Origin of the sequence: Pseudomonas sp. Ant30-3 (genome assembly GCF_000690905.1) — a bacterium.
GTDB lineage: Bacteria > Pseudomonadota > Gammaproteobacteria > Pseudomonadales > Pseudomonadaceae > Aquipseudomonas.
In genome coordinates, this window is the sequence record NZ_JMCL01000019.1 from 1 (window position 1) to 57,671 (window position 57,671).

General features: G+C 58.5%; 52 protein-coding genes and 1 pseudogene (1 of these 53 running past the window's edge). 28 read left to right on the plus strand and 25 right to left on the minus strand.

Annotated features, from left to right (window positions below; all coding sequences use genetic code 11):
- Positions 1–247: 247 nt before the first annotated feature.
- The 4 genes from glyA (at position 248) to DU29_RS0105115 (ending at position 4,607) form a co-directional block, all read left to right on the plus strand.
- Positions 248–1,501, plus strand: a complete 1,254-nt coding sequence (gene glyA, locus DU29_RS0105100; protein WP_028620745.1) for a serine hydroxymethyltransferase — start codon at positions 248–250, stop codon at positions 1,499–1,501.
- A 323-nt stretch (positions 1,502–1,824) separates the two neighbouring features.
- A complete protein-coding gene (locus tag DU29_RS0105105; protein ID WP_028620746.1) occupies positions 1,825–3,138 on the plus strand; it encodes a C4-dicarboxylate transporter DctA in 1,314 nt (437 codons plus the stop codon).
- Between the two features lie 53 nt (positions 3,139–3,191).
- On the plus strand, positions 3,192–3,896 hold the full coding sequence (locus DU29_RS0105110) for a FadR/GntR family transcriptional regulator (RefSeq protein ID WP_028620747.1): 705 nt from the start codon (positions 3,192–3,194) through the stop codon (positions 3,894–3,896).
- Between the two features lie 21 nt (positions 3,897–3,917).
- Positions 3,918–4,607, plus strand: coding sequence for a GntR family transcriptional regulator (locus DU29_RS0105115; RefSeq protein ID WP_028620748.1), 690 nt, complete (start codon positions 3,918–3,920; stop codon positions 4,605–4,607).
- A gap of 101 nt (positions 4,608–4,708) precedes the next feature.
- Here the strand turns inward: DU29_RS0105115 and yjiA are convergent, their stop codons facing one another.
- From yjiA to DU29_RS0105130, 3 genes are all read right to left on the minus strand, one after another.
- Positions 4,709–5,680 carry a GTPase gene (gene yjiA / locus DU29_RS0105120; RefSeq protein ID WP_028620749.1) on the minus strand — a complete coding sequence of 324 codons (972 nt, stop codon included), beginning with the start codon at positions 5,678–5,680 and terminating at the stop codon, positions 4,709–4,711.
- Positions 5,681–5,844: 164 nt separating this feature from the next.
- Positions 5,845–6,042 (minus strand): YbdD/YjiX family protein, encoded by a 198-nt coding sequence (locus DU29_RS0105125; protein ID WP_028620750.1) that lies wholly within the window; start codon positions 6,040–6,042, stop codon positions 5,845–5,847.
- A 14-nt stretch (positions 6,043–6,056) separates the two neighbouring features.
- Entirely contained in the window at positions 6,057–8,123 is a 2,067-nt protein-coding gene (locus DU29_RS0105130; RefSeq protein ID WP_028620751.1) for a carbon starvation CstA family protein, read from the minus strand.
- Positions 8,124–8,282: 159 nt separating this feature from the next.
- Here DU29_RS0105130 and DU29_RS0105135 point away from each other — a divergent pair, with 159 nt between their 5' ends.
- On the plus strand, positions 8,283–8,651 hold the full coding sequence (locus tag DU29_RS0105135; RefSeq protein ID WP_028620752.1) for a PilZ domain-containing protein: 369 nt from the start codon (positions 8,283–8,285) through the stop codon (positions 8,649–8,651).
- A gap of 128 nt (positions 8,652–8,779) precedes the next feature.
- Here the strand turns inward: DU29_RS0105135 and radA are convergent, their stop codons facing one another.
- Positions 8,780–10,147 (minus strand): DNA repair protein RadA, encoded by a 1,368-nt coding sequence (gene radA, locus DU29_RS0105140; protein WP_028620753.1) that lies wholly within the window; start codon positions 10,145–10,147, stop codon positions 8,780–8,782.
- A gap of 225 nt (positions 10,148–10,372) precedes the next feature.
- On the opposite strand from radA, the gene mscL reads away from it, so the two are divergent.
- Complete coding sequence (mscL, locus tag DU29_RS0105145) at positions 10,373–10,795, plus strand: large-conductance mechanosensitive channel protein MscL (RefSeq protein WP_028620754.1); 423 nt, start codon at positions 10,373–10,375, stop codon at positions 10,793–10,795.
- Between the two features lie 41 nt (positions 10,796–10,836).
- Here the strand turns inward: mscL and DU29_RS0105150 are convergent, their stop codons facing one another.
- Entirely contained in the window at positions 10,837–11,613 is a 777-nt protein-coding gene (locus DU29_RS0105150) for a ferredoxin--NADP reductase (RefSeq protein ID WP_028620755.1), read from the minus strand.
- Between the two features lie 358 nt (positions 11,614–11,971).
- On the opposite strand from DU29_RS0105150, the gene DU29_RS0105155 reads away from it, so the two are divergent.
- Both DU29_RS0105155 and DU29_RS0105160 read left to right on the plus strand, forming a co-directional pair.
- A complete protein-coding gene (locus DU29_RS0105155; RefSeq protein WP_028620756.1) occupies positions 11,972–12,703 on the plus strand; it encodes a helix-turn-helix transcriptional regulator in 732 nt (243 codons plus the stop codon).
- A gap of 162 nt (positions 12,704–12,865) precedes the next feature.
- Complete coding sequence (locus tag DU29_RS0105160; RefSeq protein ID WP_028620757.1) at positions 12,866–13,990, plus strand: methyltransferase; 1,125 nt, start codon at positions 12,866–12,868, stop codon at positions 13,988–13,990.
- Positions 13,991–14,072: 82 nt separating this feature from the next.
- Here DU29_RS0105160 and DU29_RS1000000131170 read toward each other — a convergent pair whose 3' ends face one another.
- The 3 genes from DU29_RS1000000131170 to DU29_RS0105175 form a co-directional block, all read right to left on the minus strand.
- The gene (locus DU29_RS1000000131170; protein WP_081832435.1) at positions 14,073–14,240 is read right to left on the minus strand and encodes a DUF2474 domain-containing protein; all 168 of its coding nucleotides are present in this window, start codon (positions 14,238–14,240) and stop codon (positions 14,073–14,075) included.
- A 66-nt stretch (positions 14,241–14,306) separates the two neighbouring features.
- A complete protein-coding gene (cydB, locus tag DU29_RS0105170) occupies positions 14,307–15,314 on the minus strand; it encodes a cytochrome d ubiquinol oxidase subunit II (protein ID WP_028620758.1) in 1,008 nt (335 codons plus the stop codon).
- 3 nt (positions 15,315–15,317) lie between these two features.
- Positions 15,318–16,766, minus strand: coding sequence for a cytochrome ubiquinol oxidase subunit I (locus DU29_RS0105175; RefSeq protein ID WP_028620759.1), 1,449 nt, complete (start codon positions 16,764–16,766; stop codon positions 15,318–15,320).
- A 397-nt stretch (positions 16,767–17,163) separates the two neighbouring features.
- On the opposite strand from DU29_RS0105175, the gene DU29_RS0105180 reads away from it, so the two are divergent.
- Positions 17,164–18,402 carry an MFS transporter gene (locus tag DU29_RS0105180; RefSeq protein WP_028620760.1) on the plus strand — a complete coding sequence of 413 codons (1,239 nt, stop codon included), beginning with the start codon at positions 17,164–17,166 and terminating at the stop codon, positions 18,400–18,402.
- Here DU29_RS0105180 and DU29_RS0105185 read toward each other — a convergent pair.
- From DU29_RS0105185 to DU29_RS0105205, 5 genes are all read right to left on the minus strand, one after another.
- Positions 18,399–20,600: a xanthine dehydrogenase family protein molybdopterin-binding subunit gene (locus DU29_RS0105185; protein ID WP_028620761.1), complete on the minus strand. Its 2,202-nt coding sequence runs from the start codon at positions 20,598–20,600 to the stop codon at positions 18,399–18,401. The two genes, DU29_RS0105180 and DU29_RS0105185, sit on opposite strands and share 4 nt — an antisense overlap.
- The gene (locus DU29_RS0105190; RefSeq protein ID WP_028620762.1) at positions 20,600–21,586 is read right to left on the minus strand and encodes an FAD binding domain-containing protein; all 987 of its coding nucleotides are present in this window, start codon (positions 21,584–21,586) and stop codon (positions 20,600–20,602) included. Before DU29_RS0105190 ends, DU29_RS0105185 begins: the two co-directional genes overlap by 1 nt.
- Entirely contained in the window at positions 21,583–22,116 is a 534-nt protein-coding gene (locus DU29_RS0105195; protein ID WP_028620763.1) for a (2Fe-2S)-binding protein, read from the minus strand. The genes DU29_RS0105190 and DU29_RS0105195 overlap by 4 nt, the downstream gene beginning before the upstream one ends.
- Positions 22,117–22,267: 151 nt before the next feature.
- Complete coding sequence (locus tag DU29_RS0105200; RefSeq protein WP_028620764.1) at positions 22,268–22,819, minus strand: DJ-1 family glyoxalase III; 552 nt, start codon at positions 22,817–22,819, stop codon at positions 22,268–22,270.
- A 68-nt stretch (positions 22,820–22,887) separates the two neighbouring features.
- Positions 22,888–23,334 carry a DUF4879 domain-containing protein gene (locus DU29_RS0105205; protein ID WP_028620765.1) on the minus strand — a complete coding sequence of 149 codons (447 nt, stop codon included), beginning with the start codon at positions 23,332–23,334 and terminating at the stop codon, positions 22,888–22,890.
- Between the two features lie 221 nt (positions 23,335–23,555).
- On the opposite strand from DU29_RS0105205, the gene DU29_RS0105210 reads away from it, so the two are divergent.
- The 4 genes from DU29_RS0105210 (at position 23,556) to DU29_RS0105225 (ending at position 28,049) form a co-directional block, all read left to right on the plus strand.
- A complete protein-coding gene (locus DU29_RS0105210) occupies positions 23,556–24,851 on the plus strand; it encodes an NCS2 family permease (protein ID WP_028620766.1) in 1,296 nt (431 codons plus the stop codon).
- Positions 24,848–25,927: a tRNA (uridine(54)-C5)-methyltransferase TrmA gene (trmA, locus tag DU29_RS0105215; RefSeq protein WP_028620767.1), complete on the plus strand. Its 1,080-nt coding sequence runs from the start codon at positions 24,848–24,850 to the stop codon at positions 25,925–25,927. The genes DU29_RS0105210 and trmA overlap by 4 nt, the downstream gene beginning before the upstream one ends.
- Positions 25,928–26,096: 169 nt before the next feature.
- The gene (locus DU29_RS0105220) at positions 26,097–27,008 is read left to right on the plus strand and encodes a LysR family transcriptional regulator (RefSeq protein WP_028620768.1); all 912 of its coding nucleotides are present in this window, start codon (positions 26,097–26,099) and stop codon (positions 27,006–27,008) included.
- A 186-nt stretch (positions 27,009–27,194) separates the two neighbouring features.
- Positions 27,195–28,049 carry a shikimate dehydrogenase gene (locus DU29_RS0105225; RefSeq protein WP_028620769.1) on the plus strand — a complete coding sequence of 285 codons (855 nt, stop codon included), beginning with the start codon at positions 27,195–27,197 and terminating at the stop codon, positions 28,047–28,049.
- Between the two features lie 74 nt (positions 28,050–28,123).
- Here DU29_RS0105225 and DU29_RS0105230 read toward each other — a convergent pair whose 3' ends face one another.
- Positions 28,124–28,801 (minus strand): TetR family transcriptional regulator, encoded by a 678-nt coding sequence (locus DU29_RS0105230; protein ID WP_028620770.1) that lies wholly within the window; start codon positions 28,799–28,801, stop codon positions 28,124–28,126.
- A gap of 101 nt (positions 28,802–28,902) precedes the next feature.
- Entirely contained in the window at positions 28,903–30,804 is a 1,902-nt protein-coding gene (gene quiC, locus DU29_RS0105235) for a 3-dehydroshikimate dehydratase QuiC (RefSeq protein ID WP_028620771.1), read from the minus strand.
- Here quiC and DU29_RS1000000133495 point away from each other — a divergent pair.
- Complete coding sequence (locus DU29_RS1000000133495) at positions 30,803–30,937, plus strand: hypothetical protein (RefSeq protein ID WP_268871167.1); 135 nt, start codon at positions 30,803–30,805, stop codon at positions 30,935–30,937. The two genes, quiC and DU29_RS1000000133495, sit on opposite strands and share 2 nt — an antisense overlap.
- A 233-nt stretch (positions 30,938–31,170) precedes the next feature.
- Positions 31,171–32,487, plus strand: coding sequence for an MFS transporter (locus DU29_RS0105250; RefSeq protein WP_236645574.1), 1,317 nt, complete (start codon positions 31,171–31,173; stop codon positions 32,485–32,487).
- A gap of 45 nt (positions 32,488–32,532) precedes the next feature.
- On the opposite strand, the gene DU29_RS0105255 is transcribed toward DU29_RS0105250, so the two are convergent.
- The gene (locus DU29_RS0105255; protein WP_028620773.1) at positions 32,533–33,411 is read right to left on the minus strand and encodes a DMT family transporter; all 879 of its coding nucleotides are present in this window, start codon (positions 33,409–33,411) and stop codon (positions 32,533–32,535) included.
- A gap of 312 nt (positions 33,412–33,723) precedes the next feature.
- On the opposite strand from DU29_RS0105255, the gene ypfJ reads away from it, so the two are divergent.
- A complete protein-coding gene (gene ypfJ / locus DU29_RS0105265) occupies positions 33,724–34,602 on the plus strand; it encodes a KPN_02809 family neutral zinc metallopeptidase (RefSeq protein WP_028620774.1) in 879 nt (292 codons plus the stop codon).
- Positions 34,603–35,562, plus strand: coding sequence for an alpha/beta hydrolase (locus tag DU29_RS0105270; RefSeq protein WP_028620775.1), 960 nt, complete (start codon positions 34,603–34,605; stop codon positions 35,560–35,562).
- 234 nt (positions 35,563–35,796) lie between these two features.
- On the opposite strand, the gene DU29_RS0105275 is transcribed toward DU29_RS0105270, so the two are convergent.
- From DU29_RS0105275 to DU29_RS1000000133660, 4 genes are all read right to left on the minus strand, one after another.
- Positions 35,797–36,390, minus strand: a complete 594-nt coding sequence (locus DU29_RS0105275) for an HAD family hydrolase (RefSeq protein WP_028620776.1) — start codon at positions 36,388–36,390, stop codon at positions 35,797–35,799.
- Positions 36,387–37,256, minus strand: coding sequence for an acyl-CoA thioesterase II (gene tesB / locus DU29_RS0105280; protein ID WP_028620777.1), 870 nt, complete (start codon positions 37,254–37,256; stop codon positions 36,387–36,389). Before tesB ends, DU29_RS0105275 begins: the two co-directional genes overlap by 4 nt.
- 105 nt (positions 37,257–37,361) lie before the next feature.
- Positions 37,362–37,931 (minus strand): GNAT family N-acetyltransferase, encoded by a 570-nt coding sequence (locus DU29_RS0105285; protein ID WP_028620778.1) that lies wholly within the window; start codon positions 37,929–37,931, stop codon positions 37,362–37,364.
- 370 nt (positions 37,932–38,301) lie between these two features.
- Positions 38,302–39,267 carry a zinc-ribbon domain-containing protein gene (locus DU29_RS1000000133660; RefSeq protein WP_442961279.1) on the minus strand — a complete coding sequence of 322 codons (966 nt, stop codon included), beginning with the start codon at positions 39,265–39,267 and terminating at the stop codon, positions 38,302–38,304.
- Between the two features lie 213 nt (positions 39,268–39,480).
- On the opposite strand from DU29_RS1000000133660, the gene DU29_RS01000000129505 reads away from it, so the two are divergent.
- The 9 genes and pseudogenes from DU29_RS01000000129505 (at position 39,481) to DU29_RS0105325 (ending at position 52,254) form a co-directional block, all read left to right on the plus strand.
- Entirely contained in the window at positions 39,481–41,682 is a 2,202-nt protein-coding gene (locus DU29_RS01000000129505) for a type VI secretion system Vgr family protein (protein ID WP_050483074.1), read from the plus strand.
- The gene (locus DU29_RS0105295) at positions 41,679–42,788 is read left to right on the plus strand and encodes a DUF2169 family type VI secretion system accessory protein (protein ID WP_028620779.1); all 1,110 of its coding nucleotides are present in this window, start codon (positions 41,679–41,681) and stop codon (positions 42,786–42,788) included. Before DU29_RS01000000129505 ends, DU29_RS0105295 begins: the two co-directional genes overlap by 4 nt.
- On the plus strand, positions 42,785–47,704 hold the full coding sequence (locus DU29_RS01000000129510; protein WP_028620780.1) for an RHS repeat-associated core domain-containing protein: 4,920 nt from the start codon (positions 42,785–42,787) through the stop codon (positions 47,702–47,704). Before DU29_RS0105295 ends, DU29_RS01000000129510 begins: the two co-directional genes overlap by 4 nt.
- Before the next feature lie 13 nt (positions 47,705–47,717).
- Entirely contained in the window at positions 47,718–48,209 is a 492-nt protein-coding gene (locus DU29_RS0105305; protein WP_028620781.1) for a hypothetical protein, read from the plus strand.
- A gap of 202 nt (positions 48,210–48,411) precedes the next feature.
- Positions 48,412–48,492: pseudogene (locus DU29_RS1000000133665) on the plus strand (RHS domain-containing protein); the annotation flags it as partial.
- Between the two features lie 15 nt (positions 48,493–48,507).
- Positions 48,508–49,143 (plus strand): RHS repeat-associated core domain-containing protein, encoded by a 636-nt coding sequence (locus DU29_RS1000000133500; RefSeq protein WP_050483075.1) that lies wholly within the window; start codon positions 48,508–48,510, stop codon positions 49,141–49,143.
- Complete coding sequence (locus tag DU29_RS0105315; protein WP_028620782.1) at positions 49,136–49,483, plus strand: hypothetical protein; 348 nt, start codon at positions 49,136–49,138, stop codon at positions 49,481–49,483. Before DU29_RS1000000133500 ends, DU29_RS0105315 begins: the two co-directional genes overlap by 8 nt.
- 408 nt (positions 49,484–49,891) lie before the next feature.
- Positions 49,892–50,812 carry a histone deacetylase family protein gene (locus tag DU29_RS0105320; RefSeq protein WP_028620783.1) on the plus strand — a complete coding sequence of 307 codons (921 nt, stop codon included), beginning with the start codon at positions 49,892–49,894 and terminating at the stop codon, positions 50,810–50,812.
- Positions 50,813–51,012: 200 nt separating this feature from the next.
- Positions 51,013–52,254: a TIGR03862 family flavoprotein gene (locus tag DU29_RS0105325; RefSeq protein ID WP_028620784.1), complete on the plus strand. Its 1,242-nt coding sequence runs from the start codon at positions 51,013–51,015 to the stop codon at positions 52,252–52,254.
- Between the two features lie 139 nt (positions 52,255–52,393).
- Here the strand turns inward: DU29_RS0105325 and DU29_RS0105330 are convergent, their stop codons facing one another.
- Together DU29_RS0105330 and yedA are read right to left on the minus strand one after the other, a co-directional pair.
- On the minus strand, positions 52,394–53,728 hold the full coding sequence (locus DU29_RS0105330) for a DEAD/DEAH box helicase (protein ID WP_028620785.1): 1,335 nt from the start codon (positions 53,726–53,728) through the stop codon (positions 52,394–52,396).
- Positions 53,729–53,816: 88 nt separating this feature from the next.
- On the minus strand, positions 53,817–54,743 hold the full coding sequence (gene yedA, locus DU29_RS0105335) for a drug/metabolite exporter YedA (RefSeq protein ID WP_028620786.1): 927 nt from the start codon (positions 54,741–54,743) through the stop codon (positions 53,817–53,819).
- Between the two features lie 163 nt (positions 54,744–54,906).
- On the opposite strand from yedA, the gene DU29_RS0105340 reads away from it, so the two are divergent.
- Complete coding sequence (locus tag DU29_RS0105340; protein ID WP_028620787.1) at positions 54,907–55,362, plus strand: Lrp/AsnC family transcriptional regulator; 456 nt, start codon at positions 54,907–54,909, stop codon at positions 55,360–55,362.
- 121 nt (positions 55,363–55,483) lie between these two features.
- Here DU29_RS0105340 and DU29_RS0105345 read toward each other — a convergent pair whose 3' ends face one another.
- From DU29_RS0105345 to DU29_RS0105355, 3 genes are all read right to left on the minus strand, one after another.
- On the minus strand, positions 55,484–56,095 hold the full coding sequence (locus DU29_RS0105345) for a 3'-5' exonuclease (protein WP_028620788.1): 612 nt from the start codon (positions 56,093–56,095) through the stop codon (positions 55,484–55,486).
- A gap of 22 nt (positions 56,096–56,117) precedes the next feature.
- Positions 56,118–56,597 (minus strand): LabA-like NYN domain-containing protein, encoded by a 480-nt coding sequence (locus tag DU29_RS0105350; RefSeq protein ID WP_017340917.1) that lies wholly within the window; start codon positions 56,595–56,597, stop codon positions 56,118–56,120.
- 136 nt (positions 56,598–56,733) lie between these two features.
- Complete coding sequence (locus tag DU29_RS0105355; RefSeq protein WP_028620789.1) at positions 56,734–57,489, minus strand: DUF2076 domain-containing protein; 756 nt, start codon at positions 57,487–57,489, stop codon at positions 56,734–56,736.
- A gap of 177 nt (positions 57,490–57,666) precedes the next feature.
- On the opposite strand from DU29_RS0105355, the gene DU29_RS0105360 reads away from it, so the two are divergent.
- Positions 57,667–57,671 carry the 5' portion of a YciC family protein gene (locus DU29_RS0105360; RefSeq protein WP_028620790.1) on the plus strand. It continues 670 nt past the right edge of the window, so only the first 5 of its 675 coding nucleotides appear in the window; it begins with the start codon at positions 57,667–57,669; its stop codon lies off the right edge, out of view.

Genomic DNA, 57,671 nt, shown 5'->3' on the forward strand with positions numbered 1-57,671 from the left:
GGCGAGGGGGCTTGCCCCCGTTGGGTGGCGAAGCGGAGCCTGGCACTGGTCCAGTCGATTGATGCAGGCAGGTTTTGCGACTGCTTCGCAGTCGAACGGGGCAAGCCCCCTCGCCACAGACCTGCATGATCACCGCTGATCCCGCCATGAAGCCCACTTGTCCGCGACATGATCTCCTTTCATATGCCATCCAAAAGCGGTTGGGTTAGAATGCCCCCCTTTTCTGCCCCGATCCTTGAGGACCGCCATGTTCAGCCGTGATTTGACTATTGCCAAGTACGACGCCGATCTCTTTGCCGCCATGGAGCAAGAAGCTCAGCGCCAGGAAGAGCACATTGAGCTGATCGCTTCGGAAAACTACACCAGCCCTGCGGTGATGGAAGCTCAAGGCTCGGTACTGACCAACAAGTACGCCGAAGGCTACCCGGGCAAGCGTTACTACGGCGGTTGCGAGTTCGTCGATATCGTCGAGCAACTGGCCATTGATCGCGCCAAAGAACTGTTCGGCGCTGATTACGCCAACGTTCAGCCGCACGCCGGTTCGCAAGCCAACAGTGCGGTGTACCTGGCCCTGTTGCAAGGCGGCGACACCCTCCTCGGCATGAGCCTGGCCCATGGTGGTCACCTGACCCACGGCGCCAGTGTTTCCTCTTCCGGCAAGCTGTACAACGCCGTTCAATACGGCATCGACATCAACGGCCTGATCGACTACGACGAAGTCGAGCGCCTGGCGGTCGAGCACAAGCCGAAAATGATCGTGGCCGGTTTCTCTGCCTACTCGCAGATCCTCGACTTCCCGCGCTTCCGCGAAATCGCTGACAAGGTCGGCGCTTACCTGTTCGTCGACATGGCCCACGTGGCCGGCCTGGTCGCCGCTGGCGTCTACCCGAACCCGGTGCCATTCGCTGACGTCGTGACCACCACCACGCACAAGACCCTGCGCGGTCCACGTGGCGGCCTGATCCTGGCGCGTGCCAACGCCGACATCGAGAAAAAACTCAACTCCGCCGTTTTCCCGGGCGCCCAGGGTGGCCCGCTGGAGCACGTGATCGCTGCCAAGGCGATCTGCTTCAAGGAAGCGTTGCAGCCTGAGTTCAAAACCTATCAGCAGCAAGTGGTGAAAAACGCCAAGGCCATGGCCGGCGTGTTCATCGAGCGCGGTTTTGACGTGGTGTCCGGCGGTACTGAAAACCACCTGTTCCTGCTGTCGCTGATCAAGCAGGACATCTCCGGTAAAGACGCTGACGCCGCTCTGGGCAAAGCCTTCATCACCGTGAACAAGAACTCCGTGCCGAACGATCCACGCTCCCCGTTCGTGACATCCGGCCTGCGCTTCGGCACCCCGGCTGTGACCACTCGCGGCTTCAAGGAAGCAGAGTGCAAGGAACTGGCCGGCTGGATCTGCGACATCCTGGCTGACCTGAACAACGAAGCGGTGATCGACGCCGTTCGTGAGAAGGTCAAGGCCATCTGCAAGAAGATGCCGGTGTACGGCGCCTGATTGCGACGCTGAATCGCTGCACTAAAACAACCGGCCAGTGATGGCCGGTTTTTTTTCGCCTGCGATTTGTAGGAGCTGCCGAAGGCTGCGATCTTTTGATCCTGGTTTTGAAAAAGCAAAGATCGCAGCCTCCGGCAGCTCCTACGGGGCTTAGGCCGCTGGTCTGACCGGTCATGCCAATCAAGCAATCTTGACTTGTAACTTGGGAAAAACCGAGCGTAGACTGCGCCTGCACTGGACATACCGGTAAGACCACAATAATTAAGTTCTGAATCCGATGCGCACAGCGCACGGCAGCCAGGACACCGACCAGGATTCCTCCCATGCTCAGATGGTGCTCGCGTTCAATCTTCCTCCAAGTGGTTCTCGGACTGGTGCTCGGCATCGTCTGCGGGCTGACCCTTCCCGAATATTCCGCACAGCTCAAACCCCTCGGTGACGGCTTTATCAAACTGATCAAGATGCTTATCGGTCTGATCGTGTTCTGCGTAGTGGTCAGCGGCATCAGCGGTGCCGGCGACCTGAAGAAAGTCGGACGCATCGGCCTGAAGTCGGTGATCTATTTCGAGGTGCTGACCACCATTGCCCTGATCATTGGCCTATTGTTCGCCTTCAGCACCGGCATTGGCAGCGGTGCCAACATCCATCTGGATCAATTGTCTGCCGCCGACATGGGTGACATCGCCCAGCGCGGCGAGCACATGCACACCACTACGCAATTCCTGATGGACCTGATACCGACATCGGTCATCGGCGCCTTCGCCGAAAACAACATTCTGCAAGTGCTGCTGTTTTCGGTGCTGTTCGGCAGCGCCCTGAATCTGGTGGGCGAAGCGGCTTCCGGTATCTCCCGCCTGATCAATGAACTGAGCCATGTGATCTTTCGCATCATGGGCATGATCGTGCGTCTGGCGCCCATCGGCGTGTTCGGCGCAATTGCCTTCACCACCAGTAAATACGGCCTGGATTCCCTGCAGCATCTGGGCAACCTCGTCGGCCTCTTTTACCTGACCTGCGTGGCGTTCGTGTCGTTGATACTTGGTTTGGTAATGCGCCTTTCCGGCCTGCAGATGTGGCCGTTGCTCAAGTACCTGCGTGAGGAACTGCTGATCGTCATGGGCACCGCTTCGTCGGACGCCGTGCTGCCGCAAATCATGCGCAAGCTTGAGCATCTGGGCATCGGCAGCTCCACAGTCGGACTGGTCATTCCAACCGGCTACTCGTTCAATCTGGACGGTTTTTCGATCTACTTGACGCTTGCCATCGTGTTCATCGCCAATGCCACCGGCACGCCACTGGCCATGACCGATTTGCTGACCATTCTGCTGGTGTCGCTGATCACCTCCAAAGGCGCTCACGGGATTCCCGGCTCGGCGCTGGTGATTCTCGCTGCAACCCTGACGGCGATCCCGGCCATTCCGGTGGTGGGCCTGGTGCTGGTGCTGGCGGTGGATTGGTTCATGGGCATCGGCCGGGCCCTGACTAACCTGATCGGCAACTGCGTAGCGACCGTGGCCATCGCCCGCTGGGAAAAGGACATTGATGTGCAACGCGCGAACAAGGTGCTGAGCGGTCAGGTGGGTTATACCTTCCAGCCGAAAAAACCGGTGACACCGGCGCATCAGCAAGACTTTTAAACATCGTGTGCCTGCCCCGAGGGCAGGCACTTTATTGCGACCTGGAGCGAACAGTGATTACCTCGTCAACCGTCGTCAACTCAGTGGTAAAAAAACTTCGGGCTGCGCTGGCCCGAGGTCAGTGGCGTTCCGGCGAAATGTTGCCCGGCCAGCGTGAACTGGCCGAGCAATTGGGCATCAGTCGGCCAAGTCTGCGTGAAGCGGTGATCGTGCTGGAAACCCTCGGGTTGGTGCGCTCCATGCCGGGCAAGGGTGTGGTGGTGCTCGAAGCCAATCTCAGCGACAGCCAGAGTCACGACAGCGCGGTGGCCGGTGCCAGCCTGGAAGATGTGCTGCAACTGCGTTACACCCTCGAACCGTTCATCGTCGGCCTGGTGGCTCAGTCGATCAGCAGTAAGGAAGTCGGGCAATTGCGCCTGACCTTGATGGACATGCGCGAAGCGCTGGAAGCCAACGACAGTGAAGCCGGGGTCAATGCGTACATCGCATTCCACGAAGAATTGTTCACGCTGACCTCCAATCCGATCTTCCAGAGTGTGGTGCAGCAAACCAGCAACGCCCTCAAACAAAGCGCCGAGGTGTTGCGCAATTCCCCCGAGCATCTGACTGAACGTCTCGAAGAGAACGAAGCCGTGGTGCGCGCCATTCGCAGCAAGAACAGCGCCCAGGCCAGCCTGGAAATGCGTCGGCACATCCTCCGCGAAGGCCGGCGTATGGGCATTGAACTGAACATCCCGGATGACAACGTCGCACGTTGACCCTTCGAACGGAGACCCGCCATGAACAGTTTCGCCTCACCGCACACGCTGACTGCCCTGCCCTTGCGGCCGCCCGTCGAGGCTCTGTACGCGCGGGTTTTCGACGCCATTCTCGAGCAGCGCATCAGTGCGACCTGTCGATTTACCGAGGACAGCCTGGCGCTGATGTTCGAGGTGCGCCGCAGCGATATTCGCAGTGTGCTGACGCAGTTGTCGCATCAGCAGGTCATCATCCTTCGGTCCAATCACCGGCCGCGCGTCGCGGCACTGGATATCGAGCAGATTCGGCAGATGCTGCATGCGCGACGGCTGACGGAAATCACCCTGATGCGGCTGGTGTGCCAACGAGCCCGCACGCAGGATCTGCAACTGCTACATCGGTTGGTGGAAAGCGAACGCGAATGCACCGCTCGGGGCACGGCGATTCGGCTATCCGGGGAGTTTCACCTGTGCTTGGCGGACATGGCGGGAAATGCGCCGCTGGCGCACTTTCTGGGAAGTCTGGTGCCGTTGAGTGCTTTGGCGATCGTGCAGGCTGGCGTGCGGACCCATGATTATTGCGTGTGGCAGATTCATCACGAGATTCTGCAAGCGCTTGCCCATGGAAACACCGAGATCGCTGTGGCCGCGCTGACCCGGCATCTGGATCAGCTGGAAGAGGCATTGCTGCACGCGGGATCGGTCGTCAGCCAGAATCGAGTTGCCGGCTAGATCGCCATCGCGAGCAGGCTCGCTCGCACATTTGACATGCTTCCCTGTGGGAGTGAGCCTGCTCGCGATGGCGGCATCAGGCTCGCCGAAAATATTGGAGCTTACTCGGCCGCCACCCGCGCAAACCCTTCGCGAATCTTCTCTTCCGGCAGATCATCGGCAATGAACACGATCACGCTTTCGCGCGTTTCGTCGTCGGCCCATTCGGTATCCCAGTCGAAACCGTAAAGTTTCAGCACGCCTTGGAACACCATCCGCCGCGGCTCCCCGGCGATGCTCAAAACGCCCTTGTAGCGCAGCAATTGCTTGCCATGTTCTTCCAGCAGTTCATTCATGAACTCGCTGAGCTTGTCGATATCCAGCGGCTTATCGGTGCGCAACACAAGGCTGGAGATGCGGTCGATGGAAGGCGCAGTGCTGACCGGACGCAGGCTCATGCCGCCGCCCAGGTCGGCATTCAGGTTGAACCCGCGCACATCGAGCATTTGCGCCAGATCGATGTTGCCATGATCGACGGTGTGAATGGGTGCGCGCCGGTTGATGCGGGCCAGGCGCTCACTCAACGCGGTAAAGGTTGGCTCATCGACCAGATCACGTTTGCTCACCAGCAAGCGGTCGGCGAAACCGATCTGCGCCTGGGCGATGGTCTGGGTCAGGTGAACGTCGGCGTGGGCCGCGTCGACCAAGGTGATGATGCCGTCGAGGATGTAGCGCTCGCGCAGCTCTTCATCAATGAAAAATGTCTGGGCCACCGGCGCCGGGTCGGCAAGGCCGGTGCACTCGATCACCAACCGGTCGAAGGCGATTTCGCCGCTGTCGAGGCGCTCCAGCAACAGGTACAACGCCTTCGTCAGGTCGGTGTGGATGGTGCAGCAGACGCAGCCATTGGACAGGGTCATTACTTGCACCGGCTCGTCGCCCAAAAGTTGGGTATCAATGCCGGCGTCGCTGAATTCGTTTTCGATCACGGCGATTTTCAGGCCGTGCTCGGCTTTGAGCAGGTGCCGCAGCAGCGTGGTTTTACCAGCGCCGAGGAAACCGCTGAGGATCGTGACCGGGATGGGAGAGGACAAAGCTGGATCTCCTGGCTTAAAAAATTTAAGTATCAACACAAAACAAATGTGGGAGCCAGCCTGCTGGCGATGGCGGACTGTCAATCAACAGTGAGGTTGAATGTTCAGCCGCTATCGCGAGCAGGCTAGCTCCCACAGGGATTGCTGTTAACCCGGAAACCGGATCAACAGCATTTCGGCCCACCCTTGCCACCGTAACGTGCTTCCTGGCGTTCGCGGAAGAACATCTCGTAGCTCATCACCGGTTTGTCCGGGTGGTTGGTTTGCATGTGCTCGACGTAATTGTCGTAGTCGGGCATGCCGACCATCAGGCGTGCGGCCTGACCGAGGTATTTACCGAGGCGACTCAGGTCATTGAACATGCTGCATTCCTCGCTTACGCATCCGGCAGCGCCTGAAATGGCGCTTCTTTATCCGTACGTTCCTTGGTACCCCAGGCGGCGATGCCGACTTTGAGGGCAAAGAACAGGATGCTGAAGACCACGAACAGGAACAGCGCCGTCAGCGTGGCATTGGTGTAGGCGTTGAAGATTACGTGCTGCATCTGATCAATGTTCTTGGCCGGAGCCAGGATCTGACCATTGGCCAGCGCATCACTGTATTTTTTGGCCAGCGACAGGAAGCCGATCGCCGGGTTGGCGTCGAACAGTTTGATGAAGCCTGCAGTCGTGGTGCAGACCAGCAACCACACGGCGGGCAGCATGGTCACCCAAATGTAGCGCTGGCGTTTCATTTTGATCAACACAACGGTGGCGAGCATCAGCGCGATACCGGCCAGCATCTGGTTGGAGATGCCGAACAGCGGCCATAAGGTATTGATGCCACCTAACGGATCGATCACGCCCTGATACAGCAACCAGCCCCACATCGCCACACAACCGGCGGTGGCGATCAGGTTGGCGGTCCAGGATTCGGTGCGTTTCAGTGCAGGCACGAAAGAACCGAGCAGGTCCTGCAGCATGAAACGGCCGGCCCGGGTACCGGCGTCGACGGCCGTCAGAATGAACAGCGCTTCGAACAGAATCGCAAAGTGGTACCAGAACGCCATGGTGTTTTCACCCGGCAGGACACTGTGCAGAATCTGCGCAATACCGACCGCCAGGGTCGGCGCACCACCGGCACGGGCCAGGATGGTGGTTTCACCGATGTCCTTGGCCACCGCTTCCAGCGCTTCCGGGGTGATCGCAAAGCCCCAACTGCTGACCGTCTGCGCCACCGAGACCACATCACTGCCCACCACTGCGGCCGGGCTGTTCATGGCGAAGTACACGCCCGGTTCAATCACCGATGCGGCCACCATCGCCATGATTGCAACGAAAGATTCCATCAGCATGCCGCCGTAGCCGATGTAACGGGCATTGACCTCGTTATCCAGCAGTTTGGGCGTAGTGCCGGAGGAGATCAGCGCATGGAAGCCGGAAACCGCGCCACAGGCGATGGTGATGAACAGGAACGGGAACAGACCGCCCTTCCACACCGGCCCGGTACCGTCGATGAACTGCGTCACTGCCGGCATTTTCAGCTCGGGCATGGTCACCAGAATGCCGATCGCCAGAGCGATGATCGTGCCGATTTTCAGGAAAGTCGACAGGTAGTCGCGCGGTGCCAGAATCAGCCAAACCGGCAACGAGGCCGCCACGAAACCGTAGCCGACCAGCATCCAGGTAATCTGCACGCCCGTGAAGGTGAACGCTTTGGCCCACACCGGATCGGCGGCAATCTGCCCGCCCAGCCAGATCGAACCCAACAGCAGCAGCACGCCAACGATGGAGATCTCACCGATGCGGCCCGGGCGGATGTAGCGCATGTAAATGCCCATGAACATGGCAATCGGGATCGTCGCCATCACGGTGAAGATGCCCCACGGGCTTTCCGCCAGCGCTTTCACCACGATCAGCGCCAGCACCGCGAGGATGATAATCATGATCAGGAAGCAGCCGAACAGCGCGATGGTGCCGGGAATACGGCCCATTTCTTCACGGACCATGTCGCCCAGCGAACGGCCGTTGCGGCGCGTAGAGAGGAACAGGATCATGAAATCCTGTACCGCACCGGCCAGCACCACGCCGGCGATCAGCCAGAGTGTGCCGGGCAAATAGCCCATTTGCGCTGCCAGCACCGGCCCGACCAAAGGCCCGGCGCCTGCGATGGCGGCGAAGTGGTGACCGAACAGAATGTGTTTGTTGGTCGGGACATAGTCCAGGCCGTCATTGTTGAGCACGGCGGGAGTTGCCCGACGTGAATCGAGTTGCATCACGTTGTTGGCGATAAACAGACTGTAGTAACGATACGCCACCAGATAAATGGCCACCGCAGCGACCACAATCCACAAGGCGTTGATCGCCTCGCCCCGACGCAACGCCACTACGCCCAGGGCGCACGCTCCCACGATTGCCAGCAGCAGCCAGGGTAAATGGCGTACCAGGCTATTATTATTTTTCATTTTAGGATTCCAGCCAGAGTGGACAAGAAAGACAGCCATCCCGAGTTTAGCTCGCCTGACGATAAAGGCCATAGTCAGACGTTAGGCGCATGTCCGGGTGGTGCTGGCAGTTGTCGGTGATGCAGGTCTATAGTCAGTGCACACCTTGAGGATTGCGCCATGAGCGAACAACCTGCCGATCGACGCCGCTTCAAACGTATCGCGTTCGATGCCCGAACCGAGTTGATTCAGGGGGAGCAGACCTGGCCTGTGCGACTGATCGATTTGTCGCTGAAGGGTTTGCTCATCAAAAAGCCTGAACCTTGGGAGGGCGATCCGGAGAATAATTTTTTTGTCGACATTCATCTGAGCAAAGACGTCGACATAAAAATGGAGGTGCACCTGACCCATGACGACAACGGGCAACTGGGTTTTGTCTGCCGTCACATCAGTCTGGAGTCCATTGAGCTTCTACGGCGCCTTATAGAGTTCAACCTCGGAGATCCCGAAGAGCTGGAGCGCGAGTTGGGCGCCTTGATAGAAGTGTGACCAACACCGCCGTCTACTGTGGGAGTGAGCCTGCTCGCGATGGCGCCGGCACCTTCAAGCCAAATGTGTCAGTCCAACCGCTTTCGCGAGCAGGCTCGCTCCCACAGGGTTCGATTCAGTTGCAGCGTTTATTCGAACAGCGCATCCAGCGCCTGTTCCAGACGCGTCACCGCAATAATCTGCAAACCCGGCGGCGCTTCCTTCGGCGCATTGCCCTTGGGGACAATGGCCCGCTTGAAGCCGTGCTTGGCGGCTTCTTTCAGACGCTCCTGACCGCTCGGCACCGGGCGCACCTCGCCGGACAACCCGACCTCACCGAACACCAGCAAATCATGTGGCAACGGCCGGTTACGCAAACTGGACATGACCGCCGCCATCAGCGCCAGGTCCGACGCCGTTTCCAATACCTTCACACCACCGACCACGTTGAGAAACACGTCCTGATCGTGAGTCGGAATGCCGCCGTGACGGTGCAGCACCGCCAGCAGCATCGCCAGGCGATTCTGGTCCAGCCCCAGCGTGACCCGGCGCGGATTGGCCAAATGACTGTCATCGACCAGTGCCTGAACTTCCACCAGCATCGGCCGCGTCCCTTCCCACGTCGCCATGACCACACTACCCGGCACTTCTTCCTGCGCCCGTGTCAGAAAAATCGCCGAGGGGTTGGACACTTCTTTCAAACCCTTGTCGGTCATACCGAACACGCCCAATTCGTTGACCGCACCGAACCGGTTCTTCACCGCCCTCAGTAGCCGCAAACGCCCATCGGACTCGCCTTCGAAATACAGCACCGTGTCGACCATGTGCTCCAACACTCGCGGCCCGGCCAATGCGCCTTCTTTAGTCACGTGGCCGACCAGGAAGATGGCCGTGCCGCTCTGCTTGGCGTAACGCACCAGCAGCGCCGCGCTCTCCCGAACCTGGGACACGCCGCCCGGCGCCGATTGCAGTTGTTCGGTAAAGATCGTCTGGATCGAATCGATGACCATGACCTTGGGCTTTTCGACACGGGCCGTGGCGATGATGGTTTCGATGCAGGTTTCGGTCATGACGCGCAGTTGGTCCTGCGGCAGCCCGAGACGTCGGGCGCGCATGGCCACTTGCTGTTGGGATTCTTCGCCGGTGACGTAAAGCGCCGGCATGCTCTTGGCCAGGTTGCACAAGGTTTGCAAGAGTATGGTTGACTTGCCGATGCCCGGATCACCGCCAATCAACACCACCGAGCCGTCCACCAGGCCGCCGCCAAGCACGCGATCAAGCTCGCTGGATGCCGTGGAAAACCGCGGGATTTCTTCGACGCTCACTTCAGCCAGCGTCTTGATTTGCGCCTGTTGACCGGTCCAGCCGGTGCGCCCGCTCGGGGCTGCGGGGGCACCGCTTTCGATCATGGTCTCGGTCAGCGTGTTCCAGGCCCCGCACTCGCCGCACTGGCCCGCCCACTTGGGAAAAGTCGAACCGCACTCGGTGCAGCCGTACATGCGTTTGGCCTTGGCCATCTGAACTCCCGGCAAAAGCGCGATGATAGCTCAGCTGACCGGCATCGGTGCAGCGCACTCGGCAGACGGCCCGGGACGCGTTCGCCGGATTGCCGCCACCGGATAAACTTTTCAGCGCTGCTCCGGTCGACTGCTAGCTAACGATGTGAGCAGTTGTTTCGGGCAAGACCTGTTTTGCTGATTTACACTGCCTTACCAAACTCATCTGTAACAGGGAATAACCTTATGGGCGTGATAAGCGAGTTCAAGGCCTTCGCGGTCAAAGGCAACGTGGTCGACATGGCCGTCGGTATCATCATCGGCGCCGCGTTTGGCAAGATAGTTTCCTCATTTGTCGGTGATGTGGTCATGCCACCTCTCGGCCTGCTGATCGGTGGAGTGGACTTCAGCGATCTGGCGATTACGCTCAAGGCAGCCTCGGGCGATGCGCCTGCGGTGGTATTGGCCTACGGCAAGTTCATTCAGACAACCATTGACTTCATCATCGTCGCGTTCGCGATCTTCATGGGCGTGAAAGGTATCAATCGTCTGAAGCGCGAAGAAGCCGTCGCGCCAACCTTGCCACCGGTGCCAACCAAGGAAGAACTGCTGCTGGGCGAGATTCGCGATCTGTTGAAGGCACAAAATATTCAGCCACCACAGCTGTAATGAATTTCTAGAAAACAGGCGCCTACCCAGGCGCCTTTTTTCTACCAGTAAGTTTCTACGGCGACCTGCCCCGGCCGGCGACTCAGGCTCAGATTCAGGCCTCGCTGTTTGAGCATCTTTCGTGTGTCATCAATCATTTGCGGGTTACCGCACAGCATGACGCGTGAGTGTTCTGGCGTGAGGGGCACGCCGGCAACGCGCTCCAGCTCGCCATTTTCGATCAGCGATGTAATACGGCCATTCAGGGTTTGCGGCCACACTTCGCGGGTGACCGTCGCGATGAATTGCAGCTTGTGCGCGTGCTCGGCCAGGTAGTCACGTTCTGCCAGCCCGGCGACAAGTTCCTGGTAAGCCAATTCTCGTCCCTCGCGCACGCTGTAAACGAGGATGATGCGCTCAAATTTCTCCCAGACTTCGAAGTCCTGCAAAATCGACAGAAACGGCGCTACGCCTGTTCCGGTCGACAATAACCATAGATCGCGGCCATCGGCAAAACGGTCCAGCGTCAGGTAACCGAAGGCCTGACGATCAACCAGCAATGTATCGCCAACCCCGAGCCGATGCAGTTCACTGGTGAACTCCCCCCCGGGGACCACAATGGAAAAAAATTCGAGAAACTCGTCATAGGGTGAGGACACCATGGAATAGGCGCGCCAGACAGTGCTGCCGTCAGGTTTGGTAATTCCCAGTCGGGCAAACTGCCCTGCACGAAAACGAAAACCGGGATCGCGAGTGGTGCGCAGGGTAAACAGGGCAGGCGTCAACGGTTGAACGTCGGTCAATGTCTGGCGAGTGAATTTCTCGACGCTGGCAGTCATGGGGCGCTCCTTTGATTGAAGAAGTACAGTGTCCCGCAAACCCGCCCGACTAAACACCGGTTGTTTGTAATGTCTTTAATAGTTGTACTATTTGCCTGTTGAACTTGTACAAATGATCCAGCCCGTGATTAGCTTTTCAATGATCAACTTAAAGTCTTTCCTAATAAATAAATATTAGCCTCATCATTCAAAGAAATTGATAGATGTATGGGCGAGGGTTATAGAACACATATTTAAATTTCAATTACGAAAATTTACTGAAATTCATCACCGTTGCGTAGGAAGAGTCCTACACTCAGCCACTCCTGGCATTGGATCCAGGAACCTGCAAGCTGACCAAAGGTTATGGAGACGGATGATGGAACAATGGAAAGAATCACAACTGAAACAGTTTTCAAGTACGACCGAAATTGATACCGCTTATCGGAGTGCGGTGTGCTTTGCCAAAAATATTGGCTTCAATTACTTCGGATTTTCAACAACTTATCCCTCCAGAGATCATCAACCAAAGACAGTTAAATTCAATAATTATCCGACCAGTTGGAACCGCGAGTATGACCGAAACAAAATGCGCAACATTGATCCGGTAGTAGCGCATTGCAATCACTCAATGATGCCCATCCTGTGGACCGAAGACATGTTTTCAGACAGCCCGATTTTGTGGGATGCATTGAAAACGCACGGCCTGCAACACGGTTGGTCGCAAGCATTGCATGATGAAGAAAAGGGCTTGTGCAGCATCTTGAGTCTTGCGCGCAGCCATTGCCCGATCACAGCGCTGGAGCTTTATGAGAATCTCGGATTTTCCGTATTCATGGCGCGGCATCTGCACGTACTGGTGGAACAATCGCTGCCCAAACACTGTGTCAAACAGGCTCTGCCGCGTCTTTCGGCGCGTGAGATAGACGTTTTGAACCTCGCGGCGACCGGCAAAACTGCCGAAGAGAGCGCCCGGATTCTTCACCTGAGCCCGCGCACCATTCATTTTCATACCCAGAGTGCGATCGAAAAACTCGGCGCCAAAAACAAGATCTCGGCAATCATTGTGGCGATGAAGGCCGGCCACTTGAGTGAAGCTTCGATCCGCTGACCGGTAAAAACCTGCGGGCAATCCGATGGAAAAAAACGTACCATTTGCGGTCCCTCCTGAGTGATGGCGTGAACTCCACGACGCAGTTCACCTGGACGGTCTCGCCCGCCACAGCGCCTCAGGGCCGCGGGATCCCTGTTGATTATCAGAGCTACCCGCCTCATGCCTTTGCTCGAAACACCTTTCGCCCGGCTCGACCTCATTCGCCAGCCTGAACAGCAGAACGAGCCTTTGCAGGCATTCGACGCGGCAGACGAGTACTTGCTCGGTCACCTGGCCGATCAAAATCCGAACGCAGACATGCGCGTGCTGGTGCTCAACGACAGTTTCGGCGCATTGGCGGTGAGCCTGTCGGGCAAGGTCCGGGTGACCAGCAGTGGCGACTCGATTCTGGCCTTGCAAGGACTGGAAAAAAATCTGCTGCGCAACGGATTGCCATTCGACGCGGTGCCGCACCTACCCGCCAGCGAAGCCATCGTCGGTCCGTTCGATCGGGTACTGATTCGCGTACCGAAAACCCTGGCGTTGCTGGAAGAGCAATTGATTCGGCTCCAGGGCCAACTGGCACCCGGCGCCCAAGTGATTGCTGCGGCGATGGTCAAGCATCTGCCACGGGCTGCAGGCGATTTGCTGGAGCGCTACATTGGCCCGGTGCAAGCCTCACTGGCAGTGAAAAAAGCCCGCCTGTTGATTGCCACCGTTGAGGCGAAGGCACCGGCTGCGTCCCCCTACCCCACTCGTTATAAGCTCGACGCGCCGCCGATTGAACTGATCAACCATGCCAACGTGTTTTGTCGCGAAGGGCTGGACATCGGCACGCGGGCCTTTCTCCCGCACCTGCCAGTCAACCTTGGCACGGCGCGGGTCGCCGACCTCGGTTGCGGCAATGGCGTATTGGCCATCGCCAGCGCGCTGCAAAACCCCGAAGCGCATTACACGCTGGTCGATGAATCATTCATGGCAGTGCAATCCGCTGTCGAGAACTGGCAGGCGGCGTTGGGTGATCGAGAAGTGACCGTGCGTGCCGGCGATGGTCTGGCCGGGCAGGAACCGCAGTCGCTGGACGTCGTACTGTGCAACCCGCCATTTCATCAGCAGCAAGTGGTGGGCGACTTCCTCGCTTGGCGCATGTTCCAGCAAGCCCGCGAAGCGCTGGTAGTGGGCGGCGCCTTGTACATCGTCGGCAATCGCCACTTGGGTTACCACAGCAAGCTGGCGCGGTTGTTCCGTGGCGTCGAACAAGTAGCCGCCACGCCAAAATTCGTGATTCTGAAAGCGCGCAAGTAATCAGGTGCGAAAAAAAACCCTCCATCACAGGAGGGTTTGAGGACTGCGCCACAAGGCACAGAATGGGAACAGTTGAAGTGTTTCAGGGCGTGCTGAGGCCCGCAGCATTCATAAACATACGCATCAGACTGGCGACGATGAACAGCGCTACCACGCTGCCGGTCCAGATCATCGCCAACCATCCAAGCCGCTGCCAGAGCGGCTTTTTTTCGGCCTCCTGGATGTCGTGCAGTGAAGGTTTGTTAGACATCTCGTTCATTCCTCTTCGAAGGTCGTTGGCGCCGTCGAGGACGCCATCGCGAGCAAGCACGGCTGACTAGTGATAACCATCTTCATGGGTAACCTTGCCGCGGAATACGTAGTAGCTCCAGAAGGTGTAACCCAGAATGAACGGGATGATGAACAGTGTACCTACCAGCATGAAACCCTGACTCTGCGGCGGCGCAGCAGCATCCCAGATTGAAATCGACGGCGGTATGATGTTTGGCCACAGGCTGATGCCGAGCCCGCTGTAGCCGAGGAAGATCAGCACCAACGTCAAGAGGAACGGCGTGTAATTGGCATGGCGCGCCACAGCGCGCAGCAGACCATACATCGTCACCAAAACCAGAATTGGCACCGGCAGGAACCAGAACAGATTTGGCAGGGTGAACCAGCGAGCGGCGATATCCGCGTGCGTCAGCGGCGTCCAGATACTGACGATACCGATGACTGCCAGCACCACAAACGCCAAAGGCCTGGCGATATCGTGCATCTGCTTCTGCAATTTGCCTTCGGTTTTCATGATCAACCAGGTGCAACCCAGCAAGGCATAGGCAACCACTAAAGCCACGCCGCAAAACAGTGTGAACGGCGTCAGCCAAGCCAGCGAGCCGCCGACGAATTGCCGGTTGGCCACCTCGAATCCGTCGATGAACGCGCCCAACGCAACACCCTGAAAGAACGTCGCCGCAATCGATCCGCCGATGAATGCCTTGTCCCACAAGTGGCGCTTTTCGTCCTTCGCCTTGAAGCGGAACTCGAACGCTACGCCGCGAAAGATCAAACCCATCAGCATGAAAATCAGCGGTAGGTACAACGCCGAAAGCACGACCGAATATGCCAGCGGAAACGCGCCAAACAACGCGGCGCCGCCCAGCACCAGCCAGGTTTCGTTACCGTCCCAGACCGGCGCCACCGTGTTCATCATCACGTCGCGGTCGGTTTTGCCTTTAACGAACGGGAAAAGAATCCCGATGCCCAGGTCAAAACCGTCCATGACTACGTACATCATGATGCCGAAGATAATAATAACGGCCCAGATCAGCGGAAGATCGATACCCATGATTCAAATCTCCTTGTTCAGGCTGATAGGGTCGTGCACGTCGCCTTCGCCGTTATCTTCATCGGCAGCCGAGAGTGGACGGGCCGGCGTACGCTTCTTGCCTGGGCCGCCGTCGTTGGTTTCCTTGCCCTCATCGGTGACCGGGCCTTTGCGCACCAGGCGCATCATGTAGCTCAGACCGGCGCCGAACAGCGCAAAATAGACCACCACAAACATAATCAGAGTGATGCTCATCTGCATGAAACTGTGCCCGGACGACGCATCCGCCGTGCGCATCAACCCGTAAACCACCCACGGCTGTCGACCAATTTCGGTGGTAAACCAGCCAGCGAGAATTGCGATCAACCCGGACGGCCCCATCCACAGGGCCAGATAAAGGAAGGGCCGCGAGGTGTAAAGCGCGTCACTTTTGCGCAGCCAAAGGCTCCACAAACCGGTGAAGATCATCAGCATGCCCAGGCCGACCATGATCCGGAAGGACCAGAATACGATGGTCGAATTTGGCCGGTCTTCCGGTGGGAAGTCTTTAAGCGCCGGCACTTGTTTGTCCAGCGAGTGGGTCAGGATGAGGCTGCCAAGGTACGGAATTTCCACGGCATACTTGGTCCGCTCTTCTTTCATGTCCGGCCAGCCGAACAGGATCAACGGAGTCGGTTCGTCGCCGTGGTTTTCCCAGTGGCCTTCGATCGCCGCGATTTTCGCTGGTTGATGCTTGAGCGTGTTGAGGCCATGGAAGTCGCCGATCACGGCTTGAATCGGCGCGACGAGCAAGGCCATCCACATCGCCATCGACAGCATGGTGCGGATCGCCGGGTTGTCGCGACCGCGCAGCAAGTGCCAGGCCGCCGAGGAACCGACGAAGAATGCCGTTGCCACGAACGCAGCAGTCGCCATGTGTGCCAGGCGGTACGGGAACGACGGGTTGAAGATCACTGCAAACCAGTCGGTCGGGATGACCTGGCCATTGATGATCTCGAAGCCCTGCGGGGTCTGCATCCAGCTGTTGGACGCGAGAATCCAGAAGGTTGAAATCAGCGTGCCCACAGCGACCATGACGGTGGAGAAGAAGTGCAGGTTGCGCCCCACCTTGTTCCAGCCGAACAGCATGACACCGAGGAAACCGGCTTCGAGGAAGAAAGCGGTCAGCACCTCGTACGTCAACAATGGCCCGGTCACGGCACCGGCAAAGTCCGAGAAGCGGCTCCAGTTGGTGCCGAACTGATACGCCATCACCAACCCGGACACCACACCCATGCCGAAGTTGACGGCAAAGATCTTCGACCAGAAGTGATACAGATCGCGATAGGTGTTGTTGTTGGTTTTCAGCCACAGCCCCTCAAGCACCGCCAGGTAACTCGCCAGACCAATGGTGATGGCCGGGAACAGGATGTGAAACGAGATGGTGAACGCGAACTGGATTCGGGCGAGATCGAGCGCCTCCAAACCGAACATAAGTCTTCCTCTGTCAGGTAATACCGGCTGAAGGCTTGTGGCCTGCACCCACTGCCCCCACGGATATGGAGTGTGGCGAATTCGAATTCGTTCTTTTTTTACCAACATCACAACGTAGGGAGTCTGGCCATTTGGCCGCCGGATCAAATCCTGGTGCGGTTTTGATCTGGATCAAGCAACGATGAAAGAGTAGTCCGAATTTCGACGATGGACGGTGTGGTCTATTGCCGCGTGACAGGTTGCCTCAGCGAGGCGCCCACCCATGTAGCAGCTGCCGAAGGCTGCGTCTCGCGTAGCAGCTGCGTGAACGTTCAGGGGATCAAATGCTTTGCGCTCGCAACTTCTGGTTACAGGTTGGTGATAATGTCGCCCTTTCCTTCATTCAGATTGACCGTCGATGCCCAGCCAAGCGCCGTTGCTGTTACGTCATCACCGCCCATTTATTGCGTTCTGGCTGGCCAGGGTATTCACCGCCAGTGGCTTTCAGATGCTTACGGTCGCCATTGGCTGGAACCTTTATCAACTGACCGGCAACGTGCTCGACCTCGGTCTGGTCGGGCTGGTCGAATTTGCCCCGCGTGTTCTGTTCATGCTGCACACCGGGCATGTGGCGGACCGTTACGACCGGCGCAAGGTCGCGGCCATCTGCCAGTCGCTGCAAGCCTTGATCGCCCTGTCGCTGGCGATCGGCAGCGCGACCGATAACGTCACGCGTGAAATGATCTTCATCCTCGCCTTCCTGCTGGGCGCCGCACGATCCTTCGAGATGCCGACTACGCAGGCCCTTTTACCGAGCATCGTGCCCAAAGCACTGTTTCCTCGTGCGGTGGCTGCTGCTCAATCGGCGCAGCAATCGGCAACCATCGTTGCCCCGGCACTCGGTGGCTTGCTCTATGCCTTTGGCAGCGTCTGGGTTTACGGCCCGACGGTGATCCTTTACGTAATCGCCTGCCTGTTGATGCTCAACCTGCCCGCGCGGCAAACACCGTTAAACAAAGGCAAAGCGACGCTGGATTCGTTGCTCGCAGGCATCCGCTTCATCCGCAGCCGCCCGGACATTCTCGGGGCGATTTCCCTTGACCTGTTTGCCGTGTTGCTCGGCGGCGCGACGGCGCTGCTGCCGGTGTTCGCCAAGGACATTCTGCTGACCGGGCCATGGGGGTTGGGCCTGTTGCGCTCGGCGCCGGCCGTTGGCGCGCTGTTGATGTCGCTGTGGCTGGCGCGTTTTTCGGTGGATCGACAGGTCGGGCGCGTAATGTTTACCGCCGTCGGCGTGTTCGGCGTCGCGACAATCGCCTTCGGCCTGTCAACGTCGTTCTGGTTTTCCCTGGCGGTGCTGGTGGTGTTGGGTGCGGCCGACATGATCAGCATGGTGATCCGCGCCTCGTTTGTGCAACTGGAAACCCCGGACGAAATGCGCGGCCGGGTCAGCGCCGTGAACGGTCTGTTCATCGGCGCTTCCAATCAGTTGGGCGAATTTGAATCGGGCGTGACCGCGCACTGGTTCGGCACGGTCCCGGCAGTGGTGATGGGCGGCATCGGCACGCTGGTGGTCACCGGGGTCTGGATCAAATTGTTCCCGACCCTGGCCAACCGCGACCGCATGCACGAGCCGCTTGAGGAAGTGAAAGCCTAGAGCAGCTTGTCCAGGGTGATCGGGAAGTCCCGCACCCGTTTACCAGTGGCGTGATAGATCGCGTTGGCCACCGCTGCCGCCACCCCGACGATGCCAATTTCGCCAACGCCTTTGGAGCCCAGGGCATTGACGATTTCGTCGTGTTCTTCGACGAACAGCACATCGATGTCGCCAATGTCCGCGTTCACCGGGATGTGGTACTCGGCCAGGCTGTGGTTCATGTGGCGGCCCAGCGTGTGGTCGGTTTGCGTCTCTTCGTGCAGCGCCATACCAACACCCCAGACGACACCGCCGAGGATCTGGCTGCGCGCCATCTTCGGATTGACTACCCGACCGGCCGCGATCGCGCTGACCACCCGGTTGACCTTCACCGTGCCCAGGTGCTCATCCACCAGCACCTCGACAAACACCGCCGAATGGGTGGCCGTGGCGTAGGCTTCGCGCTTCTTGTCCGGTTCGGCATCGACCTGCGCCTCCAGCTTTTCTTCCCCGCTGTTGCGGGCAAGCTCGGCCAGGGCGATGCGCGCGTCTGCGAAAGTCAGCATGCCGTCTTCGAACACTGCTTGCTCCGAGGTTACAGCGCTGAAGGCCGGCGAAGTTTGCCGCGCCACCGCCAGTAACTTTTCCTTCAACGCTTCGCAAGCCTGCTGCACGGCCGTACCGACCGAGGACACGGTGAACGAGCCACCCTGCAATGGCGCCGTCGGCAACGAAGAATCGCCGAGGACAAACGTGACGTTCTCCACGGCAACACCTGACGCTTGCGCGGCGATTTGCGTCATCACCGTGTAAGTCCCGGTGCCGATGTCCGTCGTCGCGCTGCTGACGGTCAGTTTGCCATTCTGATCAAGACTGGCCTTGGCACTGGCCTTTTGTTGCATGGCCTCCCAAACGCCGCCGGCCATGCCCCAGCCAACCAGTTGATGGCCCTGACGCATACTGCGCGGTTCAGGGTCACGCTGATCCCAGCCGAAGCGCTTGGCGCCTTGCGCATAGCACTCACGCAGCTCTTTGCTGGAATAGGGTTTGTCTTCGTTCTGATTGCGCTCGGCATAATTGACCAAGCGCAATTGCACCGGGTCGATCGCCAAGGCGCAGGCCAGTTCGTCCATAGCGCATTCCAGACCGATCAACCCCAGCGCCGCGCCCGGGGCGCGCATGTCCAAGGGGGTGAAGACATCCAGGGGCACCAGTTTGTAAGTCAATTGCACGTTGTCGCAGTGGTAGAGCATGCCGCTCCACTCCACCACGTGCTCGGTAAAATCTTCAAAACGCGACGTCTGGCCGATGGCCGTGTGGCCGACCGCGAGCAAGCGGCCATTGGCGGCTGCGCCCAATTGCAGGCGCTGCAGCGTGCGAGGGCGATAGCCAAACGTAAACATCTGCTGGCGCGTCAGCGTCACACGCACCGAACGTTTCAGGTGCAACGCCGCCATCACCGCCAGCGGCAGTTGATATTGCGGACGCAAACCTGAGCCAAACGCGCCACCGACATAGGCGGCGAAAATTCTGACCTGTTGTTTCTCCAGACCGAAGACTTTCTGCACGTAAGACTGACAGTTCTGCGGGCCTTGGGTCTTGTCGTGAATATGCAAACTGTCGTCCGCTTGAAACAACACCGTACTGGCATGCGGTTCCATCGGATTGTGGTGCTCGATCGGCGTGCTGTAATTGAGGTCGAGACTCAACGCCGCCCCGGCAAACTCGGCCTGAAAATTCCCACGAGGTTCGGGCAATTCTGCAGGGGCCGGATGCGCTTCGTCCTGCAGCGTCAACAGATCAGTCTGATGGGGCTGGATTTCGTACTCGATCTTCACCAACGAGCCGGCGTAGCGCGCCAGTTCGAGATTGTCAGCCACCACCAGCGCCAGCGGTTGACCGCTGTACAGCACGCGGTCGTTGTACAACGGACGGAATGGCGAACCTTCCGCCGAATCGGCGTCGTCGTAGCTTTCATCGTAACTGGCGATTTTCGGCCGATTGGTGTGATCAATCACGGCGATCACGCCTGGCAGAGCCAGGGCCCGCGATGCATCAATGCTCACAACACGCCCATTGGCGATGGAACTCGACACCACGCTGCCGTGAAGCAGGCCTTCTTCGGGATACTCACCGGCATAGCGAGCCTGACCGGTTACTTTCAAGCGGCCGTCGACCCTGTCAAGCGGCTGGCCCATTGGTTTCGTGAGGGTATTCATCAGGCGTGGCCTCCCAGCGCGGCTTCGCTCAGGGCGCGGACAATGGCCCGGCGCGCCAGTTTCACTTTGAAAGCGTTGTGTTCCAGCGGTTCGGCGTTTTGCAGCAACGCGTCGGCAGCGGCGGCGAAGGTTTCTTCACTGACCGATTTACCCACCAGCCACTTTTCCACGTCCAGGTCGCGCCACGGCTTGTGCGCCACGCCGCCCAGTGCCAATCGCGCCTCACCAATGACCGATCCGCTGATCTCCAGCGCGGCGGCCACCGAGACCAGCGCGAACGCGTAAGACGCCCGGTCACGAATCTTCAGGTAATGACTGTTTGCAGCGAAGCCAGCAGCGGGCAGTTCGACAGCGGTGATCAACTCATCATCAGCCAACTGGTTATCGCGCTCGGGCGAATCACCGGGCAAACGATGGAAGTCGGCGAACTCGATGGTCCGCGCGCCGGCCGGTCCCTGAACATGAACCACTGCACCCAGCGCGGCCAGCGCCACACACATGTCGGACGGATGCGTGGCAACGCATTGCGCACTCGCACCGAGGATGGCGTGAATCCGGTTCAGCCCGTCTCGCGCCGGGCAACCGCTGCCCGGTTCGCGCTTGTTGCAGGGCACGTTGGCGTCGTAGAAGTAATAGCAGCGCGTGCGTTGCAGCAAATTGCCGCCGGTGCTGGCCATGTTGCGCAATTGCGGCGAGGCACCGGCGAGGATCGCTTGAGAGAGCAACGGGTAGCGCTGTTCGATCAACGGGTGCCAGGCCAGATCGGCATTGCTCACCAAGGCGCCGATCATCACCCCACCGCTGTCCGTCTCCGTCACGTCACGCAACGGCAGACTGGTGATGTCGATCAGGTGTTCCGGGCGAGCGATGTTTTCCTTCATCAAATCCAGCAGGTTGGTCCCGCCGGCGATGAAACGGGACGTGGGCCCGGCAAGATCAACGGCGCTCTGCACCGAATCCGGTTTGCTGTACTGGAAGGGATTCATTGCTCACCTCCTTGCCCGGCGCGTTGACGGCAGGCGGGAAGCGCCTCTTCGATGGCATCGCGAATATTGCTGTAGGCACCACAGCGGCACAGGTTGCCGCTCATCAGTTCCTTGATCTGCTCGGTTGTCTGCGCCCGCCCCTCATTGGCCAGTCCGACCGCAGAACAAATTTGCCCCGGCGTGCAATAACCGCACTGGAAGGCGTCGTGCTTGATGAAGGCCTGTTGCATCGGATGCAGTTGATCACCTTCAGCCAAGCCTTCAACCGTGGTCAATTCAGCTCCGTCACACATCACCGCCAGCGTCAGGCAGGCGTTCACCCGCTTGCCGTTGAGCAACACCGTGCAGGCACCGCACTGGCCGTGATCGCAGCCTTTCTTGGTGCCGATCAGGTCCAGTTGCTCACGCAGCAAGTCGAGCAATGTGGTCCAGGGCAGGACCTCAAGCTGACGCTCCTGGCCATTCAAAGTCAGTTTCAGCGGGTGGCGGACGAACGCCGGTTGCGCCACGTCGGGAGTGGTCACGCTCATAAACACCTCACGGTTGGTCGTATGTTCGCGGCGTTTTGGCAAACCGCCGTCATAAGGGGTACGACTTCGGGGGTTTGCGAGCGTTCAAGGGGATTGATAGGCGATATAAAACCTTAATGAAGCGCCAAACGTGCCATTCGCGGCCAAGCCGTTAGACCGGTAACTCCGCCGCCACCGTCGTCCGCGTGGCCTTGCCACACAGTTGCTCAACCAGCGTCAGGGCGAATTCCAGGGCTGCGCCGGAGCCTTGCGCGGTGATGCAGTTGCCATCGACCACCACCGGTTGGTCGACGAAATTGCAGCCTGAGAGTTGATGACTGGTGCTCGGCAGACAGGTCATGCGGCGCTGACGCAACACGCCAGAGGCTTGCAGCGCCAGCGCGGGTGCTTCGGCAATGCCGGCGAACAGGCGCCCGGCCGCCGCTTGATCCTTGATCAGTTGCTGCAAAGGTTGATGGGCCGCCAGATGCTGCGCGCCAACGGCACCGCCGGGCAGGACAATCAGGTCGAACGGTTGCGCGAGCAGATCCACCAGCATCGCGTCGGCAGTCAAGCGGGTGCCGCGGGCACAGGTCAGCATGCGCCGCCGCTCGATACTGGCGACCACCACTTCCACTTGTGCGCGGCGCAGCACGTCTATCAAGGTCACGGTTTGCAGGTCGTCGATGCCCTCGGCGAGGGTTATTAAAGCTCTAAAGGTCATGTGCGAAGGTCCACGGAATGATCTTTAGAGCGTAGTCAGCTTTCCAGACCCTTGTTCGGGTCCAGCCGTTACTTGATGTAAAGCTGCGTCGACATCGTATTGCCGGGGGCGTTGATCGACGTATTTCTGAACGTGAAAGTGCCCTCCTGCTTGCCCGCCAGATCGAGAACGTACAGATAACCGACAGTTTTCTTGCCGGCCGTGCATTCCGTCAGGTTGCCGTTATCAAATGCGCAGACCGGCGTTCGCGTGCCGTTGACTTCAAAACCGTCCAGGGCGACATGCGCCTTACGGCCATAGCCGACCTCCAGCACGTAGACCTTGATGTTCGGCCCACCGTGATCGCAGCGCGTGCGTTCCTGTCCGGGCGTGATGTCTTCAAAACCGCAGGCCGGCGATTCGACCTTGAGCACCTTGAGCTGGCTCAACGCGCCCGCCGAGGCCGCTGACGCACTTGGCGCGCTCACCAACAGGGCGAGCAACAGACCGAATCCGCCAAACAGACGCTTTTTCATGCACGACCCACTGTTCCGAAAACCAGCACGCAGTATGGCGCGTTTGGCTTTAACGCAAAACATCGACGACGAACGCAGCCATCAGCAGCCACAACCCCACGCTGCTGGTATGATGCGCGGCTTTTTCCGACCCACAGAAAATAACAGGCGCGATCAGTGCCCTGTGCTTTGCTGTTGAAGTCCATACATTCACGGCGCCGGGCGCGCCACGGGGAGCAGACATGCTGGAAAGGCTGTTTCAACTCAAGGCACACAACACCAACGTGCGCACCGAGATTCTTGCGGGCGTCACGACCTTCCTGGCCATGGCCTACATTTTATTCGTCAACCCGAGCATCCTCGGCGAGACCGGCATGGACAAAGGTGCGTTGTTCGTTGCGACGTGCCTGGCAGCCGCCATCGGCTCCGCAGTGATGGGCCTGATCGCCAACTACCCGATCGCCCTCGCGCCAGGCATGGGCCTGAACGCCTTCTTCACCTACACCGTCGTGCTGCACATGGGCCATACCTGGCAAGTAGCGCTGGGCGCGGTGTTCATCTCGGCGGTGCTGTTCTTTTTGTTGTCGATCTTTCGCATCCGCGAATGGATCATCAACAGCATCCCGTTGCCGCTGCGCTCGGCGATTGCCGCCGGTATTGGTCTGTTCCTGGCGTTGATCGCCCTGCACAACGCCGGCATCGTGGTCAGCAACCCCGCCACCATGGTCGGCCTCGGTGACCTGAAACAACCTGCGCCAATCCTTGCGACGCTTGGTTTTGCCTTGATCGTTGCGCTGGAAGCCTTGAAGATCCGCGGCGCCGTGCTGATCGGCATTCTGGCCGTGACTACAGTGTCGATCGTGATGGGCTTCACCCCGTTCGGCGGCGTGACGTCGATGCCGCCATCGCTGGCGCCGACCTTCCTGCAACTGGACATCAAAGGTGCGCTGGACATTGGCCTGCTCAGCGTGATTTTTGCCTTCCTGTTCGTCGACCTGTTTGACAACTCCGGCACCTTGATCGGCGTTGCAAAACGCGCCGGGCTGATGGGCAAGGACGGCCACATGCCGAAAATGGGCCGCGCCCTGATTGCCGACAGCACCGCGGCCATGGCCGGCTCGCTGCTGGGCACATCGACCACCACCAGCTACATCGAATCCGCAGCCGGCGTCAGCGCCGGTGGCCGCACGGGGTTGACCGCCATCGTCGTAGCGGTTCTGTTCCTGCTGGCGTTGTTCTTCTCGCCATTGGCGGCCAGCGTTCCAGCCTTTGCCACAGCGCCGGCGTTGCTGTTCGTCGCCGTGTTGATGACTTCCGGCCTGGCCGAAATAGACTGGGACGACATCACCGTAGCTGCACCGGTGGTGGTCACTGCGCTGGCCATGCCGTTCACTTATTCCATCGCCAATGGCATCGCCTTCGGTTTCATCGCCTGGACCGCCATCAAGCTGCTGTCCGGCCGCGCTCGTGAGCTCAATCCGGCGCTGGTGATTCTGTCAATTCTGTTCGTGATCAAGCTGGGTTGGTTCAACGCATGACATTTGATTCTCAGGCTTACGCCGTTCAGCTCGAAGAAAAGGTCACGCGCCTGCGTGATCTGCTGGCTCCGTTCGATGCACCCGAACCGGTGGTCTTTGACTCGCCGCTGCAAAACTTCCGTCTGCGTGCCGAATTCCGCCTGTGGCGCGAGGCCGGCGAACGCCACTACGCGATGTTTTCCCAGGAAGACAAACGTACGCCGATCCTCATCGAAGAATTCCCGATCGCCAGCCTGCGTATCAACCAGTTGATGCCACAGTTGAAAGCGGCCTGGCAGGCCAGCGCGGCGCTCAGCCACAAGCTGTTTCAGGTGGAGTTTCTGACCACGCTGGCCGGCGATGCGATGATCACGCTGTGCTATCACCGCCCGCTCGACGAGCATTGGCACGTGGCGGCGTCGAAGCTCGCGGCGGACCTGAACGTGAGCATCATTGGTCGCTCCAAGGGCAAGCGCGAAGTCATTGGTCACGACTATGTAGTCGAGCGGCTCGAAGTCGGCGGTCGCACCTTCAGCTATCGCCAACCGGAAGGCGCGTTCACCCAGCCCAACGGCACGGTGAATCAGAAGATGCTCAATTGGGCCTACGAATCATTGGGCGATCGCACTGATGATTTGCTGGAGTTGTATTGCGGCAACGGCAACTTCACCCTGCCCCTCGCCACTCGTGTGCGCAAAGTGCTGGCGACTGAAATCAGCAAGACTTCAGTCAATGCGGCGCTGAGCAATCTCAGCGAAAACGCTGTGAATAACGTGACGCTGGTGCGCTTGTCGGCCGAAGAGCTGACCGAAGCACTGAACGAAGTGCGCCCCTTCCGCCGCCTGCACGGCATCGACCTCAAGAGCTATGAGTTTGGCAGCGTCTTCGTCGACCCGCCGCGCGCCGGCATGGACCCGGACACCTGCGAACTGACGCGACGTTTCGATAACATTCTGTACATTTCCTGCAACCCGGAAACCCTGGCCGCCAATATTGCCCAACTGCACGACACCCACCGGATCACCCGCTGCGCGATGTTCGACCAGTTCCCATGGACCCATCACATGGAATCCGGGGTGTTGTTGACTCGGCGTTGATTGCCACTGAGTGAAACAGAACAGCCGTCACTGCGACGGCTTTTTTGTGGGTGTTCAAACAGTGCTATCTGGTTTGCGCGGGCGCCTGAAAAAAGGGTAAGCATTCCTTCCGCTAATTTGATAAACACATTTCAAAACCTTTGAATCCGATCCCCCGGCGCAATCATCCATGCAGCGAACCTTCGACGATCTTCAGCTCGGCAGCATCGAATTGTTCTGCCTGGCCGCCGAGGCCGGCAGTTTTACCGCTGCGGCGCTGGTGGCCGGGGTGACGCCGGCTGCCGTGAGTCGCTCGGTATCGCGCATGGAGGAGCGCCTCGGCGTGCGCCTGTTTGCGCGCACCACCCGCAGCGTGAAACTGACCGACAGCGGTCGGCGTTATTACGAAGAGTGTCGTCAGGCGCTGGCGCAACTGGTCGAAGCGCAACGCGAAATCATGGGGCAGCAGCAGGAGCCTTCAGGGACGCTGCGCATCAGCATTCCGACGACCTACGGCCATCACCGGATCCTTCCGTTGTTGCCGGCGTTTCGCGAGCGCTTCCCCCTGGTCAAGGTCGAGTCGCACATCAGTAACCGCAACATCGATTTCGTCGGCGAAGGCTACGACATCGCCATTCGCGTGCGGGCGATTCCGGATTCCGGGCTGATCGCCCGACACCTCGAAGATGCCGCGTTGGTGATGATTGCCAGCCCCGATTATCTGAAGCGCGCCGGTGTGCCGCAGACCCTGAACGACCTCAAGCACCACGAATGCATCCAGTACGAATTGCCCAGTAGTGGTCGGCGGATTGCCTGGCTGTTCAACGACAATAGCGAGCAGCGCGAGATTCTCGCCGAAGGCAACTTCGGTTGCTCCGACGACGTTCTGGGTGGCGTGACGTTGGCAAAACATGGCGCCGGATTGTTCCAGACGTATCGTTTTATCGTTGAGAAGGAATTGGCCGATGGCTCGCTGGTGGAAATTCTCCAGCCTTATGGCGGTCGCTCGCGCCCCTTCACGCTGCTCTATCCGCAAAGTCGACATATGCCCCTGCGTGTAAGGGCCTTCATCGATTTCCTGGTTGAACAAATACCGCGTTGAATCGCCATAGCGTCCGATCACCGCACACAAACGCTTGAGGCAACGTCGGTTTGATTGACCAAATTAACCGTCTAGTACAATTTATCTCCACAGGCTGAAATCAGGCCGATTCCAAAAACAATAACCGGAGATATTCACGATGACCCTTATCGTGCTGGTGCTCAACGGCCTGAAAAGGCACCTCTCATGAATCGCAATACAACCATCCTGGCCGGGCTGATCGGCGCTGGCATACAGGCCTCGCGCACCCCGGCATTGCACGAGCGCGAAGGCGACGCGCAGGGTTTGCGTTACCTCTATCGCCTGATCGACCTCGACCAATTGAAGCTGGACAGCGCCGCCCTGCCCGACCTTTTGCTGGCCGCCGAGCGCATGAGCTTCACTGGCCTGAACGTTACATTTCCCTGCAAACAGACGATCATCCCGTTGCTCGACGAACTGTCGCCGGAGGCGCGCGGTATTGGTGCCGTGAACACCGTGGTACTCAAGGATGGCAAACGCATCGGCCACAACACCGACTGCCTGGGTTTCGCTGAAGGTTTGCGGCGCGGCTTGCCGGGCGTTGCCGTGGAGCGTGTCGTCCAGATGGGCGCCGGCGGTGCCGGTGCGGCGGTGGCCCACGCGTTGCTCAGCGAAGGCGTACAACTGCTGAGCGTTTTTGATGTGGACAGCAACCGGGCGCAGAGTCTTGCCGACAACCTCAACCAACATTTTGGGCCAGGGCGCGCAGTGGCAGGGCATGACCTGTCAGGCGCGATGGCCGTGGCCGATGGTCTGGTCAATACCACGCCCATGGGCATGCAGAAACTGCCGGGGACGCCGGTGCCTGTGGCGTTGCTGCGGGCGCAGTTGTGGGTGGCCGAAATCGTTTATTTCCCGCTGGAAACCGAACTGCTGCGTAACGCCCGTGCGTTGGGTTGCCGGACGCTGGACGGGGGGAACATGGCGGTGTTTCAAGCCGTGAAGGCATTCGAATTGTTCAGCGGCGTGGTGCCGAATGCGCAACGGATGCTCGCGCATTTTCAGGACATGAATGGCTGAAATGCATAAAATCCCGACCCCGTAGGAGCCGGCTCGCTGGCGATGGCCGCCTCAAATCGCTATCGTCAGAGCACTCAGGCCTTCAGGTAACGCAGCACCGACTCGCAAATCATCTCGCGATGACGCTGCTTGATCTGTTCATCGGGCAGATCGATCTGGAAAATCTCACCCAGTGTGTGGCGGTTTGACACCCGATAAAAACAGAACGAGGTGATCAGCAGATGTACGTCCAGCGGCTCGAGCCCAGCGCGGAACAGTCCGGCCTCGACACCGCGACGCAGAATCACGCCCAGTGAATCCAGAATCGTGTTGTTCATCGCCTTGATCGCATCGGAACGCTTTACGTATTCGGCGTTGTGGATGTTTTCAATGCTGACGATGCGCACGAAGTCGACATTGCGATCGTGGTGATCGAAGGTGAACTCCACCAACCGCCGAATGGCTTCCAGCGGCGCCAGTTCGGCCAGGTGCAGGCGGTTTTCGGTGTTGCGAATATCGCCGTAGAGTTTCTCCAGCACCTCGACGTACAACTGCTCCTTACTGCCGAAGTAGTAGTAGATCATGCGTTTGGAGGTGTGAATGCGCTCGGCAATCGCATCGACGCGCGCGCCGGAGAGCCCCTGCTGCACGAACTCCACGATGGCTTCCTGAAGGATGTTCTCGCGGGTCTTTTCCGGATTGTTCTTGCGACTCTTGCGAGGCTCGGCGATGGGAGCCTCGGGGGCTGCGGAAAGTTCTGAAATTATCGTCATTGTGGGCCACGGCCATCACTGCACAGGCTGGCGATTATGGGCCGCACTGCACAGTGAAGGAAGCCGCGCAGCCACGCTTTCAACTCATGGTTACGAAATACCTACAACTTGGCCTGGCGGACCGCACCGCTGCGGGATTTGGCCATGGCCGCCAGTCGCACGGCAACATTGGCCGCACCGTAGCCGGCGTAACCGTTCTTGCGCTGGATGATTTCGAAAAAGAAACGACCTTCGAACGGCTCGGTGTACACGTGAAACAATTCGCCGCCCTGTGCATCGCGGTCGTAAAGCACGTTGAAGTAGGCCAGTTCGCTGAGAAATTCATCATCAAAGTCGAAGCGCGCAGCGAGGTCATCGTAATAATTGAGCGGAATGTCCAGCAGCGGTACGCCGGCTTCCTTGGCCCGGCTGACTTCGGCAAAGATGTCATCGCAATCGAACGCGATGTGATGCACGCCGGAGCCGCGATAACTCGACAGCGCATGTGAGATCGCGGTATTGCGGTTTTCGGAAATGTTCAGCGGCAAGCGGATCGAACTGTCCCGGCTGCGCAGTGCACGACTTTTCACCAGGCCGTACGGGTCGGGCAGGACCACTTCGTCGTCGGCTTCGAAATCCAGCAAACTTTTGTAGAACAGTACCCAACTGTCGAGGCTGTCGGCCGGCAGCGCCATGGCCATGTGGTCGATGCGTTTCAGCCCGCCGCCAGCAGTAGCGCCCGGCTGCAGATTGAAATCCGTGCCGTAGACATCGGCGTGCTGATCCACCAGATAGATCAGGCTGCCATCCGGCGCACGCACAGCGGCCAACTCCAGTTCATTGGGGCCGACCAGTCCGCGATATGGCTGACCCTTATAAGCCACCGCCCGCGCCAGCGCGCTGACGCTGTCGGTCACCCGCACCGCCGTTGCGCACAACGATGGGCCATGCGCTTCGAAGAAACTGTGGGCAAACGAATACGGCTCGGAATTGAGGATCAGGTTGATGTCGCCCTGGCGCATCAGGCTCACGCTCTTGGAACGATGTTGCCCGGCTTTGACGAAGCCCAGCCGCTCCAGCCAGTGAGACAGTTTTGCCCCGAGGCTTTCGTCCACGGCGAACTCGAGAAACTCAATGCCGTTGTATTCACTGGCTCTGGGTGTCTCGAACAGAATCTCGGGGTTAATCGTCGGTTTGGCTTCCTGCGCCAGTCGCTCGCGGGTTTTTTCTTCGAGGTACAGCAGCGAACGCAAACCGTCAGCCGCGTTCGCCCGTGGCGGTGCAGCGCGGAAGCCGTCGTTGAAGATTTCCAGCGACAAGGGTCCGGTGTAGCCACTTTTGATGATCGGTGCGAGAAACCCAGGCAGATCGAATTCGCCCTGGCCAGGGAAGCAGCGGAAGTGTCGGCTCCACTCGAGCACATCCATGGCCAGAATCGGCGCGTCGGCCATCTGCACGAAAAAGATCTTGTCGCCGGGAATGTCCGCGATGGCACTCGGATCGCCCTTGAGCGACAGCGTGTGGAAACTGTCCAGCAACACGCCGAGATTGGGATGATCCGCCTGGCGGACGATGTTCCACACCTGCTGCCAGGTATTCACATGCCGGCCCCAGGCCAACGCTTCATAGCCGATTCGCAAGCCGCGCGCAGCGGCGTGTTCGGCCAGCAGGCGCATGTCGTCAACGAGAATCCGTTCATCACCGAGGGCGTCGGCCGAAGCGTTGCTGCAGACCAGCACGAGGTCGGTGCCGAGCTCCTGCATCAGATCGAACTTGCGCTCGGCCCGTTCCAGATTGCGTGAGAGTCGGTCGCGGCGGCAGCCTTCGAAATCCCGGAAGGGCTGAAACAGCGTGATGGCGATCCCGAGATCGGCGCACATCTGCTTAACTTCCCGCGGGCTGCCGTCGTAGTAGAGAAGGTCGTTCTCGAAAATCTCCACCCCGTCGAAACCGGCGGCGGCGATGGCTTCGAGTTTCTCCGGCAAGGTACCGCTCAAGGACACGGTGGCAATGGAACGCTGCATGTTTCGACTCCCGGTGGTGGAGATGAAGGCCTTCACGCTGATGTTCTTCGTAGGAGCACGGCTTGCCCGCGATGGCGATCTCGATGGCGCCATCGCGGGCAAGCCTTGCTCCCACGGGATTGCGTTTTCATGAGAGGAATTATTGGCTGCGGAATTCCACACAGCAATTTAAAGTGTACTACCCAGTTAGTTTTGCGTGCGATTATCGAACACAATGGCCGTTGGCGAATTGACGATTTTTTGTTCACTGCTCACCATCAACCGCACATTGAGTCCGGTCACGAGCAGTGGTCTCAGTGACAACAGACCCAAAACACCACATAAAAATAATCGGTGGCCCACATGACTCCTTCTCAAAGCTCTTCCATGGAGCGTTCCTCCATGACACCTGCCCCAACCGGAATCGGCGACAAAATCCGCGGCGCCATGGCGGTCGGCAAGACCCGCTGGGGCATGCTCGCGCTGGTGTTTTTCGCGACGACCCTGAACTACATCGACCGCGCCGCACTGGGCGTCATGCAACCCATCCTGGCCAAAGAAATGAGCTGGACGGCGATGGACTACGCCAACATCAATTTCTGGTTTCAGGTCGGCTACGCCATCGGCTTCGTTCTGCAAGGACGCTTGATCGACCGCGTCGGCGTCAAGCGCGTGTTCTTTTGCGCCGTACTGCTCTGGAGCCTGGCGACCGGCGCTCACGGGTTGGCGACATCGGCCGTCGGCTTCATGGTTTGCCGCTTCATCCTCGGCCTGACCGAAGCCGCGAATTACCCGGCCTGTGTGAAAACCACACGGCTGTGGTTCCCGGCCGGCGAACGCGCGGTGGCCACCGGCATCTTCAATGCCGGCACCAACGTCGGCGCCATGTTCACACCGATGCTGTTGCCATTGATTCTGCACGTATGGGGCTGGCAGGCGGCGTTCCTGTGCATGGCGTCACTGGGCGGCATCTGGCTACTGTTCTGGGGCTTGAAATACTTCAACCCGGAAGATCATCCAAGCGTCAAACAATCGGAACTGGACTACATCCAGAAGGAAGTCGAACCGGAACAATCCCGCGTGCCGTTCTCGAAAATCCTGCGCATGCGTGGCACCTGGGCCTTCGCCCTTGCCTACTCGCTGACGGCGCCGGTGTTCTGGTTCTACCTGTATTGGTTGCCGCCGTTTCTCAATCAGCAATACAACCTGGGCATTAACGTGACGCAGATGGGTATCCCGCTGATCATTATTTACCTGACGGCCGACTTCGGCAGCGTCGGCGGCGGGATCCTGTCTTCGTTCATGATCGGGCGCGGGATGAACCCGATCAAGGCGCGCTTGCTGTCCATGTTCCTGTTCGCCTGCTGCATCATCGGCGTGGTCATGGCCGCCGGCTCGAGCAACCTCTGGGTGGCGGTTGCCGCCATCTCGCTGGCCATCGGCGCGCATCAGGCCTGGACCGCGAACATCTGGAGCCTGGTGATGGACTACACGCCCAAGCACATGATGAGTACCGTATTCGGTTTCGGCGGCATGTGCGCCGCGATTGGTGGCATGTTCATGACCCAGTTGGTCGGCCATATTCTGACCATCACCAATAACAACTACACCGTGCTGTTCACCATGATTCCAGCGATGTACTTCATCGCGCTGATCTGGATGTACTTCATGGCACCACGCAAGATTCCTACGGTTACCGAGTAAACGCCCTTCCCCCGGCAGGCCTGAATCCAGGCCTGCTTTTTCTTGTCAGCGCCGACTCTGCTGCCAGGCCGCGGCCAGTCCGCTGCAGCAAATCACTGAAATACCGATCACCGTGGTCAACGTCGGCGTGTGCGCAAACAGCATCCACCCCAGCAAACCGGCAAAGATAATCTGGCAATAGCCGAACGGTGCCAGCAATGCCGGCGCCGCATGCCGGAACGCCTGGGTGAGGAACAAATGCGCGGTCATGCCGCACGCTCCGAGCGCCACCATCATGAAACCGTGACCCAGCGTCGGCACCTGCCAGAAGAAAGGCACCAGTGCACTCATCACTAGCGTGTTGCATAGCCCGGCGAAAAAATTACTGGTGGTCGGGCTGTCGATCGCGCTGAGCTTGCGTGTGAGCAACTGGTAGAAGCAGAAAAAAAGCGCCGAGCACAGTGGCAACAGGATCGCCGGGGTGAACAGCTCACCGCCGGGATGGACGATGATCAACACCCCGATAAAGCCGCAGATCACCGCAATCCATTGGCCACGGGTGACATGCTCTCGCAGCAGTGGAACCGACAATGCGGTCACCAGAACCGGCGCAAGGAAGTTGACAGCCGTGGCTTCGGCCAAGGGGATGTATTGCAGGCCGGTGGTGAAAAAAAGACTGGTGCCCAGCAGGCATAAAGCCCTCACCAGCTGCAGCATCGGCCGCTTGGTCCGCAGGACGCGCAAGCCGGATTGCGGCAGGAAGATCCCGGCCATCAGCAAGGTATGAACCACGTAGCGAGCCCAGACCACCATGACAATCGGATAGAAACCCGACAGGTATTTGGAAAACGCGTCGTGACTGGAAAACAGGAAGGTTGCGACAACGATCAGCAAAATCCCTTTGAAGGGTTTGTTTACGCCAGAGAGCGGAGTGCTGAGGGTCATAGGCTTCCCTTGGATTTTGATTCAAACGCTTCGGAGCTAGCGGATTGTCGCGCTGCACGCGTCCGCACATCGATGTGCGCCTTGATTCTGCGGTCTACGCCGCCGCGGTGCAAACGCGTCCGCGCCTGATCGTTGCTGCACAAAACATTTCTGCCAACGGAATTCGATGAGGTATCCGCGTTCAATAGCAGTCAGCATCCATCCCGAATCTGCAACAGTGGCCGGCAACGCCGCAAAAAGCCGGACGACCGGACTGGCGCTGCTCCTACTCACCAGCAACACTCTTCCCACGAATAACTAGAGGATTCCCACATGCTATGGAAAAAAGGCCGACGCAGCGACAACGTGGTTGACGCTCGGGGCGAGGGTGGCGGCGGTGGCGGAATGCGCTTTGGCGGTGGGAAAGGTCTGAGCCTGACGGCGATCGTTCTGATTGTTGGCTTCGGCTTGATCACCGGGCAAGACCCGATGCAGATCCTCGGGCAGCTCACCGGGGAACAATCCGCTCCCACGTCGACGCAGACTCGCCAGGCACCGCCGGCCAATGACGAAGGGGCCGAGTTCGTCCGCTCGATCCTTGGCGATACCGAAGACACCTGGGGCCAGATTTTCCAGCAGGCCGGGCGCCAATACAAAGACCCGACCCTGGTGATGTTCAGCGGTCGGGTCAACTCGGCATGTGGTCTGGCGACATCGGCGACCGGCCCGTTCTATTGCCCGGCAGACCAGAAAGTCTATCTGGACACGAGTTTTTTCCAGGAGATGTCCCAGCGTTTCTCCGCCGCGGGCGACTTCGCTCAGGCCTATGTGATCGCGCATGAAGTCGGACACCACGTGCAGACGTTGCTTGGCGTCTCGGCGAAAATTCAGGCAGCGCGCCAGCAAGGCCAGCAGATGGAAGGCGACGGTGGTTTGTTAGTACGTCAGGAACTGCAGGCCGATTGCCTGGCCGGTGTCTGGGCGCATAACGCGCAACAGCGCCTGAACTGGCTGGAGCCGGGCGACATTGAAGAAGCGCTGAACGCTGCCAACGCCATTGGCGACGACCGCTTGCAACAGCAGGGTCAGGGCCGCGTCGTGCCGGACTCGTTCACCCATGGCACGTCGGCGCAAAGGGTGCGCTGGTTCAAAACCGGATTTGCGCAGGGCCAGGTTGGCCAGTGCGATACCTTTGCGGCGAAAAATCTGTAAATGACCAAGTGGCTGTTGATGTTGCTGTGCGTGTGCTCGACAACGCAGGCTGCCGAGCAAGGGGTTGAGCAGATCAGCCCCGGCCGTCTGCTGTTGAAATCCGGCGAAATGGTCGTGAGCATCGGCCCGGCGCCGGAAAAAATCGGGCGCGTGCTGGTCATCATTCACGGCCGACTGCGCAATGCCGATACCTATCGTCAAAGCGCCGAACGCGCTGCCGAGCAGGCCGGGCAGAGTGCGAATACGTTAGTGATTGCCCCGCAGTTTCTCAATGAAACCGATGTTTCACGCCATCCCGTGGCTGACACCGTGTTGCGCTGGCAAGGCAATGAATGGATGGCTGGAGGCATGTCCACCGCGCCGTTTGCGATGAGTTCCTACGCTGCACTCGACGAAATCATCACCCGCCTGGGCGACCGGCGACAGTTTCCCGATGTGAAGCAAATTGTCATCGTCGGGCATTCCGGTGGTGCTCAGGTGGTTCAGCGGTATGCACTGCTGGGCCACGATCAGCCAGAGCTTCAGGCTGCCGGCGTGCAGATCCGCTTCGTGATTGCCAACCCGTCTTCTTATGCGTACTTCGATGAGCGTCGCCCAGTGGCGTTCAGTCATGCCGGCTGCCCTGACTACAATCGCTGGAAGTACGGGCTGTCAGACTTGCCTGCCTATGCTGAAGGACAAACGCCCAAGCAGCTGGAGGAAAAGTACCCGCAGCGTGAGATTGTTTACCTGCTGGGTCAGCTGGACATCGACCCCAATCATCCGGCTCTGGACAAGCGGTGCGAAGCGCAGGCTCAGGGTCCGAACCGATTGGTTCGGGGGCGCAATTATTTTCAGTATTTGAAGCGGCTGTATCCGCAAGGGTTGCGTCAGCAGCTGATCGAAGTGCCCGGCGTTGGGCATGATGGGGATGGGATGTTTAACTCGCCCGAGGGGCGGAAAGTTATATTCGGGAAGTGAGTTTTTGGCTGGCTGATCTGACGTCTTCGCGAGCAGGCTCGCTCCCACAGGGATTTGAATCAGACGCGCAATCTGCGACTGCTGAGAATCCAATGTGGGAGCGAGCCTGCTCGCGAAAGCCCCTGAGCTGACGCTTTCGCGAGCAGGCTCGCTCCCACAGGGGACTTTAGTCAGGCGAAAAACCGCGCCCGCTGAAGTTCCAAAGTGGGAGCGAGCCTGCTCGCGATGGGGCCATCAAGCCAACAGCATCTGCCTCAGCGCAACACAATCCACCGCATGCCAGTCCGTCAGCTCCGGCCACGGATTATCCGGCAGATTCACCAGCACCGTCCGCGCCCCCGCGGCCCGACCGCAATCCAGATCAAAGCGGTAATCACCGACCATTACCATCTCACCCGCTTGCACCTTCCAGGCTTCAGCCAGCTTCAACAATCCGCCTGGATGCGGCTTCGGCGGAGCTTCGTCGCGACCCAATACATCCTCGACCGCGAAACAGTCGGCCAGGCCGATCGCCTCCAGGGTGACGTGCGCCAGCTCACGGGCATTACGCGTCAAAATGCCCAGACGGTAGCCCCGCCCCGCCAGTTCACGCACCAGTTCCACAGCGCCGGGCGCCGGTTTTGAACCCAGTGCCAGGTCACGCTCGTGTTCCAGCAGCCAGGCATGTTTGGCGGCGGCTTCTTCTGCGGGCAACGCCGCGAGATGGGTCAGGATGTCGTCTTCGGCGGGGATCGCCAATGCGACGCGAATCGCCGCGAAGTCGTGCACGGCAACCGTGAGGGTGCCGTCCATGTCGAACACCCAATGCCGCACATCGGCCAGGCTCATGCCCAATCCTTGCGATGACGAATCAGGCCTTCCTGAGTCACGGAGGCGACCAGTTGCCCGGCGCGATTGAACACACTGCCACGGGTAAATCCTCGGGAGTTGCCGGCCCACGGGCTATCCATCGCGTAGAGCAACCAGTCATCGGCGCGCAGATCTGCATGGAACCACAGCGAATGATCCAGACTGGCGACCTGCATATCTTTCTGCCACACCGACTTGCCATGCGGCTGCATCGACGTGGTCAACAGACCGAAATCCGAGGCGTAGGCCATCAGGTATTTATGCAGCGCCGGGGTATCGGCCAAGGCGCCGTCGGCGCGAAACCAGACGTACTTGACCGGATCGGACGGCTGCGGGTTGTAAGGATCTTTCTCGGTGACCGGACGGAATTCGATCGGCTTCGGGCAGAGAAATTTTTCCCGCATGTGTTCCGGAATCAGGTGCGCACGCTGTTGCATGAGCTCCAGCTCCGATGGCAGATTTTCCGGGCCGACCACCGTCGGCATTTCGGCTTGATGCTCGAAGCCTTTTTCGTCGTACTGGAAGGAGGCGCTGCAGGTGAAAATCGGCTGGCCTTTCTGAATCGCCGTCACCCGGCGCGTGCTGAAACTGCCGCCGTCGCGCACCCGGTCAACCTGATACACCACGGGCAACGCAGAATCACCCGGACGCAGAAAATACCCGTGCATGGAATGCACATGACGCGCTTCTTCAACAGTTTGACTGGCCGCCGACAACGACTGACCAACGACCTGGCCGCCGAATAATTGGCGGAAGCCCAAGTCTTGGCTGCGCCCGCGGAACAGGTTTTCTTCGATCGGTTCCAGGGTCAGCAGGTCGACCAGATCATCCAACACTTGGCTCATTCAGACTCTCCTCACACAACGCAGTGCCGCGCAGTCTTGGCTGCGGCGGTCGATTCGGTTTCTGGCCGTGGCCACATGGGCGCCATTGTAAACGTCCGCGCACGCTTAGCCATGCAAGGTTTGCAGCCATTGTTCACGACTGATGCGATAGAGAATGTGACGACGCAGCGGGTGATCGGCCGGCAATTTGGGGTGCTCGAAGTCGTCGGCCGGGTCGTGGTGCATGCCGATGGCCTGCATGACTTTCTCCGACGGCAGATTGCTTTGCGCGGTGAACGACACCACTTCTTCCAGCGCCATGCGATCGAACCCGCAACGCAGAGCGGTCCACGCCGCCTCACTGGCGTAACCGAGCCCCCAGTGCTCGCGGGCCAGGCGCCAGCCGATTTCGATCGCCGGAGTGAACGGCGCGTTGAAACCGACCACACCCAACCCGGTGAAACCGATGAAGGCGCCGGTGTCTTTGCGCTCCAGTGCCCACAGGCCAAAACCATGCTCGGCAAAATGGCCGCGCACGCGACCGATCAGCGAGGCGCTTTCCAGGCGACTCAAGGGCGCCGGAAAATAGCGCATGACTTGCGGATCGGCGCACATCGCGGCAAACGTCGGCAAATCTTCATCGCGCCACTGGCGCAACAGCAATCGCGCGCTTTCGAGTTGCAGTATCGGCTCCATTATCTTCTCCCCTTCCCGTTTCCCAGGTCCGCCGATCTGCGGCACCGATTACCGAGCCCACCGGTGAATTCTCCCACCCGTTCATGAAGCTGCAAATATAGAACGTTGTATGAATGGCGAGTTGTCTCGCTTAGACCAGCGGCGCCCGGATCACGTTGGACGCAGCAAAGGTTCGGGGAGGAGCGGCCCAAGCGGTGGAACCAGCCATGCAAAATATGCTTGCATCAGGCAACCTGAAAATAAACATTGGGAGATAATCTTCAAGAAGCAAATTTGACTATTTGACTGAGGTGACACCCTTCTACGATGTTGCCCTAAGGGGTTTCAATCTAACTTTAGATTAAATACCATTTGGCTTTCTTCCCCCAAGCTACATATACCGGCGCCGCTTCCGCTCACTACGACACTTGGCAAGAAAGGAACACTCCGGGCACCATCGACCTTGCGTGATCGAATGGGGAATCGCGTACCATGAATGCCCCATGCTGCAGCTCCATTGCAACTTGCTTGTCGAGTCAACGTATGTTTCTGAGAGGCAGGCGCCCCCCCGGGCTCGCGCCATGAATTGCATATTAGTGATGTCGCTTCGCATATTGTCGTAATAGCACTGGCGACACCACGAACCCTTCTTTATGCTCGCTGGGGCAGCTTGCCAGGTGTGGCCTCGGGCGCATCGCCACGTTAACGGGGTGATGCGGTTCAGGTAGTCCGGAGACAGGCATTCGCCACCCCGCACCCGCGCAATAGCTAACAACTCTTCCAGAGTTCCTCGTAACTTAACCTTGGCACAGACCGGGCACCAGCTGCGATGTTTCACGCTGCCGGGAGTAGCTTTCCACCGGTGCCCCTTTGCGCATTCCCACAGCAAGGCCTGGGCGCTGTCGACATAACACTTAGATAAACAGTGTCCCCCACGCTGTATTGCGACTTGCTGCATTTTTTCCAAAGTGTCACGCCGCTCAAGGTGGACGCAGGATGGACACCAACTCCCCTTCCTAATGCTGGCGAACGTCGCCTGCCAACCATGACCCTGATGGCACTGCCAATCCATAAGCACCCGGTTTGATTGGTAGCACGTCGACAGGCAAAGACCGCCGCGAGCAACCGCAACGTTCTGTACATTTTGTAAGGTGTAGCGTCGTTGCAGACGGGCGCACACGGGGCACCAGCTACCCCTGATGATGCGGTAAGGTTCGGCCAACCACTCGTGACCTTCGCAGCAGCGCCACATCAACCGCGCGGAAGAACTGTGCCAAACAGCGGACAGGCAGACTCCACCTCGGCCGTTTGCAAGTTGCTGCATACCTTCAATAGTTTTAATCGGCAATTCAGTCATAGCATCAAATACTTAATGGAACTGCAGTTTAAGCAGCGCCGCTGATCATAAACGCAACATTCTGAAATAAAGACTTCTCCCACGGCAGTAGGAGAAATGTCCTACATCAATTGGGATAAATACATTGTTAGGGTGACGAGCATATAAATGCTCGCTCACTCCAGTTAAGGCTCGAGTAGTGCGCCTCTTTTTATTCGCTTTAAGGATGAGCGTATGTTCTTGCCGGCAAACACTGCGAAATATTTACTGAGCATTCCCACCGTCGACAATGACTTCAAAGTACTGGCGTTCGAGGGCAAAGAAGCAGTCAGCACCTTGTATGCGATCCACGTCGAACTGGTTTCGGACAATCCCAACGTCAATTTGGAGAACTTGCTGAACCAGCCGGCTTTTTTGCAGTTTGGTCGGCTGGGTGAAGGCTTTCACGGTCTGATCGACGACATCGAAGTGGGCGACAGCGGCAAGCGCATGACCCATTACCAGCTGATTTTGCGTCCCCGACTTCATCAGTTGCAGCACCGATATAATCAGCGCGTATACCAGAACCTAACGGTGCCGCAGATCATCGCCAAGGTGTGCAAGGAACACGGCATTCTGGCCGACCAGTTCCGTTTCAGCATTGCTCCCAAGCCTTCAACTCCGCGCGAATACTGCGTCCAGTTTGGCGAAACAGATTTCGATTTTCTGCAACGCATATGCTTTGAAGACGGAATTCATTGGCATCACCAACATACGGCCCATGATCACACCGTAGTGTTTGCCGACAACCAGACGGCCTTTCCCATTCTGCAGCCCACGCGCTATTTGCAGCGCTGTGACCTTGTGAGCGAAGAGCCAGTTGTCAGCCAGTTCCGGGTACGTTTGAGCACCCGCACCAGCCAGGTAGTACGCCGCGCCTACGACCTGAAAAAGCCTGATCCGAGTTCGACTTCCAACGGCGCCGAGCTCGATCCAGTGCCCAGCACTTTGCACAGTGCAGCCAAAAGCGACGCCGATCCGATACTTGAGGACTATCGCTATTCGAACCGTTACAGCACCGGAGCACAAGGCAAGCTGGCATGTCAGATCGCCCTGGAAAGACATCGCGCCGACTATGAGTTAGCCAAGGGCAACAGCGATCAACCGACCTTTCGCTGTGGCCATTTAGTGACGCTGAATGGGCATCCACGCGGTGAATGCAACCAGATGTGGTTGCTGGTCAGCGTCCAGCATGAAGGTCGGCAGCCGCAAGTACTGGAGGAGTCTTTCAGCGGCGAGGACAGCTCCGAAGGTGCCTTAACCCAGGGTTACCGAAACAGCTTCAGCGCTATCCCCAGTGAGACACTCTTTCGTCCCATGGAACCTGCGCCCAAACCCCGCCTCAGCAGCCAGACCGCTCTAGTGACCGGCCCTGCGGGCGAGGAAATCTGGTGTGACGAACACTCGCGCATAAAAATCCAGTTTCACTGGGACAGAGAAGGCGAGCGCAACGAATTCTCGAGTTGCTGGGTGCGAATGGCATCCAGTTGGGCGGGCGAAGGTTTTGGCCATGTGGTCATTCCTCGTATCGGCATGGAAGTGCTGGTCAATTTTATCGGAGGCGATCCCGAGCAGCCACTGGTGACCGGCTGCGTACCGAACCAGCACACCCCCGTGCCCTATCCCCTGCCCGCCAACAAAACCCGCAGTGTGTTCAAGACCCGCAGCAGCCTGGGTGGCAATGGCTCCAACGAGCTTCGCATCGAAGACAAAAAGGGCGCGGAAGAAATTTACATCCACGCGCAAAGAGACCAGAACATCAAAGTCGAGCACGACGAAACACATTGGGTTGGACGCGATCGCAGCAAAACCATAGACCGTCACCAGCGCGATCATATCCAGCGCAACTGGTCGATCAATGTCGATTGTTTCAAAACCGAAACCATTAGCCTGGCATCACTGCAAAACGTCGGGCTGGCGAAGATGCTGAACATCGGCACCGTGTACAGCCAGAACGTTGGGCTACACATGAACACCCTGGTGGGCATCAACCAGAGTACTCAGGTCGGTCGCAGCCAGAGCACGGTGATTGGCACCGCGTACAGCCTTAAGGTCGGTGATGGCACTGTGGAAAGTGCAACACCGCCCGAGGGTGAAGAACCCGCGCCGAAAGCCAAAGGGCCAGGGTCAAGCCTGAAGCTGGACAGCGAAAGCATCACCCTACAGGTCGGTCGCTCGAAAATCGTGGTTACTGATGCAGGCATCTACCTCGACAGCCCGGACATCCACTTGGTGGCGGGCAACACCGTCAACGCCGATGCGCCCAAAGATGTGCACCTCAACAGTGGAACCGCACAGCCGGCGCCGAACTTGCCGGTGGACGCCGAAACCACTCAACTCAAAGGCCTGGATATAACCGACGCCATGCCGCTGCTGATCGAGGGTAGCTGGAAATGAGTGCCGTCAAACTCGAAAACCACACCGGCTTACCGCACCTGTTGTATGAAAAAACCACGCCTGACGGAGTACCAATGGATATTTTGGTCATTCGCGGCACTTTTGACTTTGCCCCTGAGCAACCGATGACGTTGAGTGAGTTGCAGAGCGAAATTGTCTGGGGTGATCGTTTCGGAGGGCCGGCGGCCAACTTCCCTTTGCAAGCGGTGATCGTCGAGGAAGGCGATCTCGTCTTGGGCAAGCCGGGTACCGATGTGTTGCTGCAGGGTAGCTTGCGCTCCCCTGAAGGTCATTGGCGGCCGAGTTGGCTGGCCGAGGTGCACGTCGGTCCGGTGCGAAAAACCTTGCGAGTTTGCGGCCCGCGCACCCTGACCAAAGGGTTTTTGGGCTGGACACTGAGCGAGCCTGAGAAGGTTGAGAAAGTCGCCCTGAGTTATCGGCTGGCGTTTGGCGGCTGCGTTTACGACCCCGAGCCCGACCTGGCACAAATCCCCAACGTCAGTTATCCGAACAATCCCGCCGGTTGTGGCTGGCTGCCGAACAGCATTGAGCTGAACATTTTTGAGGCGTCTGTACGCGAGCGCGTCGAGGCGCAAGTTGCGCAAATTGTCACCTTGCCTGCGCCGCAAATCGAAGATCCATTAAATCCTTACAGTGATCCCACCCAACGTTTGCAGCCTGTAGGCCTGACGCCAATCCCCCGCTGGTGGCAACCCCGATCGACCTTTCAGGGCACATTGGACGCGCGCTGGATGGCTGAACGTTACCCACGGCTGCCCGAGGATTTCGATCCACGTTTTTACCAGAGCGCTCCGACCGATCAGGTCGCAACCCCTTTTCTGATCGGCGACGAGCCAGTGCATCTGAAAGGTTGCCTGAGGGAAGGCGAATACCGAATGCGGCTGCCCGGCGTTGCTCCTCTGTTGGTTTGTGAAAGCACGGACGGTCAGTACCACGTCAGCGTGCCCGTGCTCGACACCGTACGCCTGGATCTGGATCAGCGGCAGGCGTTTTTGCTGTGGCGCCTGCCGGTGACTGCAGGCATCAGCAAAATAACCATGGCGCTGGTCGGCACCGACGCCTTGCCATGTAAGGCATCAGCATGACCGACAAACTGACGATTTCCGGCAACGTCAACGACGCAATGGCGGAAAAACGCTGGACGGATGAGCACAGGCTTAGTGAGTTGCAACAACTTAAAGCCGAAGTGGATGCACACCGGGCCTCAGCGACCCAGGTCACGGCCGCCGCAACCTTGCCGATTGATACTGTCGCGGTGCCGGCTGCCACAGGCGGCACCGCGCATCACGCCGCCCATGACAGCACGGAATGGAAAGCGGTTTGCAGCCTGCCGGATTTCTGTCTGGTGGGAGGAGTGGTGACGGCGTTCGACTCATTCGCGACGCTGGACAAACCACTGCTGGCCGCCAGTGACGTTAAAGTCCGCGGTACCAAAGCCTATCGACAGGGCGATATGTTCAGTCAGGTGCAGGCCAATGCGGGAGCTCATGTCGTCGCTGGCACTTCGTTGGGTACGGGCAACGTCAAATTGCTGGAGGGTCATCACAACGTCAAAGTCAACGGCCTGCCGCTTGCCCGGCATGACAGCGCCTGCCTGATCAACTGCAACCCGGCAGGGGTAGGCGGTACCTTGGGCAGAATCATGACGGCGATTCGGCAGGCCGTGCCCGTCACCAGCGAGGCCAGCAACCCCGATGCTCCTCCAGGAGAACGCACCAGCGCCCGCCTGGAAGAGTTGGAGGCGGAGCGCGAAGCGTTGAAGCAGCGACAACTCAACATCGATGACCTGGACAAGTACGTCGACTTCGATGGGCTGAATAAGGCAGCGGACGAGGGCATCGCGGGTATCGAGCAAGGCGGGGTGCTGCGCTCGCTCGGCGCCCTATCGCTTGTCGGCGATTTTATTCCCGGCGCGGCAGACGCCGATGCCCAGGTCACTCGTGGCTTGGCCGGGTTTGTCAAAGACATCGGAACCGGTTTGGGTGAACTGGCCTACACCGGCATCAAGCATGCCGCCAAGAATGTTCAGCGCCACTCCCCGGACGGGATCAGAGGTCACGCGCTGGACGCACAGATCCTCGCGGAGAACATGCGCCTGGGTAACATCACGCCGGGCACGGTGGGCGGAGGTGCCTGGCGCGGCGTCAAGGCTGTGGGCTCGGAATTGGTCAGGCCCGTGACTCAAGCCTGGAACAAAGGCAATTACATCGAAGCGGTGACCCGGGCCACAGCGGAGATTCTTTCTCTGCCGGCGGTGCCCTTCAAAGCAGGAAAAATGGCAGAGGCCGCAAAAGCGGCAAATGCATTGAAGAGCGCAGGCCGCAGCGAAGTCCTCGCCCATGCCGGCGATGGCGTACACGTCAAACCTAACGGTGCGCCCCATGGAAGCGCGGAAGACGTAAAAACCGGCAACGCCTCCGACAGTGGTAAAAACTGTGAACCTGGCAAGTGTGGGCTGGCAGGCGAGCCCGTAGACGTCGCCACTGGCGATTACCTGCAAATCTGGCCAGTGCTGGACATCCCCGGCAGCATACCCTTGAAGCTTTCCCGTCTGTACCGTTCGCGCGCCAGTTTTCGCGGGCTATTCGGCTATCGGTGGATCGACGAGTGGTCCCAGTATCTGAAACTCACCCGGGGCGGTATTACTTTCCACTGCGCCGATGGCACCACCCTTGATTACGACACACCGAATGATGAGGTCCTGGCTCACAATCGACGCAACGGACGTTACCTGCTCAGCGGCCAGCGCAGCGGTACCTTGTGCCTGTACGACCGAAAAACCGGACAAACGCTCAGCTTTGCAGATGGGCTTAGCGACATTCGTGCCTTGAGCGGTATTGAAGACGGCAACGGCAACGCCATTCGCTTTATCTACAACACCCAGCAGCAGTTGCAGCGGATCGTGCACAGCGACGGTTATCAGTTGCAGATCAGCCTGACGGCGGCGGGCCACCTGCTGGACGTCACTCTCATCGATGGTGAGCAGGATCCACGTCGACTCTTGAGTTGCCGCTATGAGCAACAGAGCATGCTGGTCGAGTGTGCCAGCCATCAGTTCGGCACTCTGTACCACGCTTATAACGATCACAGCCACATGACCGAGTGGCACGACACCGCCAAGACCCATTTTCATATCGTCTACGACGTCAAGGGCCGGGTGGTTCAAACCCACACCGACAGCGGCTATTACAGTGACCGTTTCGAATACCACGATGCCAACCGGTGCACCGATTACCACGACGCCGAAGGCGGCAGCAGCCGTTTCTATTACAACGAAGACTTTCTAGTTGTATGCGAGGTCGATGCCCTGGGCAACCAGTGGCTGACCGAGTGGGACGAGCACACCAATAAGGTCTCCACCACCGACCCACTGGGCCGTACCAGCACGTGCCGCTACAGCGATTTCGGCGAAGTGCTGGCCCAAATCAATCCCGACGGCAGCCGGGACACCTTCGACTACAACGCTCATGGCCTGCTAAGTCGGTACCTCGCCGCCGACGGCACCACTTGGCAGATGGATTACGACGAACGGGGCAATCTGGTTGCCCTGAAAGACCCGTATGATCGCACCACCACCTACCAGCGCGGAGACCATGGCGAACTGCTGAGCCAGACCTGGCCGGAAGGCACCCAAACCCTTTACCGGTACGACGCCAGGCTGCGCCTGTGTGGGATCGAACAACCCGACGGCCGGATCACTCACGTACAACTCGACACCCTGGGCCGTCCATTGCACCGACAAGATGCCCTCGGTCAAATCACCTGTTACACCTACCAGCGCGAGCACGCTCATCCGCGCGGCTCACTTAGTCGTGTGACCCTGGCCGACGGCACCGAGCAACACTGGACGTACGACAGTGAATACCGCCTCGCCAGCTTCATCGATGGCGAAGGTCACCGCACCCGCTACGGCTATGGCGCGTTCGACCTGCTGGAAACACTCACCTACCCCGGCGGGCAAAGCCTGAGCCTGGGTTACGACAAACTCACCCGCTTGACCCGCCTGACCAATGGCGTCGGTGATGTTTACCAATACACCTACGACAAGGCCGGGCGCCTGATATCCGAGCGTGACTTCGCCGGCACCCTCACCCGCTACAGCTACAACGCCGCCGGTTGGCTCACGGAAAAACTCTGCGCCGACGGCGCCCGCGTGCTCTATCACTACGACACCGCCAGTGCGCGGCTGCTGACAATCGATCACCAGCAGACCAATGGCGAACCCGGCGAACAGACCGTGTTCAGCTACAACACCGTCGGACACTTGATCGGCGTCAGCAATCCCGATACCTCCATTGAGTACCAACGCGACGCCGTAGGTCGCCTGCTCAGCGAGCGCATCAACGGACGCCTGATCGAGCATCGCTTTGACCCCGACAGCGGCTTGCCCATTGGCCAACACGCTGGCGCCATCGAAGAGCAAGCCAATGCCCAGGAAGCCTTTGCCGCGTTGCCCGCCGTGCATTGGCAACACGACCGCAACGGTAACCTGGCGCAACTGCTGATCGGCGAACGTGCACCTTTGCAAATCAGCCGCGACGCCCTGGGCCGTGAAGTCCTGCGCAACAGCGCGGCCGGCTTCCATCTGCAACAACAGTACAACCGGGTCGGTTTGCTGACCGAGCAGCGAGCAGGAGGACAAGCGACCTCTTTTGTCGAGCGCCACTACCGCTACGACAAAGCCTTCAAACCCATCCAGATCAACGACAACCGCTGGGGCCAGAGCCAATATCGCTACAACGCCAACCAACAACTGATCGCCGCCCACCTTGGCCAGGCCGAACCGCAGCAATGGAGCTACGACAACGCTCTCAACCTGATCAGCGAAGCCAGCGTCCTCCACGCCAAAGGCATGGGCGTTCGGGCCGAGCAAAAGGGCGGACGCGTGGTGCGTTCCGGAGCCAACACTTATCGCTATGACCCCTGCGGCCGGCTGATCGAAAAAATCGTCCTGCGCCACGGCTTCCGCCCTCAGCGCTGGCAATACCGCTGGAACAGCGACAACCGCCTCACGGACCTCTACACCCCCAACGACGAACACTGGCGCTACCGCTACGACGCCTTCGGCCGGCGCACCCGCAAGTTCAACGTCAGCCGCAGCAACGCCCCCAGCAACGTCTACGCCCACAGCGAAAAACACATTGTCGGCGAGGAATACCTGTGGAACGGCGAGCAACTACTCGAAGCCGCCCCGCTCTACGCGGATGGCACTGTCGCGTTCGAACACGCCACCCGCTGGACATACGCCCCGGGCGGCATCACGCCGTTAGCGCAACAACAGGGTGAAAGACTCTGGTACATCGTCACCGACCACCTCGGCACCCCGCGCGAATTGCTCGACGAAAGCGGCCAACTGGTCTGGAGCAACAGCCCCAACGTGTGGGGCCAGGCGCGGCTATGGAAAGCGGCGAATGACGAATTCGCCAGCAGCAATGTGGTACCCATCAACAAAACCACCTGCCCGCTTCGATTCCCCGGCCAGTACTACGACGAAGAAAGCGGACTGCACTACAATCGGCATCGGTACTATGATCCGGATACAGCGCAGTACCTGAGCCCGGATCCGCTGGGGCTGGGCGGAGGGGTCAGGCCTCAGGGGTATGTGGATAATCCGTTGAGTTGGGTTGATCCGCTGGGGTTGGCCAGTTGTGAGGGACTGAGACCCGAACCTGGCTATGAAAGAGGCAAAACACATGGAATCAATTGGCAAGAATCAGATGCGATAAAACGAGCACAGGAAACAGGGAATCCTCAAGGTAAATGGGGAAACAAAAATGATTTAACCTACGCTGGACAACAAGCAGCAAAGTTGCCGGCTGGGCCAAACGGCACGAAAGGCTCGTTTTTTGATATCCCAATAAATCCTGACCATAAATCGGTAATCTATAATCCTGATGGCTCTAAAAGTGCTCCCGATATGATTAGAATCAGGAACAATGGCAATGGCTCATTTCACGGCTTCCCCATAAACTCAAGATCTGCCGGCCCAATTTTTAACTAAGAGTAAAGCTGATATGTTTAAATTGGAAATTATCAGAGATACGCCTTTAGGAAAAAAAAATAATGAAGACACGTCTGTTTCAGAAGCGATCTTCTCTACTTATCTAGAGTATAAAACAGACATATTATTACATTGGAACGATTTGACTTTATGTCTAAGCAGAAGGGGCGACATTAGCGAAATCTACAGTGACGTTGTTGATGTATTGATTGAATTAGAGAAAAGGACTGAATCTTTCTTCATGGCATTTTTATCAAGCTCGTTTACCGCTTACTGGGATTTCAAAATCACTGACTCAGACTTAGTAATTGTGAGCGCCAAATGGATTGATGTTGTTTATCTAGACAAGGAAAAATCCAATATTAAAAAATCAACCATGACAATTTCAATATCTGACTTCACGGAGCAATGGAATTCAATATTAAAAATAATAAAAAAAGATCTTGTTTTTTTGGGCTACAACGACAAACTTGATGGCTTTGGCTTTTTGAAAAACTTGAACTAAGTATAACGCGCATTTTTAATGAGCGATGAGTCATTTCCCACTTGCTCACTTTCCTTAACTGCCTCTTTGCCTAATAAAAAATATTTCATAAACTATGCATAGTAAACACTGCGCCGATGACTTCGCCGTCTTCAGATACGTTACCCGTTTGATCTAAGACCCTGGGGCGGTATCACGCAAGCAATGCGACAACCTTTGGTACATCGTCACCGACCACCTCGGCACCCCGCTCGAATTACTCGACGAAAGCGGCCAACTGGCCTGGAGCAACAGCCCCAACATATGGGGCCAGGCGAGGTTGTGGAAAGCGGCGAATGACGAATTCGCCAGCAGCAATGTGGTACCCATCAACAAAACCACCTGCCCGCTTCGATTCCCCGGCCAGTACTACGACGAAGAAAGCGGACTGCACTACAATCGGCATCGGTACTATGATCCCGAGACGGCACAGTACCTGAGCCCGGATCCGCTGGGGCTGGGCGGAGGGGTCAGGCCTCAGGGGTATGTGGATAATCCCAACTGCTGGATCGATCCAAGCGGATTGTCAGATGAAAATATTTTCATCCATTATACGAATCAGTCTGGGTTTGAAAACATTATGAAAACTGGTGTTCTGGAACCCAACACCAAAGGCAAAGTTTACATCTCAAATGTATTGATGTCACCGAAAGATGTTATGCGAGACATTCTTATCAATGACCCCATGCACTCAGGAAAAGGAGACTACTCAATAATATTTAAAGCTGATGCCGCACAATTGAGCAATATTGTAAAAAGCTCGGAGCTCGAATACATCCACTCAGGGCGATTAAAGATAGGGGAAATACTGCATGCCGGAAAAAACCCCTATAGCGCTTTTTCCCATATTTCGTACGAACAGCGTCTAAAATTAACCCAAGAGCAAATCGACACTAGAGGTAAGAACTGTGGTTGATCAATCAGATCATGAGGAACGAGAACTACGCCTAAACCAAGGAGAAATCAGCGCTTTGAAGAAAGCAATAATGTATTTAAAGTTTTCTTGCGAGGATACCGAGTCTTTGCTTTACGCTGGAAGCCCTTTTATCAACAGCGCGCTAACAAAACTCCTTGATGTAGACGATTTAGGGGCCCAAGCCCGAGAATTCTACAAAAAACACCATGAACCCAATGAGTTATTTGCCTTATCAAAGATAGAAAAACTAGAGAAAGAAACGGGCAAACCGATTGACACAGTAACGAAACAGGAGGCCTTTAAAGAGTGCATATTCCCATTCCCTACAAGTGAAAAATAGGAGACGAATAGTGCCGCCTTCGGTCGGCGCCCCCGCAGTTCAACGTGAACCGCAGCAACACCCGCCATAACGTCTACGCCCACAGCGAAACATCTTCTGCGAGGATTACCTGTGCAACGCCGAACAACTGCTCGAAGCAGTCCCCATCTACGCGGACGGCACCTTCGTTTCGAATGCGCCAACGGCTCATATGCTAGGGGCGTCAAGAGCCTGTCTTAGGGCTATAAATAATGTTTTCAAGCTCGGAGGTCTGAAGCTGGAGGGTATCACTCACTAAATGACCGAATCAGGCGTTGAGCAATTAGTTTGTTCGCCTCACATGTCTCGCCGTATGAGACCGGTGTGCCCCCGTCTAGATCGCTGGTAGGATCCTTCACTCATTCCTACCCGCTGCCCCCTATAAAAATCATGCCATTGCCGCTGATCTACCACGAAGACTACAGCCCCGAGTTCCCGGCCGATCACCGCTTCCCCATGGACAAGTTTCGCTTGCTGCGCGATCACCTGGTGGACAGCGGCCTGACCTGCGACGCCGACCTGCTGCGTCCGCAGCTGTGCCCGCCAGAGATTCTCGCCCTTGCTCATGACCCTGCGTATATCGAACGCTATATGAGCGGCGAGTTGTCTCGCGAAGACCAGCGGCGTCTCGGCCTGCCCTGGAGCGAAGCGCTGGCGCGGCGAACGGTGCGGGCGGTCGGCGGTTCGCTGCTGGCAGCGGAGCAAGCGCTGGAACATGGCCTGGCCTGTCATTTGGCCGGCGGCACGCATCATGCGCATTACGATCATCCGGCAGGTTTTTGCATCTTCAATGATCTGGCGGTGATCAGCCATTTCCTGCTGGAGAGCGGCCGAGTAAATCGGGTGCTGATCTTCGATTGCGATGTGCATCAGGGCGACGGCACGGCGAGAATCCTGCACAACACGCCGGAAGCGGTCACCGTTTCCCTGCACTGCGAAAAGAATTTTCCTGCACGCAAGGCCAACAGTGACTGGGACATTCCCTTGCCGATGGGAATGGGTGATGCCGATTATCTGAAGGTCGTCGACGATGCGCTCAATTATTTATTGCCGCTCTATCAGCCGGACCTGGTGTTGTACGACGCCGGTGTCGACGTGCATAAGGATGACGCGCTCGGTTACCTGAATCTGACCGACGAAGGTGTGGCAGCGCGTGATGAAAGCGTGATGCGCCATTGTCTTGGTCGGGATATTCCACTGGTCGGGGTGATTGGTGGCGGTTACAGCAAGGACCGCAAAGCGCTGGCGCGGCGGCATGGCATCCTTCATCACAGCGCGCAAAGGGTGTGGAATTCATCAGGTTGTCACTGAGCTGTGGATTGTTTATGCACAATCGCTGTGGAACTGCCTGTGGATAACCTGAGTGGAAAGGTCTGCAGGCCGTGCGAGGTATAGGCTGCAGAGCTGTGGTTGTTTTTTAACCACCTCTGAAACCAACATCGATCAAATGTGTGAGCGGACGTGGGCTGCTAGAATGCGCGGCTTAATTCTGTCAGACCCAAGCCCCTAACATGACTCAGCCCTCGACCTCCATCCCCCCTCACGTCGCCATCATCGGCGGCGGCCCCGCCGGCCTGATGGCCGCTGAAGTGTTGAGCCAGGCCGGGATCAAGGTCGACCTGTACGACGGCATGCCTTCGGTCGGGCGCAAATTTCTGCTCGCCGGCGTCGGCGGCATGAACATCACTCACTCCGAAGCCTACCCGGCATTTCTCTCGCGCTATGCCGAACGCGCACCGCAGATTGCCCCGCTGCTTCGTTCATTCGGCGCCGACGCACTGTGCCAATGGATTCATGAGCTGGGTATCGAGACCTTTGTCGGCAGTTCCGGCCGGGTATTTCCCACTGACATGAAAGCAGCGCCGCTATTACGTGCCTGGCTCAAACGCCTGCGCGACAACGGCGTAGTTATCCACACCCGGCACCGTTGGCTGGGCTGGAATTCAGAGGGCAAACTTGAGGTATCCAGCCGGGAAGGTCAGAAAACCCTGTCGCCAGATGCAACGTTGCTGGCCCTCGGTGGCGGCAGCTGGTCGCGCCTCGGTTCCGACGGTGCGTGGATGCTGGCATTGGAGAACCAGGGCGTAGGACTGGCGCCGCTGCAACCGAGTAATTGTGGCTTCGAGGTGCAGGTATGGAGCGAACTGATGGTCAGCAAATTCGCCGGCGCCCCGCTAAAAAATATCGCGATCGGGCTCAATGACGACATTCCTCGGCTTGGGGAATGCGTGATCACGGCGACCGGGATTGAAGGCAGCTTGATCTACGCCCTGTCGGCACCGATTCGTGAAGCCATCAACGTGCATGGCAGCGCGACAATCCATATTGATCTGCTGCCCGGCCGGCCTGTGGATAAAATTCAAGCAGCTCTGAGCAAACCGCGCGGCTCGCGCTCCGTGTCAAAACACCTGCACAGTCAGTTGGGAATTGATGGCGTGAAAGCCGCCTTGCTGCGTGAACTGACCCCGGCATCCAGCTTCGCCGATCCGGCGTTGCTGGCCCGGGCGATCAAGGCACTGCCCCTGACGTTAGTGAAAGCTCGCCCGCTGGATGAAGCCATCAGCAGCGCCGGCGGTGTGTTGTTCGAGTCGATGGATGAGCGTTTGATGCTCAAGCAACTGCCCGGCGTGTTCTGCGCAGGGGAAATGCTGGATTGGGAAGCGCCGACCGGTGGCTATCTGCTGACCGCGTGTTTCGCCAGTGGGCGGGCGGCGGGGATGGGGATGGTGGAGTGGATGCAGAGCAAAGGCTGAAGCCCGAGGAACGCCCTTTCGCGAGCAGGCTCGCTCCCACATTCGACCGAGTGCTTTCAGAAAAAGCGCGGTTAATGTGGGGGTGAGCTTGCCCCGGGCGGCGTTCTGACGATGGCGTCCTGACTGGCGCCGCCGCTATTCAGGGCTTCTTCTTACGCGGGCCAGTATTAAACACCGGCACTTTGCGCACAGGCTTGATCGAAGGTTCCGGCGCCGAAGCGTCACCACTCTCCACCCACTTGCCCAGATTGCGCTTACCGCCACCCGAGGTTTTCGGCTTCTTGGGTTTCTTCGGCTTCTTCACCACCTGACCGCTGGCGTCGGTATCCGGCACCCGGTGCTCAGGCTCGAAGTCATGCTCCATCTGCCGGGGCAACGTCTGACGGGTCAGCGTCTCGATGGCTGACAGCAAATTCACTTCATCTGCGCACACCAGCGAAATGGCCTGCCCGGTCGCCCCCGCTCGGCCCGTACGGCCGATGCGGTGAATGTAGTCTTCCGCGACGATCGGCAGATCAAAGTTGACCACCAGTGGCAAATCTTCGATATCCAGACCACGGGCCGCGACGTCGGTCGCCACCAGAATCTGCACTTCGCTGGCCTTGAAGCGGTCCAGCGCACGCTGACGGGTCGCCTGCGGTTTGTCACCGTGGATGCCATCGGCGTTAACGCCCAGGCCCTGCAGTTTTTCCACCAGTGCGTCGACACCATTACGGGTCTTGGCGAAAACCAGCACCTGCTTCCATTTGCCCTTGCGCAGCAGATGAATGAACAGCTCCGGCTTGCGCTTCTTGTCCACCACCACAACCCATTGCTTGACGGTGCTGGCGGCAACGTTGCGCGGGCTGACTTCGATGCTCAGCGGATCGTTGAGCATTTGCCCGGCCAGCAAACGGATGGCGTCGGAGAAGGTCGCGGAGAACAACAGCGTCTGACGCTGCTTCGGCAGCACGCGGTAAATGTTGCCCAACTCCTCGGAAAAACCCAGATCGAGCATGCGGTCGGCTTCGTCAAGAATCAGGGTTTGCAGCTGATTGAACTTGAGAGCCTTCTGGCGATACAGGTCGAGCAAACGACCCGGGGTCGCCACCAGCACGTCGACACCTTTACGCAGTTTCATCATCTGCGGGTTGATGCTGACGCCGCCGTACACGGCGTACGTGCTCAGCGGCAGGTTCTCGGCGTATTGGCGAACGGCTTCGTGAACCTGTTCCGCCAGTTCGCGGGTCGGCACCAGAATCAATGCGCGCACTGAGTTGGAGGCCACTGTCGGCCCTTCCATGGCCAGCAACTGCAAGAGCGGCAGGGCGAAACCGGCGGTCTTGCCGGTGCCGGTCTGGGCCGCGGCCATCAGGTCGCGACCGGCCAGCACCGCTGGAATGGCTTGCGCCTGAACCGGCGTCGGGGTCTGGTAGCCGAGCGTCTCGAGGGAGCGCAGCAAGGGTTCGATCAGGCCAAGGGTGGCGAAAGTCATGGGTTTACCGTAGGAAAATTCAGCGCGGGTGCCACAAGTGGGTGCCACAAGTGGGTGCAAACAAGTGTGCAATGGCGCGCAGTTTACCCTAATTCACGCTCGATTCTGTCGGCACCACGGTAGCCGGTTTTTGCGCAGGTCGGCGCCATTGCGGCAAGCCGATCAAGACCACGGCGCTGATGATCACCAGCATGGCCAATGCTTCCTCGATGCCGATGGTTTCGCCGACAAACACAATCCCCAGCAAAACGGCGACGGCCGGATTGACGTAGGCATAACTGGTGGCCGCCGCCGGACGCACGTTTTTCAGCAGGTACATGTAGGCGTTGAAGGCAATGATCGAACCGAAAAAGGTCAGGTAAGCCAGGGCTGCCCAGCCCTCGATCGGTGGCAGCGCCTCCATGTGTTCCCCGCTCAGCGCGCTGCCGATCAACAGCGCCACGCCGCCGACCAGCATTTCCACGGCGCTGGCCATTGCGCCCTGCGGCAATGGCAAGTGTTTGCTCCACACCGAACCGAACGCCCACGCCGCAGCGGCGAAAATCAGCAAGGCGGCGCCCAGCGGGCTCGACTGCAGATTGGAGCCGAGGTTGAGCATGCCAATGCCGATCAGCCCGAGCGCAATCCCGGCCCATTCAAGACGGGTATTGCGCGCGCCCCAGAAATAGCCGAAGAGCAAAGTGAACAGTGGCACTGTCGCCACCGCCAGCGCCGCGACGCCCGAGGCCACGCCGGTGTGTTCAGCGACACTCACTGCACCGTTACCGCAGGTCAGCAACAAAATCCCGATGATCCCCGCTGCTTTCCACTGCGCCCACGTCGGCGCCGGAGCTCCGCGCCAGCGCAGGTAGGCGTACATCAAGGTCCCGGCGATCACGAAGCGCACGCCGGCGAGCAACAACGGTGGCCAGTATTCCACGCCGATACGGATCACCAGGTAGGTCGAGCCCCAAATCACGTACAGCGCAAAAAAGGCAGCGATCAGCGGCAAGGGAAAGCGACGTGGGCCAGGCATGGGGAAGCTCGCAGGCAGGACAATTGAACGACTATTCTAAAAAGGCCAACTGCGAAAAATAAGTTACAAAACCTGTTTATAGCGACGGTACACTTTTCAAAACATGGAGATTACCGCTATAAACCGTGCTTTCGAAAGTCAGTCATTTTTCAGGAATTCGACCATGGACAAATACGACCGCATGCTCCTCGGCGCTCTGCTGGAAAACGGTCGTGCGTCCTACGCCGAACTCGCGCGCAAGGTGAACCTGTCCGCCCCGGCCGTGGCCGAACGCGTGGCGAAGCTCGAAGCGTGCGGGGTGATCACCGGGTATCAGGCGAAAGTCGACATGGCCAAGCTGGGATTGCCGATTCAATGCGTCATCGAGTTGCGCCTGAATCAGCACGGCAATCAGAAAGCCTACGACGACCTGATCAAGATTCCGCAGTTGACCGAGTGCCATCGGGTCACGGGCGACCCTTGCGTGATCATGCAGGCAGCAGTGGGTTCGATGCCGGAGCTGGAGGCGTTGATCAACCGGATCGCCAAATTCGGCTTCAGCAAGACCTCGATTGTGTTGTCGAGCGCGATAGAGAAGCGCGTGCCGTTGGGGCAGCTGGAAGGGAACGGGAAAATTTGAATACGGCACGCCCCCTGTAGGAGCCGGCTTGCTGGCGATTGCGCTTCATCATTCAACACTGATGCCGACTGACAAACCGCCATCGCCGGCAAGCCGGCTCCTACAGGGTTTTGTGGTTTTATCAGAACCCGCGATGGCGCTTGAGGTGGTCGGTGATTTTCGCTGCCGGCACCTTCTGCAGGCTCACCAGCAGATCGTGCGATAACTCGCGCAAGCCGTGCGTCTGCCGCAGTTCTTGCGCCAGATGCGCCGTCAGGTTGGCGGCCATTTCGGCATCGGCCATGGCCCGGTGAGCCTTGCCGGTGTGGGGTAACCGCGCGAAGGTCGTCAGGGTGCCGAGTTTGTGGTTCGGCGCCGCCGGCATCAGGCGACGGGCCAGCAGCAGCGAGCAGGCGAAGTTCTGCAATCGCGTGCGTTTGATTCGGCCCAACTCGAAATCCCAGAACTTCTGGTCGAATGCGGCATTGTGCGCGAGCAACGGCGTGCAGCCGACGAATTCGTTGACCTCGTTCATCACCCGCTCGGCCGGAGGCGCGGTGCGCAGCATGGCGTTGCTGATGCCGGTGAGTTGTTCGATGAAGGCCGGTACGCGCACGCCCGCGTTCATCAGGCTCTGGTAACGCTCAACGATACGCCCCTGTTCGAGGATCACCACGGCAATTTCCGTGGCCCGGCAACTGCTGCTCGGAGAGATCCCGGTGGTTTCAAAGTCGATGACTGCTATGCGTTCCAAACCTGTTTCAACTCCGAAAAAATCAATTTTTGAGCAGCAATGCGCCTTCGATCGGCACATAGCGGCTGGCAGCACGGATCAGCGAATTGGCGGTCAGCCCCGGCACGCCGTACGCCACCGCTTGCACCCCGTGCTTGGCGATGATGCGCTCCAGCAGCATGTCGAAATCACCGTCGCCAGACGCGAGCACCACTTCGTCGACGTGGTCGGCGGCGTCCATTATATCGAGCGTGATACCCACATCCCAGTCGCCCTTGGCCGAGCCGTCGCTGCGCTGGATGTAAGGCTTGAGCTTCACGGTAAAACCGAGATTGCGCAGGATCTGCTGAAACTGCTGCTGTTTGCTGTCGCCACGATCAATGGCGTAGGCATACGCCTCGACGATCTGCCCTTGCTTGCTGATGTCAGCCCACAACGCGGCGTAGTTGAAATGGCAACCATAGGCTTGTCGCACGGTGTAATAGAGGTTTTGCACATCGGCGAACACTGCAATTTTTTTCACCGGAGTTCCTCATTGCGCACAGACGCGCGGGCAGAATCAGGCGCCAGGCCCGAAAAGTTGCCCAGTATGCCAGCCTGAAGGAATGTTCCGCGAATAATCGGTCCGGAGCGTCGCAGCGCCCCGGACGAATGGCGCGTCAGACGAAGGAATCGTCGTCACCACCAAAGAACGATGAGCTGTCATCGCTGTAATCGGCGTCGGTGAACCCGCCTTGATCGGCGGCGTTGTCGGCCACCCGCTGGTCATCGCCCCAACCATTGCTGCCGTCAGCCTGGTCGTTGACCTGCGCCGGCTCTTCCTTGATCACTTCGACCACTTCCGGCTGCTGATTGTGATGGAACAGGCTGCTGATGCCTTGCGCCAGCATCACACCACCGGCCACGCCGGCGGCGGTTTTCAAAGCGCCGCCCATGAAACCGCCGCCGGCCGTCTGCGCCGAGTTCTGGCCGTAATTTTGCGAAGGCGGTACTGCACCAAAGTTTTGCTGGGCTGGCTGACTGTTGAACGAAGGTCGACCCGGTTCACGCCAGCCGTTATTGGTCGGCGGTGCACTTTGCGTCGGCGCAGGTTGCGGATCACGCGAGCCGCCGCCAAAGATGCTCGATAAAAAACCACCGCTGCTTGGGGCTGGCGTTTGTGCCTTGTTCGACTGCAGCTCAGCCTGCAACTGCTGAACTTGCCGGGTCAGCTGTTTATTCTGCTCATCGAGGCTTTTGAGCGCGGCCTCTTGCACCAGCACCGTCTGGGTCATGAAATAGCCCGCCGCAGGCTGGCGAGTCATGTGTTCCTTGATCCGCGTCTCGGCCTGGGCGTCGCGCGGGGCTGAATCCGTTTCGGCCTGTTGCAGCCGGGAAAACAGTCCATCGATCAGGGTTTGTTCTTCGCTGTTCATGGCGACCTCGTAGATTGCCGGGAAAATCATCGCCCTCATCCACTGTGGACAAGGTGCTCTGCAGTAATGGGGGTGATACAGAATGTTTCAATGGCCTTTACCGAACGTTTACGTTTGCTTCGGGCAGCACATGATCGGTTACAGTGAGTCACCCAATGTGATGTGCGATACCGACTGATGAA

Bases quoted from the DNA above. Each gene is read 5' to 3' on its own strand.
- DU29_RS0105160 (WP_028620757.1), top strand. From the start codon at position 12,866: ATGCCTTTGCTCGAAACACCTTTCGCCCGGCTCGACCTCATTCGCCAG.
- DU29_RS1000000131170 (WP_081832435.1), bottom strand. From the start codon at position 14,240: ATGTCTAACAAACCTTCACTGCACGACATCCAGGAGGCCGAAAAAAAG.
- DU29_RS0105155 (WP_028620756.1), top strand. From the start codon at position 11,972: ATGGAACAATGGAAAGAATCACAACTGAAACAGTTTTCAAGTACGACC.
- DU29_RS1000000133660 (WP_442961279.1), bottom strand. From the start codon at position 39,267: ATGACTGAATTGCCGATTAAAACTATTGAAGGTATGCAGCAACTTGCA.
- DU29_RS0105320 (WP_028620783.1), top strand. From the start codon at position 49,892: ATGCCATTGCCGCTGATCTACCACGAAGACTACAGCCCCGAGTTCCCG.
- ypfJ (WP_028620774.1), top strand. From the start codon at position 33,724: ATGCTATGGAAAAAAGGCCGACGCAGCGACAACGTGGTTGACGCTCGG.
- DU29_RS0105230 (WP_028620770.1), bottom strand. From the start codon at position 28,801: ATGACGATAATTTCAGAACTTTCCGCAGCCCCCGAGGCTCCCATCGCC.
- DU29_RS0105180 (WP_028620760.1), top strand. From the start codon at position 17,164: ATGCCCAGCCAAGCGCCGTTGCTGTTACGTCATCACCGCCCATTTATT.
- DU29_RS0105200 (WP_028620764.1), bottom strand. From the start codon at position 22,819: ATGACCTTTAGAGCTTTAATAACCCTCGCCGAGGGCATCGACGACCTG.
- DU29_RS0105105 (WP_028620746.1), top strand. From the start codon at position 1,825: ATGCTCAGATGGTGCTCGCGTTCAATCTTCCTCCAAGTGGTTCTCGGA.
- quiC (WP_028620771.1), bottom strand. From the start codon at position 30,804: ATGCAGCGTTCCATTGCCACCGTGTCCTTGAGCGGTACCTTGCCGGAG.
- DU29_RS0105250 (WP_236645574.1), top strand. From the start codon at position 31,171: ATGGAGCGTTCCTCCATGACACCTGCCCCAACCGGAATCGGCGACAAA.
- yedA (WP_028620786.1), bottom strand. From the start codon at position 54,743: ATGCCTGGCCCACGTCGCTTTCCCTTGCCGCTGATCGCTGCCTTTTTT.
- DU29_RS0105115 (WP_028620748.1), top strand. From the start codon at position 3,918: ATGAACAGTTTCGCCTCACCGCACACGCTGACTGCCCTGCCCTTGCGG.
- mscL (WP_028620754.1), top strand. From the start codon at position 10,373: ATGGGCGTGATAAGCGAGTTCAAGGCCTTCGCGGTCAAAGGCAACGTG.
- DU29_RS0105355 (WP_028620789.1), bottom strand. From the start codon at position 57,489: ATGAACAGCGAAGAACAAACCCTGATCGATGGACTGTTTTCCCGGCTG.
- DU29_RS0105225 (WP_028620769.1), top strand. From the start codon at position 27,195: ATGAATCGCAATACAACCATCCTGGCCGGGCTGATCGGCGCTGGCATA.
- DU29_RS1000000133495 (WP_268871167.1), top strand. From the start codon at position 30,803: ATGTTTCGACTCCCGGTGGTGGAGATGAAGGCCTTCACGCTGATGTTC.
- DU29_RS0105340 (WP_028620787.1), top strand. From the start codon at position 54,907: ATGGACAAATACGACCGCATGCTCCTCGGCGCTCTGCTGGAAAACGGT.
- DU29_RS0105205 (WP_028620765.1), bottom strand. From the start codon at position 23,334: ATGAAAAAGCGTCTGTTTGGCGGATTCGGTCTGTTGCTCGCCCTGTTG.
- DU29_RS0105135 (WP_028620752.1), top strand. From the start codon at position 8,283: ATGAGCGAACAACCTGCCGATCGACGCCGCTTCAAACGTATCGCGTTC.
- trmA (WP_028620767.1), top strand. From the start codon at position 24,848: ATGACATTTGATTCTCAGGCTTACGCCGTTCAGCTCGAAGAAAAGGTC.
- DU29_RS01000000129505 (WP_050483074.1), top strand. From the start codon at position 39,481: ATGTTCTTGCCGGCAAACACTGCGAAATATTTACTGAGCATTCCCACC.
- DU29_RS0105330 (WP_028620785.1), bottom strand. From the start codon at position 53,728: ATGACTTTCGCCACCCTTGGCCTGATCGAACCCTTGCTGCGCTCCCTC.
- DU29_RS0105175 (WP_028620759.1), bottom strand. From the start codon at position 16,766: ATGTTCGGTTTGGAGGCGCTCGATCTCGCCCGAATCCAGTTCGCGTTC.
- DU29_RS0105295 (WP_028620779.1), top strand. From the start codon at position 41,679: ATGAGTGCCGTCAAACTCGAAAACCACACCGGCTTACCGCACCTGTTG.
- DU29_RS0105285 (WP_028620778.1), bottom strand. From the start codon at position 37,931: ATGGAGCCGATACTGCAACTCGAAAGCGCGCGATTGCTGTTGCGCCAG.
- DU29_RS0105275 (WP_028620776.1), bottom strand. From the start codon at position 36,390: ATGAGCCTGGCCGATGTGCGGCATTGGGTGTTCGACATGGACGGCACC.
- DU29_RS0105185 (WP_028620761.1), bottom strand. From the start codon at position 20,600: ATGAATACCCTCACGAAACCAATGGGCCAGCCGCTTGACAGGGTCGAC.
- cydB (WP_028620758.1), bottom strand. From the start codon at position 15,314: ATGGGTATCGATCTTCCGCTGATCTGGGCCGTTATTATTATCTTCGGC.
- tesB (WP_028620777.1), bottom strand. From the start codon at position 37,256: ATGAGCCAAGTGTTGGATGATCTGGTCGACCTGCTGACCCTGGAACCG.
- DU29_RS0105130 (WP_028620751.1), bottom strand. From the start codon at position 8,123: ATGAAAAATAATAATAGCCTGGTACGCCATTTACCCTGGCTGCTGCTG.
- DU29_RS0105150 (WP_028620755.1), bottom strand. From the start codon at position 11,613: ATGACTGCCAGCGTCGAGAAATTCACTCGCCAGACATTGACCGACGTT.
- glyA (WP_028620745.1), top strand. From the start codon at position 248: ATGTTCAGCCGTGATTTGACTATTGCCAAGTACGACGCCGATCTCTTT.
- DU29_RS0105255 (WP_028620773.1), bottom strand. From the start codon at position 33,411: ATGACCCTCAGCACTCCGCTCTCTGGCGTAAACAAACCCTTCAAAGGG.
- DU29_RS0105190 (WP_028620762.1), bottom strand. From the start codon at position 21,586: ATGAATCCCTTCCAGTACAGCAAACCGGATTCGGTGCAGAGCGCCGTT.
- DU29_RS0105195 (WP_028620763.1), bottom strand. From the start codon at position 22,116: ATGAGCGTGACCACTCCCGACGTGGCGCAACCGGCGTTCGTCCGCCAC.
- DU29_RS0105325 (WP_028620784.1), top strand. From the start codon at position 51,013: ATGACTCAGCCCTCGACCTCCATCCCCCCTCACGTCGCCATCATCGGC.
- DU29_RS0105270 (WP_028620775.1), top strand. From the start codon at position 34,603: ATGACCAAGTGGCTGTTGATGTTGCTGTGCGTGTGCTCGACAACGCAG.
- DU29_RS01000000129510 (WP_028620780.1), top strand. From the start codon at position 42,785: ATGACCGACAAACTGACGATTTCCGGCAACGTCAACGACGCAATGGCG.
- DU29_RS0105220 (WP_028620768.1), top strand. From the start codon at position 26,097: ATGCAGCGAACCTTCGACGATCTTCAGCTCGGCAGCATCGAATTGTTC.
- DU29_RS0105210 (WP_028620766.1), top strand. From the start codon at position 23,556: ATGCTGGAAAGGCTGTTTCAACTCAAGGCACACAACACCAACGTGCGC.
- DU29_RS0105125 (WP_028620750.1), bottom strand. From the start codon at position 6,042: ATGTTCAATGACCTGAGTCGCCTCGGTAAATACCTCGGTCAGGCCGCA.
- radA (WP_028620753.1), bottom strand. From the start codon at position 10,147: ATGGCCAAGGCCAAACGCATGTACGGCTGCACCGAGTGCGGTTCGACT.
- DU29_RS0105305 (WP_028620781.1), top strand. From the start codon at position 47,718: ATGTTTAAATTGGAAATTATCAGAGATACGCCTTTAGGAAAAAAAAAT.